The organism is Rhodococcus sp. LB1, assembly GCF_001583455.1.
In the GTDB taxonomy this organism is placed as follows: domain Bacteria; phylum Actinomycetota; class Actinomycetes; order Mycobacteriales; family Mycobacteriaceae; genus Rhodococcus_F; species Rhodococcus_F opacus.
The window spans coordinates 1-57,671 of the sequence record NZ_LTCZ01000017.1 but is presented as its reverse complement, the minus strand read 5'-3'; the positions used below and the strand labels follow the sequence as shown (position 1 = coordinate 57,671).

Annotated in this window: 51 protein-coding genes and 3 pseudogenes (1 of these 54 running past the window's edge); 36 read left to right on the top strand and 18 right to left on the bottom strand. The window is 68.3% G+C overall.

The features are described from left to right. Positions 1–297, top strand: partial view of a nucleosidase gene (locus AZG88_RS03695; protein WP_005240273.1) — the 3' portion only. Its footprint begins 255 nt before the window's first position; 297 of the gene's 552 nt are visible here — the last part of the coding sequence; its start codon lies beyond the left edge, outside the window; it ends in the stop codon at positions 295–297. On the opposite strand, the gene AZG88_RS03690 is transcribed toward AZG88_RS03695, so the two are convergent. Together AZG88_RS03690 and AZG88_RS03685 are read right to left on the bottom strand one after the other, a co-directional pair. Next, positions 294–1,064 (bottom strand): META domain-containing protein, encoded by a 771-nt coding sequence (locus AZG88_RS03690; RefSeq protein ID WP_005240276.1) that lies wholly within the window; start codon positions 1,062–1,064, stop codon positions 294–296. The two genes, AZG88_RS03695 and AZG88_RS03690, sit on opposite strands and share 4 nt — an antisense overlap. Before the next feature lie 34 nt (positions 1,065–1,098). After that, positions 1,099–1,698, bottom strand: a complete 600-nt coding sequence (locus AZG88_RS03685) for a TetR/AcrR family transcriptional regulator (RefSeq protein ID WP_005240279.1) — start codon at positions 1,696–1,698, stop codon at positions 1,099–1,101. Between the two features lie 101 nt (positions 1,699–1,799). Between AZG88_RS03685 and AZG88_RS03680 the strand changes: the two genes are divergently transcribed. Beyond that, complete coding sequence (locus tag AZG88_RS03680) at positions 1,800–2,363, top strand: NAD(P)H-dependent oxidoreductase (RefSeq protein ID WP_005240282.1); 564 nt, start codon at positions 1,800–1,802, stop codon at positions 2,361–2,363. 28 nt (positions 2,364–2,391) lie between these two features. Here the strand turns inward: AZG88_RS03680 and AZG88_RS03675 are convergent, their stop codons facing one another. Then, a complete protein-coding gene (locus AZG88_RS03675) occupies positions 2,392–3,225 on the bottom strand; it encodes a siderophore-interacting protein (RefSeq protein ID WP_061041152.1) in 834 nt (277 codons plus the stop codon). 565 nt (positions 3,226–3,790) lie between these two features. On the opposite strand from AZG88_RS03675, the gene AZG88_RS03670 reads away from it, so the two are divergent. The 4 genes and pseudogenes from AZG88_RS03670 (at position 3,791) to nrdF (ending at position 7,730) form a co-directional block, all read left to right on the top strand. Continuing rightward, positions 3,791–4,024, top strand: coding sequence for a redoxin NrdH (locus AZG88_RS03670; protein ID WP_005240286.1), 234 nt, complete (start codon positions 3,791–3,793; stop codon positions 4,022–4,024). Positions 4,025–4,112: 88 nt separating this feature from the next. Beyond that, positions 4,113–4,589, top strand: coding sequence for a class Ib ribonucleoside-diphosphate reductase assembly flavoprotein NrdI (nrdI, locus tag AZG88_RS03665; RefSeq protein WP_005259574.1), 477 nt, complete (start codon positions 4,113–4,115; stop codon positions 4,587–4,589). Further along, complete coding sequence (nrdE, locus tag AZG88_RS03660; RefSeq protein ID WP_005240290.1) at positions 4,547–6,730, top strand: class 1b ribonucleoside-diphosphate reductase subunit alpha; 2,184 nt, start codon at positions 4,547–4,549, stop codon at positions 6,728–6,730. Before nrdI ends, nrdE begins: the two co-directional genes overlap by 43 nt. 47 nt (positions 6,731–6,777) lie before the next feature. After that, positions 6,778–7,730, top strand: a pseudogene (nrdF, locus tag AZG88_RS03655) (class 1b ribonucleoside-diphosphate reductase subunit beta). 111 nt (positions 7,731–7,841) lie between these two features. Here the strand turns inward: nrdF and AZG88_RS03650 are convergent. Genes AZG88_RS03650 through AZG88_RS03640 form a run of 3 tightly spaced genes read right to left on the bottom strand, consistent with a single transcriptional unit; the run spans position 7,842 to position 10,434 of the window. Continuing rightward, positions 7,842–8,315 carry an NUDIX hydrolase gene (locus tag AZG88_RS03650; RefSeq protein ID WP_061041151.1) on the bottom strand — a complete coding sequence of 158 codons (474 nt, stop codon included), beginning with the start codon at positions 8,313–8,315 and terminating at the stop codon, positions 7,842–7,844. Between the two features lie 8 nt (positions 8,316–8,323). Then, a complete protein-coding gene (locus tag AZG88_RS03645; RefSeq protein ID WP_061041150.1) occupies positions 8,324–9,391 on the bottom strand; it encodes an iron-siderophore ABC transporter substrate-binding protein in 1,068 nt (355 codons plus the stop codon). Positions 9,392–9,426: 35 nt separating this feature from the next. Beyond that, positions 9,427–10,434, bottom strand: a complete 1,008-nt coding sequence (locus AZG88_RS03640; RefSeq protein WP_005240297.1) for an ABC transporter substrate-binding protein — start codon at positions 10,432–10,434, stop codon at positions 9,427–9,429. Positions 10,435–10,735: 301 nt separating this feature from the next. On the opposite strand from AZG88_RS03640, the pseudogene ctaD reads away from it, so the two are divergent. From ctaD to yczE, 4 genes and pseudogenes are all read left to right on the top strand, one after another. Next, positions 10,736–12,470, top strand: a pseudogene (ctaD, locus tag AZG88_RS03635) (aa3-type cytochrome oxidase subunit I). A 104-nt stretch (positions 12,471–12,574) separates the two neighbouring features. Continuing rightward, positions 12,575–13,795, top strand: coding sequence for a phosphoserine phosphatase SerB (serB, locus tag AZG88_RS03630; protein WP_005240300.1), 1,221 nt, complete (start codon positions 12,575–12,577; stop codon positions 13,793–13,795). Next, positions 13,792–14,571, top strand: a complete 780-nt coding sequence (locus AZG88_RS03625) for an aminoacyl-tRNA hydrolase (protein WP_005240302.1) — start codon at positions 13,792–13,794, stop codon at positions 14,569–14,571. Before serB ends, AZG88_RS03625 begins: the two co-directional genes overlap by 4 nt. Before the next feature lie 75 nt (positions 14,572–14,646). Next, positions 14,647–15,348: a membrane protein YczE gene (gene yczE, locus AZG88_RS55440; RefSeq protein ID WP_025432323.1), complete on the top strand. Its 702-nt coding sequence runs from the start codon at positions 14,647–14,649 to the stop codon at positions 15,346–15,348. Positions 15,349–15,362: 14 nt separating this feature from the next. On the opposite strand, the pseudogene glgX reads toward yczE, so the two are convergent. Next, positions 15,363–17,330 (bottom strand): annotated as a pseudogene (gene glgX, locus AZG88_RS03615) (glycogen debranching protein GlgX); the annotation flags it as partial. Between the two features lie 83 nt (positions 17,331–17,413). Between glgX and AZG88_RS03610 the strand changes: the two are divergent. The 5 genes from AZG88_RS03610 (at position 17,414) to AZG88_RS03590 (ending at position 22,169) form a co-directional block, all read left to right on the top strand. Next, complete coding sequence (locus AZG88_RS03610) at positions 17,414–18,238, top strand: ABC transporter ATP-binding protein (RefSeq protein WP_009479645.1); 825 nt, start codon at positions 17,414–17,416, stop codon at positions 18,236–18,238. Between the two features lie 65 nt (positions 18,239–18,303). Further along, positions 18,304–19,146: an NUDIX hydrolase gene (locus AZG88_RS03605; RefSeq protein ID WP_005240310.1), complete on the top strand. Its 843-nt coding sequence runs from the start codon at positions 18,304–18,306 to the stop codon at positions 19,144–19,146. A gap of 57 nt (positions 19,147–19,203) precedes the next feature. Continuing rightward, positions 19,204–19,983, top strand: coding sequence for an enoyl-CoA hydratase/isomerase family protein (locus tag AZG88_RS03600; protein WP_005240312.1), 780 nt, complete (start codon positions 19,204–19,206; stop codon positions 19,981–19,983). Positions 19,984–20,038: 55 nt separating this feature from the next. Further along, positions 20,039–21,010 carry a class I SAM-dependent methyltransferase gene (locus AZG88_RS03595; protein WP_061041315.1) on the top strand — a complete coding sequence of 324 codons (972 nt, stop codon included), beginning with the start codon at positions 20,039–20,041 and terminating at the stop codon, positions 21,008–21,010. Between the two features lies 1 nt (position 21,011). Continuing rightward, positions 21,012–22,169 (top strand): THUMP-like domain-containing protein, encoded by a 1,158-nt coding sequence (locus AZG88_RS03590; protein ID WP_061041314.1) that lies wholly within the window; start codon positions 21,012–21,014, stop codon positions 22,167–22,169. Between the two features lie 39 nt (positions 22,170–22,208). On the opposite strand, the gene AZG88_RS03585 is transcribed toward AZG88_RS03590, so the two are convergent. Further along, positions 22,209–23,516 (bottom strand): outer membrane protein assembly factor BamB family protein, encoded by a 1,308-nt coding sequence (locus AZG88_RS03585; protein WP_061041313.1) that lies wholly within the window; start codon positions 23,514–23,516, stop codon positions 22,209–22,211. Positions 23,517–23,655: 139 nt separating this feature from the next. On the opposite strand from AZG88_RS03585, the gene AZG88_RS03580 reads away from it, so the two are divergent. Together AZG88_RS03580 and AZG88_RS03575 are read left to right on the top strand one after the other, a co-directional pair. Then, on the top strand, positions 23,656–24,399 hold the full coding sequence (locus AZG88_RS03580; RefSeq protein WP_009479650.1) for an acyltransferase: 744 nt from the start codon (positions 23,656–23,658) through the stop codon (positions 24,397–24,399). Positions 24,400–24,424: 25 nt separating this feature from the next. Further along, complete coding sequence (locus AZG88_RS03575; protein ID WP_061041312.1) at positions 24,425–24,682, top strand: DUF3253 domain-containing protein; 258 nt, start codon at positions 24,425–24,427, stop codon at positions 24,680–24,682. An 8-nt stretch (positions 24,683–24,690) separates the two neighbouring features. Here AZG88_RS03575 and AZG88_RS03570 read toward each other — a convergent pair whose 3' ends face one another. From AZG88_RS03570 to AZG88_RS03560, 3 genes are read right to left on the bottom strand one after another with little or no spacing between them, the layout of a single operon-like run. After that, the gene (locus AZG88_RS03570) at positions 24,691–25,935 is read right to left on the bottom strand and encodes a glycosyltransferase family 4 protein (RefSeq protein ID WP_005240323.1); all 1,245 of its coding nucleotides are present in this window, start codon (positions 25,933–25,935) and stop codon (positions 24,691–24,693) included. Continuing rightward, positions 25,932–27,530 carry a 1,4-alpha-glucan branching protein domain-containing protein gene (locus AZG88_RS03565; protein WP_197436062.1) on the bottom strand — a complete coding sequence of 533 codons (1,599 nt, stop codon included), beginning with the start codon at positions 27,528–27,530 and terminating at the stop codon, positions 25,932–25,934. The genes AZG88_RS03570 and AZG88_RS03565 overlap by 4 nt, the downstream gene beginning before the upstream one ends. Further along, positions 27,527–28,354 (bottom strand): class I SAM-dependent methyltransferase, encoded by an 828-nt coding sequence (locus AZG88_RS03560; RefSeq protein WP_005240333.1) that lies wholly within the window; start codon positions 28,352–28,354, stop codon positions 27,527–27,529. Before AZG88_RS03560 ends, AZG88_RS03565 begins: the two co-directional genes overlap by 4 nt. 241 nt (positions 28,355–28,595) lie before the next feature. Between AZG88_RS03560 and AZG88_RS03555 the strand changes: the two genes are divergently transcribed. From AZG88_RS03555 to AZG88_RS03515, 9 genes are all read left to right on the top strand, one after another. Further along, positions 28,596–29,396: an electron transfer flavoprotein subunit beta/FixA family protein gene (locus tag AZG88_RS03555; RefSeq protein ID WP_005240334.1), complete on the top strand. Its 801-nt coding sequence runs from the start codon at positions 28,596–28,598 to the stop codon at positions 29,394–29,396. Positions 29,397–29,442: 46 nt separating this feature from the next. Then, positions 29,443–30,399 carry an electron transfer flavoprotein subunit alpha/FixB family protein gene (locus tag AZG88_RS03550; RefSeq protein WP_005240335.1) on the top strand — a complete coding sequence of 319 codons (957 nt, stop codon included), beginning with the start codon at positions 29,443–29,445 and terminating at the stop codon, positions 30,397–30,399. A 134-nt stretch (positions 30,400–30,533) separates the two neighbouring features. After that, positions 30,534–31,367 (top strand): GNAT family N-acetyltransferase, encoded by an 834-nt coding sequence (locus tag AZG88_RS03545; protein ID WP_061041311.1) that lies wholly within the window; start codon positions 30,534–30,536, stop codon positions 31,365–31,367. Then, positions 31,364–32,287, top strand: a complete 924-nt coding sequence (locus AZG88_RS03540) for a lysophospholipid acyltransferase family protein (RefSeq protein ID WP_061041310.1) — start codon at positions 31,364–31,366, stop codon at positions 32,285–32,287. Before AZG88_RS03545 ends, AZG88_RS03540 begins: the two co-directional genes overlap by 4 nt. Before the next feature lie 17 nt (positions 32,288–32,304). Further along, positions 32,305–33,525, top strand: a complete 1,221-nt coding sequence (locus tag AZG88_RS03535) for a cysteine desulfurase family protein (RefSeq protein WP_005240338.1) — start codon at positions 32,305–32,307, stop codon at positions 33,523–33,525. Beyond that, positions 33,525–34,619, top strand: coding sequence for a tRNA 2-thiouridine(34) synthase MnmA (gene mnmA, locus AZG88_RS03530; RefSeq protein WP_005240340.1), 1,095 nt, complete (start codon positions 33,525–33,527; stop codon positions 34,617–34,619). Before AZG88_RS03535 ends, mnmA begins: the two co-directional genes overlap by 1 nt. Then, the gene (locus AZG88_RS03525) at positions 34,616–35,638 is read left to right on the top strand and encodes a methionine synthase (protein ID WP_061041309.1); all 1,023 of its coding nucleotides are present in this window, start codon (positions 34,616–34,618) and stop codon (positions 35,636–35,638) included. The genes mnmA and AZG88_RS03525 overlap by 4 nt, the downstream gene beginning before the upstream one ends. Positions 35,639–35,679: 41 nt before the next feature. Beyond that, a complete protein-coding gene (ligA, locus tag AZG88_RS03520; protein ID WP_005240344.1) occupies positions 35,680–37,770 on the top strand; it encodes an NAD-dependent DNA ligase LigA in 2,091 nt (696 codons plus the stop codon). 57 nt (positions 37,771–37,827) lie between these two features. Continuing rightward, positions 37,828–38,316, top strand: a complete 489-nt coding sequence (locus AZG88_RS03515) for a GNAT family N-acetyltransferase (protein ID WP_005240346.1) — start codon at positions 37,828–37,830, stop codon at positions 38,314–38,316. Positions 38,317–38,353: 37 nt separating this feature from the next. On the opposite strand, the gene AZG88_RS03510 is transcribed toward AZG88_RS03515, so the two are convergent. Then, positions 38,354–39,004 carry an amino acid-binding protein gene (locus AZG88_RS03510; protein ID WP_025432327.1) on the bottom strand — a complete coding sequence of 217 codons (651 nt, stop codon included), beginning with the start codon at positions 39,002–39,004 and terminating at the stop codon, positions 38,354–38,356. A gap of 204 nt (positions 39,005–39,208) precedes the next feature. Here AZG88_RS03510 and AZG88_RS03505 point away from each other — a divergent pair, with 204 nt between their 5' ends. Genes AZG88_RS03505 through gatA form a run of 3 tightly spaced genes read left to right on the top strand, consistent with a single transcriptional unit; the run spans position 39,209 to position 41,604 of the window. Beyond that, positions 39,209–39,766 carry an antibiotic biosynthesis monooxygenase gene (locus tag AZG88_RS03505; RefSeq protein WP_005240350.1) on the top strand — a complete coding sequence of 186 codons (558 nt, stop codon included), beginning with the start codon at positions 39,209–39,211 and terminating at the stop codon, positions 39,764–39,766. 60 nt (positions 39,767–39,826) lie between these two features. After that, positions 39,827–40,126 carry an Asp-tRNA(Asn)/Glu-tRNA(Gln) amidotransferase subunit GatC gene (gene gatC / locus AZG88_RS03500; protein WP_005240352.1) on the top strand — a complete coding sequence of 100 codons (300 nt, stop codon included), beginning with the start codon at positions 39,827–39,829 and terminating at the stop codon, positions 40,124–40,126. Further along, a complete protein-coding gene (gene gatA / locus AZG88_RS03495) occupies positions 40,123–41,604 on the top strand; it encodes an Asp-tRNA(Asn)/Glu-tRNA(Gln) amidotransferase subunit GatA (RefSeq protein WP_025432328.1) in 1,482 nt (493 codons plus the stop codon). The genes gatC and gatA overlap by 4 nt, the downstream gene beginning before the upstream one ends. Here gatA and AZG88_RS03490 read toward each other — a convergent pair. Further along, positions 41,601–43,052, bottom strand: a complete 1,452-nt coding sequence (locus AZG88_RS03490; protein ID WP_061041308.1) for an alpha/beta-hydrolase family protein — start codon at positions 43,050–43,052, stop codon at positions 41,601–41,603. The genes gatA and AZG88_RS03490 overlap by 4 nt on opposite strands. Continuing rightward, positions 43,049–43,690 (bottom strand): hypothetical protein, encoded by a 642-nt coding sequence (locus AZG88_RS03485; protein WP_061041307.1) that lies wholly within the window; start codon positions 43,688–43,690, stop codon positions 43,049–43,051. The genes AZG88_RS03490 and AZG88_RS03485 overlap by 4 nt, the downstream gene beginning before the upstream one ends. A 139-nt stretch (positions 43,691–43,829) precedes the next feature. Between AZG88_RS03485 and AZG88_RS03480 the strand changes: the two genes are divergently transcribed. From AZG88_RS03480 to gatB, 4 genes are all read left to right on the top strand, one after another. Then, positions 43,830–45,026, top strand: a complete 1,197-nt coding sequence (locus AZG88_RS03480; RefSeq protein WP_005240361.1) for a sensor histidine kinase — start codon at positions 43,830–43,832, stop codon at positions 45,024–45,026. A gap of 9 nt (positions 45,027–45,035) precedes the next feature. Beyond that, positions 45,036–45,698 (top strand): response regulator, encoded by a 663-nt coding sequence (locus tag AZG88_RS03475; RefSeq protein ID WP_005240363.1) that lies wholly within the window; start codon positions 45,036–45,038, stop codon positions 45,696–45,698. 96 nt (positions 45,699–45,794) lie between these two features. Beyond that, entirely contained in the window at positions 45,795–46,826 is a 1,032-nt protein-coding gene (locus AZG88_RS03470) for an ATP-dependent 6-phosphofructokinase (RefSeq protein ID WP_005240365.1), read from the top strand. Positions 46,827–46,868: 42 nt separating this feature from the next. Beyond that, on the top strand, positions 46,869–48,380 hold the full coding sequence (gatB, locus tag AZG88_RS03465; RefSeq protein ID WP_005240367.1) for an Asp-tRNA(Asn)/Glu-tRNA(Gln) amidotransferase subunit GatB: 1,512 nt from the start codon (positions 46,869–46,871) through the stop codon (positions 48,378–48,380). A gap of 75 nt (positions 48,381–48,455) precedes the next feature. On the opposite strand, the gene AZG88_RS03460 is transcribed toward gatB, so the two are convergent. Continuing rightward, positions 48,456–49,604 carry a PQQ-dependent sugar dehydrogenase gene (locus tag AZG88_RS03460; RefSeq protein WP_005240369.1) on the bottom strand — a complete coding sequence of 383 codons (1,149 nt, stop codon included), beginning with the start codon at positions 49,602–49,604 and terminating at the stop codon, positions 48,456–48,458. Between the two features lie 98 nt (positions 49,605–49,702). Between AZG88_RS03460 and AZG88_RS03455 the strand changes: the two genes are divergently transcribed. Continuing rightward, a complete protein-coding gene (locus AZG88_RS03455; RefSeq protein ID WP_025432330.1) occupies positions 49,703–50,572 on the top strand; it encodes a DoxX family protein in 870 nt (289 codons plus the stop codon). Between the two features lie 70 nt (positions 50,573–50,642). Here the strand turns inward: AZG88_RS03455 and AZG88_RS03450 are convergent, their stop codons facing one another. The 3 genes from AZG88_RS03450 to AZG88_RS03440 form a co-directional block, all read right to left on the bottom strand. Continuing rightward, a complete protein-coding gene (locus AZG88_RS03450) occupies positions 50,643–52,178 on the bottom strand; it encodes an amino acid permease (RefSeq protein ID WP_005240375.1) in 1,536 nt (511 codons plus the stop codon). Between the two features lie 321 nt (positions 52,179–52,499). Next, entirely contained in the window at positions 52,500–54,344 is a 1,845-nt protein-coding gene (gene ilvD / locus AZG88_RS03445) for a dihydroxy-acid dehydratase (RefSeq protein WP_005240376.1), read from the bottom strand. 52 nt (positions 54,345–54,396) lie between these two features. Continuing rightward, positions 54,397–54,894, bottom strand: a complete 498-nt coding sequence (locus tag AZG88_RS03440; protein WP_025432331.1) for a PH domain-containing protein — start codon at positions 54,892–54,894, stop codon at positions 54,397–54,399. Positions 54,895–55,161: 267 nt separating this feature from the next. Here AZG88_RS03440 and AZG88_RS03435 point away from each other — a divergent pair, with 267 nt between their 5' ends. Both AZG88_RS03435 and ilvN read left to right on the top strand, forming a co-directional pair. After that, positions 55,162–57,105 (top strand): acetolactate synthase large subunit, encoded by a 1,944-nt coding sequence (locus AZG88_RS03435; RefSeq protein WP_005240381.1) that lies wholly within the window; start codon positions 55,162–55,164, stop codon positions 57,103–57,105. After that, positions 57,102–57,605 (top strand): acetolactate synthase small subunit, encoded by a 504-nt coding sequence (gene ilvN, locus AZG88_RS03430; protein WP_005240383.1) that lies wholly within the window; start codon positions 57,102–57,104, stop codon positions 57,603–57,605. The genes AZG88_RS03435 and ilvN overlap by 4 nt, the downstream gene beginning before the upstream one ends. Positions 57,606–57,671 lie beyond the last annotated feature (66 nt).

Genomic DNA, 57,671 nt, shown 5'->3' with positions numbered 1-57,671 from the left:
ATCCGGGCGCTCGGGCACGAGGTGGCCGATCTCCTCGCCCTGCCGGACGGCGACGGTTCCGTGCTCGCGACCGGCGACCTGTTCGTGGCGGATGCCGCGGTGCGCGACGTACTGGCCCGGCGAGCCGACCTCGTGGACATGGAGGGTTTCGCCGTCGCCTACGCCAGCGCTCGCGGCGGCGCCCGGTGCCGGCTGGTCAAGCACGTCAGCGACACCGCCGACGACTCGGCACTGGACTGGCCTGCCCGGATCGATGCGAGTGCCCGGGAACTCGGGTGCTGGCTCGCGGCTCTCTAGCTTGCCCGCAGTGTCAGCCCGATCCCGTCGCTGTTGACCAGTCGCAGCGAGTCCGAATGGACGCTGTAGCCCGTCTCCCCGGTCAACGCCGCGAGCACGGCACGCTCGACCTCGGAGACGTCCGGGGGGCACGCCATCCGGGTGGTGGCCCAGGGTCCGAACGAGATCGAACTCTGCTGCACGTCCGCGGTTCCGGTCATGCGGTTGCAGCCGGTGAAGCCGGACGCCGAACCGTCGCCGGCGATGAGCAACTGGGGTGCCGTCCTTTCCAGTGCCTCCGTCGTCGTGACCGCGTCCGGGCTGATCAGCGCGGTGACCGTCCAGGTGGTCCCGACGACGGGCCGATCCGGCCGGACGACCTTCTCGTCCGTCAGCGTCACCGAACCGGTGGGGGTGGTGAGGGTGAGCGTGTCGCCGCCGAGGGTCCAGTTCGGCTGCGCGTCCAGCAGTGCCGCCACCCAGGCGTCCGCGCCGGCGGCCTCTCCCGGACACGCCATCAGCGTCATCGCGAGCGGACCTGCCACGACCTTCCCGCCGGACAGATCGACGTCGGCGCTGCCCTGATTGCATCCGGCCTCGACGGAGAGGCGTCCGGGGTCGGTGAAGCCGAGCACGAGCGGCCCACCGCCGGGAATGGGATCGCCCTCGACGGAGGTGGAGATGTAGGTGCGACCCACCGGATCCGGGGGCGTGGTCTGCGCGTCCCCGCCGCAGGCGGTGAGCGAGGCGAACGTCAGGAGGCCGAGAACGGTGGCGGTGGTGCGCATTCCCCGAGGTTAGACAAATTGTCCGGATTCGGGATCAACATCGGGTGACGCGCCGGATCAGGTCCTCCCAGGCGTCGCCGAGACGCTCCACGGACATCCCGAGGTCGCGCAGTTCGTGCAGTACCAGCGTGGCCTCGAGCGGTGCGAGCAGGGAACACGCCAGCAGTTCGTGGTCGCCGTGCACCCCGGCCGCGCGAAGCAGGGACACGACGTGGCGCACGGACACCGCCCGGGCGGGTGCGGCGAACCGGAACTCCAGAGAATTCTCGGCCGCGCGCTGGACCTCACCCTGCACCTCGACGATCGCGATGCGGGCGTGCCCGAAGGCGATCAGCCGGTCGATCGGGTCGGCGCCAGGACCGAGCGGTGGTGGACCGAACATGAAGGACTGCTGGAGTTCCCGTTCGGTGTGGTCGAGGAGTGCGTGCATGAGGCCCGACCGGCTGCCGAACCGGCGGAACACTGTGCCCTTGCCCACACCGGCCTTGCAGGCGACCGCGTCCATCGTGACGGCGTCGACGCCGCGCTCCGCGACCAGCAGCGCGGCCGCATCGAGCAGAAGGCGCCGATTACGTGCGGCGTCTCCGCGTTCCGGGGGATCGACCCCGATCTGGGGCAGCAGGGGACTGGTCACGCCTCGCATCCTACCGCGACGGGAACATAAGTGGACCGCAGTCCGTTTAGTTGCTATACATGTTCACGAGTCGCCCTACGCACCATCGAAGGATTATTGACATGTCACAGACCAACGTTCTCGTTCTCGTCGGCAGCCTGCGCGCCGCCTCGGTCAACCGTCAGCTCGCCGAGACCGCGATCGCCGTGGCGCCCGAGGGTGCCGAGGTGACCGTGTTCGACGGCCTCGGAGACGTCCCCTTCTACAACGAGGACATCGACGTCGCCGGTTCCATCCCCGCCGTCGAGGCGCTGCGCGACGCCGCCGGCCGCGCCGACGCGCTCCTGCTCCTCACGCCCGAGTACAACGGCACCATCCCCGCCGTCCTCAAGAACGCCATCGACTGGATCTCCCGGCCGTACGGCACCGGCGCCGTGAAGGACAAGCCCGTCGCCGTCATCAGCGCCTCGCCCAGCGGCAACGGTGCCCAGTGGGCGCACGAGGACACCCGCAAGGCCGTCCGCATCGCAGGCGGCAAGGTCCTCGAGGACGTCACCCTCGCCATCGGCGGCACCATCGACAAGTTCGGTGACCGGCACCCGCGCGAGAACGCCGAGGTCGCGCAGCAGGTTGCCGACGTCGTCGCCAGCCTCGTCGACGCCACGAAGCAGCTCGTCGACGCCTGACGATTCCGCTCACGCGGCGCCGCCGTCGCTACAGCCCGGTTCGATCCAGGGCTGCGTCGACGGCGTCGCGCACCGAGTCGAAGTCTTCTCCGGCCGCCAGGGCAGAGTCCCTGGCGGCTTCTATCTGTTCGCGCACCGTCTCGTACCGCGCGACCCACTCCTCCTTGTTGTCGCGCCAATATCCGATGACGTCGTAGCGGTCCGCGTGCCAGCCCAGGTCGTGGCGCAACCAGCGCCGCACCACCCGCGACACCTTCGCCTCGCCCGCGAACCACACGTATCCCGGTGCATCCGGTCGCGGCCAGTCGCGAGCCGCCTCGGCGAGCAGACTGTCGCCGGCGCCGTTTCCGCTCCCGTCCAGCCACGTCACGGTCAGCGCGGCATCGGTGGCGAACTGCTGCCGGTCCTCGGGGGTCGTGACCTCCGCGATCACGTGTACCCGCGCCGAGCCGGGTAGCTCCTCGACGATCCGGCCGACCGCGGGCAGTGCCGTCATGTCGGCGACGAGGAGCTGCCACCTGGTGTCGGCGGGCGGCGCGTACCATCCCGAGGCGGTCGAGAACCCGAGCGTCTCGCCCGGGCGCGCGCCCGCGGCCCAGTGCGCCGCGGTCCCGCCCGCATGGACGGCGAAATCGATGTCCATCTCCAGTGCGTCCGGGTCCCAGCGGCGCACGGTGTAGCTGCGCTTCTCCGCGCCGTCGGGCGGGAAGGCGAGGAGCAGGCGCTCGTCCGGCCTCCCGCTGGTCTCGAATCGACGGAGGTCTCCGCCCGCGAGGGTGATCCTCTGCATGTTCGGCGTGACCCGCTTCGTGCGCGCCACGGGCGCCGACCAGTCGAGGTGGTCCTGGGAGTCGTCGGACATGCGCTCAACGTACCGGGACGGGCCCGGCAGTTACCGGTCGGCAAGCGTGCGGCGCGCGTCGTGCGCGCCGCCCCGGTGTGCCCGGCCGCGGGCGGTCGGGGAGCGGCGTCGCCGGGTGTGACGAGTGCGCCGCTCGGCGGGCTCCGCGATGGTCCGGCGGAGTCGTCTCCGGCCGGCCCGGACGGCGCTCTCCCGGGGCCCGCACCGCGGATGCGGGCGTGTCCTCCGAGGTGACGTAAGCTCCCGGAGCCTCCAGTGCACGAGCGCGATGCGAGGGGTGTTCCGCGTCACGCCGAAAATGTGATGTGCGACACGCCGGAGCGAGCACGAAATTTATGGTCCGCGGGATGACGACCTGGGAATTTCATCAATGTGACTCACAACATCTCGGGTTAAGTGTTTCTGTCGGCCACTAGGTGTAGTGTCTTGAGCACTGAGAGACCACAACGAGAACCGACTCGGTGAGCATCTCCATCGGGGGTCACCGCCATCTCGATCAGGGGAAGTCTCAGTGCGCTGAACACACACTTCGTCAGCTCCATTCGGCAGTGGAAAGAGGGACTTCATGAGCATCACCGTCTACACCAAGCCCGCTTGCGTTCAGTGCAATGCCACCTACCGGGCCCTCGACAAGGCGGGTATCGAATACTCCGTCGTCGACATCACCGAAGACCCCGAGGCCCGGGACTACGTCATGGCACTGGGATACCTGCAGGCGCCCGTGATCGTGGCCGGTGACGAGCACTGGTCGGGCTTCCGCCCCGACCGCATCAAGACCCTCTCGGCAAACGCTGCTTGAAGCGAGGCGATCGCACCGCCCGAGGCGGAGTTCGATCCGATTCCCGGGCGGCAGTAAACGGTAGTACTAGTCCAGATGGTGGAAACCGATGACATCGCTGGTGTACTTCTCCAGCGCCTCGGAGAACACGCACCGATTCGTCCAGCGGCTCGGGCTGCCTGCGACGCGCATACCCATTCATGACCGCGAGGGCACCTTCGAGGTTCGCGAACCCTACGTGCTGATCGTCCCCACCTATGGCGGGGGAACGACGGCCATGGGCCGCGACACCAGTTACGTCCCGAAGCCGGTCATCCGATTTCTCAACAACACACACAACAGGTCGCTGATCCGAGCAGTGATCGCGGCAGGAAACACCAATTTCGGTGAATCCTATTGCTTTGCAGGAAACATCATTTCTCAGAAATGCCACGTTCCCTACCTCTACCGCTTCGAACTCATGGGCACAGCCGAGGACGTCGAGCGGGTCAGGGCCGGTCTGGGTGAATTCTGGGATCACTTAGACGACGAGGAGCACGAGAAGTGGCGCCGACCATCACAGACACCATCGACGCGGGGAGCGTAGAGCGCGACGCGCGCGGTGGAGACTCGACGAACGGTCTCGATTACCACGCACTCAACGCAATGCTCAACCTGTACGGCCCCAACGGTGAGATCCAGTTCGACAAGGACGTCGCCGCCGCCCGCCAGTACTTCCTGCAGCACGTCAACCAGAACACCGTCTTCTTCCACAATCTGGACGAGAAGCTCGACTACCTCGTGGAGGAGAACTACTACGAGCCCGAGGTCCTCGACCAGTACTCGCGCGCGTTCGTGAAGTCGCTCATCGATCACGCCTACGCTAAGAAGTTCCGCTTCCCGACGTTCCTGGGCGCGTTCAAGTACTACACCTCGTACACGCTGAAGACGTTCGACGGCAAGCGCTACCTGGAGCGGTTCGAGGACCGCGTCTGCATGGTCGCGCTGACGCTCGCCGCCGGCGACGAGGAACTGGCGACCAAGCTCGTCGACGAGATCATCGCCGGCCGGTTCCAGCCCGCCACCCCGACGTTCCTCAACTCCGGCAAGAAGCAGCGCGGCGAGCCCGTGTCCTGCTTCCTGCTGCGCATCGAGGACAACATGGAGTCCATCGGCCGCTCCATCAACTCCGCCCTGCAGCTGTCCAAGCGCGGCGGCGGAGTTGCGTTGCTGCTCAGCAATGTTCGCGAGCACGGTGCCCCGATCAAGAAGATCGAGAACCAGAGCTCCGGTGTCATCCCGATCATGAAGCTGCTCGAGGACTCCTTCTCGTACGCCAACCAGCTCGGTGCTCGTCAGGGCGCGGGCGCGGTGTACCTGCACGCGCACCACCCGGACATCTACCGCTTCCTCGACACCAAGCGTGAGAACGCGGACGAGAAGATCCGCATCAAGACGCTGTCGCTGGGTGTGGTCATCCCGGACATCACGTTCGAGCTGGCGAAGAAGAACGAGGACATGTACCTGTTCTCGCCGTACGACGTCGAGCGCATCTACGGTGTCCCGTTCGCGGACGTCAACGTCACCGAGAAGTACTACGAGATGGTCGACGACAAGCGGATCCGCAAGTCGAAGATCAAGGCGCGCGAGTTCTTCCAGACCATCGCCGAGCTGCAGTTCGAGTCGGGCTACCCGTACATCATGTTCGAGGACACGGTGAACCGGGCCAACCCCATCGAGGGCAAGATCACCCACTCCAACCTGTGCTCGGAGATCCTGCAGGTCTCGACGCCGTCGCTGTTCAACGACGACCTCTCGTACAGCGAGGTCGGCAAGGACATCTCCTGCAACCTCGGCTCGCTGAACATCGCGAAGACCATGGACTCGCCCGACTTCGCACGCACCATCGAGGTGTCGATCCGCGCACTCACCGCGGTGTCCGACCAGACGCACATCTACTCGGTGCCGTCGATCGAGCAGGGCAACAACGACTCCCACGCCATCGGCCTCGGACAGATGAACCTGCACGGGTACCTGGCCCGTGAGCGGATCTTCTACGGCTCCGACGAGGGCATCGACTTCACGAACATCTACTTCTACACCGTCGTGTTCCACGCGGTGCGGGCGTCCAACCGGATCGCCATCGAGCGGGGCACCCACTTCAAGGGCTTCCCGCAGTCCAAGTACGCGTCCGGCGAGTACTTCGACAAGTACACCGATCAGGTGTGGGAGCCGAAGACGGAGCGGGTGCGGCAGCTGTTCGCCGAGTCCGGTGTGCACATCCCGACGCAGGACGACTGGCGCGAGCTGAAGGCGTCCGTGCAGAAGTACGGCATCTACAACCAGAACCTGCAGGCCGTCCCGCCGACGGGCTCGATCTCGTACATCAACTACTCCACCAGCTCCATCCACCCGGTGGCGTCGAAGATCGAGATCCGCAAGGAAGGCAAGATCGGCCGCGTCTACTACCCGGCGCCCTACCTGACCAACGACAACCTGGAGTACTACCAGGATGCCTACGAGATCGGGTACGAGAAGATCGTCGACACCTATGCCGCCGCGACGCAGCACGTCGACCAGGGGCTGTCGCTGACCTTGTTCTTCAAGGACACCGCCACCACCCGCGACATCAACAAGGCGCAGATCTACGCGTGGCGCAAGGGCATCAAGACGCTGTACTACATCCGGCTACGCCAGATGGCTCTGGAGGGTACCGAGGTCGAAGGTTGCGTTTCCTGCATGCTGTAGGCGGCTCCGCCGCCCGTGAGTACTTAGCCGAACGAAGTGAGGAATCAATGGTCAAGCTGGTGAGTCGCGTATCCGCGATCAACTGGAACCGCGTCCAGGACGAGAAGGACGCCGAGGTGTGGGACCGTCTCGTCGGCAACTTCTGGCTCCCCGAAAAGGTGCCGGTGTCCAACGACATCCCGTCGTGGGGGACGCTCACGCCGCAGGAGAAGCAGCTCACGATGCGGGTGTTCACGGGGCTGACGCTCCTCGACACCATTCAGGGCACCGTGGGCGCGGTCAGCCTCATCCCCGATGCCATCACCCCGCACGAAGAGGCGGTGTACACCAACATCGCGTTCATGGAGTCGGTACACGCGAAGAGCTACAGCTCGATCTTCTCGACGCTGTGCTCCACCCGCGACATCGACGACGCCTTCCGCTGGTCCGAGGAGAACCCGAACCTGCAGCGCAAGGCCGAGATCGTCATGGACTACTACCAGGGCGACGAGCCGCTCAAGCGCAAGGTGGCATCCACCCTGCTCGAGAGCTTCCTGTTCTACTCGGGCTTCTCTGGTCGTCGCGGGCGAAGCTCACCAACACCGCCGACCTCATCCGCCTCATCATCCGCGACGAGGCCGTGCACGGGTACTACATCGGCTACAAGTACCAGAAGGGCCTCGAGCAGCTCACCGAGGCCGAGCGCGACGACCTCAAGAACTACACGTTCGAGTTGCTCTTCGAGCTCTACGACAACGAGGTCGACTACACCCAGGACCTCTACGACGAGGTGGGCCTCACCGAAGACGTCAAGAAGTTCCTGCGGTACAACGCCAACAAGGCGCTGATGAACCTCGGCTACGAGGGTCTGTTCCCCAAGGACGAGACGGACGTCAACCCGGCGATCCTGTCGGCGCTCTCACCCAACGCGGACGAGAACCACGACTTCTTCTCCGGCTCGGGCAGCTCCTACGTCATCGGCAAGGCCGTCAACACCGAAGACGAGGACTGGGACTTCTAGAGCGACCCGCTCGCGACTTCTAGAGCGACCCGCTCGCGACTTCTAGACCCGTCGCCCAATGTCACACCGGTTCGGTTCGACTGCACCGGTGTGACATTGGGCGAACTGCGTTCAGCGGCGGAACCACGCCTCGGGCTCGTCCTGCAGCGCCTTGTCGAGCCGCAGCCGCGACGACGGGGTGAGGTCCGGCGGCAGCGCGCCGGGGGAGAACCAGGCGACGTCGTGGTTCTCGTCGTCCGACACGGCAGCCTCCCCGCTCAGATACCGCGCGAGGAAACACACGTCGAGATACTGCGCGACGTCGCCGTTGGGATAGGTGATCGGATCGGTGACGTCGACACTCGTGATCCGGACCAGTTCGGCGTCCACGCCGGTCTCCTCGCGTACCTCACGCAGCGCGGCGGGTCCGGGTTCCTCCCCGGGTTCGAGGATGCCGGACACGACCGCCCATTTGCCGTTGTCGACGCGCCGGGTCAGCAGCACCCGGCCGTCGGCGTCACACACGACGACACTCACCCCGGACAGCCACAGCGGCGCGGTGCCGACGTGGCCGCGCAGGGCGGTGACGAACTCGGGTACGGGCACCGGGCCTCCTAGCCGACGTAACCGTTCAGCGTGTTCCTGAGGTCGGTGAGCATCGCGCGCGCAGCGACGACGCCGTTTCCGCCCCACACGTCACCCTCCACGGCGAAGACCCGCTTGTCGGAGGCCGCCTCGAGGTCTTCCCATGCCTCACCGGACATCACGTCCTCCGCGTGCGCGGTGCCCTCCTCGCCGTCGAGGACGGCGTAGATGAGGTCGCCCTCGGCCTGGTCGATGTCGGATTCGGAGATCGGTTCGGTGACTGCGCCGTCGAGGTTCTGATAAGCGGGTCGCCGCACTCCGGCGTCGGTGAGGACCTGGCCGGCGAACGTGGCCGGACCCTCGACCTCCATGCTGTCGGCGTCGAATCGGACGACGGACGCCTGTGTCTGCGCGGCATCGATGTCGACGCCGAGCTGCTTGGCGTCCTGCTGGTATTGCTCGAGCGCGGCCGTCGCCGCGTCGGCCCGGCCCAGGGCGTTGCCGGCGAGGAGGAACTGGGCCTTCCAGTACACGGGGTCGGAGCCGACGAACACGGTGGGCGCGATGGGGGAGAGCGCACCGTACAGCTGGTCGGACGCCGGACTCGATCCGAGGATCAGGTCCGGGTCCGCCTGCGCGATCTTGTTCACGTCCGGGGCGTCGACGGATCCGACGCTCGGGATCTCGGAGATGCCCGTGCCGAGGTATCCGGGCTGAGGCGAGTCCCCGTCGAGGGTCGCCGCGCCGACCACGTTCTTCCACAGACCGAGTGCGCACACCGCGTCCAGTGCGGCGCTGTCGAGTACCACGATCCGCTGCGGATCGGACGGAACGTCGCTCTCGCCTTTCGTGTGGACCACCCGGTGCGTCGAGCCGGCCGCGAGTGCGGCGTCGACCGGGGCCGGCTCGGCGCAGGCGGTCGTGGTGTCCCTCTCGATGCCGACCACGCCGGCTCCAGCGATCTGCGTGGTGGTCCGGACGATGGACGCTGCCGGATCGTCGTCGGACGGTTGAGAGCAGCCGGCGACTGCGAGCACAGCGACGGCGGCGACGAGACCGGTGGACGCGCGGCGGGCGGAAAACCTACGAGGGGACAATTCGGCGACTTCCTGTGTGTGCGGGCGCGTTCAGGTTAGCCGCTGTGCTTGTCCACCCCGAACGTGTCCGACAGGTCGTCGAGGATGAGGTGCGCGCCCTGGATGCTGACCGGCGACATCCAGCGGGCGTCGTCGACGTCGACCTTGCGTCCCTTCAGCGTCTGCCACAGCGGGCTCTCCAAGAACGGCTTCGCCGCTTCGGCGCTCTTGCCTGCCGGGTCCTGCCAGGTGCTGACGAAGATGGCGTCGCCCTCCGCCTCGCTGATCAGCTCGGGGCTGATGGCTTGCATGATGTTGTCCGGATCGGCCGGATCGGGGCCCTGGCTCTGCGGACGGGCAAGCCCGGCGTCCGAGAGGACGATCCCGCTGAACGAGGTGGTGCGGTAGAGGCGTGCCGTCGGCTCGCCCGCGAACCGGACGACCGAGATCACCGGATTCGACGCCGTGTCGTTGATCTCCGCGCCGACGGCGGCGGCCCGCTCCTCGTAGGCGCCGATCTTCTGCTCCGTGAGTTCCTCCTTGCCCAGTGCCGTGCCGACGAGCCGGATGTTGTCCTTCCACGTGGGCCCGGTCGTCTCGGTGAAGATGGTCGGCGCGATAGCGGACAGTTGCTCGTAGTTCTTCGCGTCGCGCACTTCGGCGGAGATGATCAGGTCGGGTTGCAGCGCGGCGATCTGCTCGAGGCTCGCGTTGCTGACCTTGCCCACCGATTCGGCTTCCGCCGCGAACTCGTCCCGCGAGGAGCCGAGGTAGTCGGGCAGGCCGGGTTCGCGGTAGTCGACGTATCCGACGAGCGGCGCCTCGAGGAGGAGGACGGCGTCGGTGAAGCTGTTGTCGAGTGCCACGATGCGCTGCGGCGCGGCCGGGATCTCGGTACTGCCGCGGAAGTGGTCGACGGTGCGGGGGAACTGCCCGGTCGACGAGGTGGTGCTCGACGCGGCGTCGGAGTCGTCACTGCTGGAGCAGGACGTGATCGAGAAAGTGGCTGCAGCGGCTAGTGCGACCGCGCCGGCGACGACCCGGCGTCGGGAGAGAACGTTCACATGGAGCTCCTGATCGAAGTTAGGTGAGCGAAACCTTAGCACCGGGGATTCGGGGTGTCGGAGCCTCCGGGCTCCGTGTCGACCGGTCACGTGCGACACGCCGGACCGCGTGACAGTGAGCACTCCCCGGTGCGACAAACCGCAGGTCGCATGCGCCACAATTTGCTCTGAGTCCGGGTAAGTACGACAGTGGGTAGGACCCAGTCGGAGGCCGCTCAGGGCACGGTCTACGATTCGATGAGCGCAAGCCAGAGACCGTTCGCCTCGCAGCCCGGGGACGGACGCGCATTCAGGAGGATCAGTGACTGCCGTAGCGCCCCAGCCAGTCCCCGCGATAGCTGCAGCCAGGCCTTACCCGCCGCGGCAGGGACCCAAGGGCTCGTTCATCTTCAAAATGATTACGACCACCGACCCCAAGGTGCTCGGAATCATGTACTTGACGACCTCGATCGCGTTCTTCCTCATCGGTGGTCTCATGGCCCTGATGATGCGCGCCGAGCTCGCTGTGCCCGGTATGCAGTTCTTGTCGAACGAACAGTTCAACCAGCTGTTCACGATGCNNNATCCTGCCGCTGCAGATCGGTGCCCCCGACGTGGCGTTCCCGCGACTCAACGCGTTCAGCTACTGGCTGTACGTGTTCGGCGCGATCATCACGACCGCCGGCTTCATCACCCCCGGCGGTGCCGCGGACTTCGGCTGGACCGCCTACACGCCCCTGACGAGTGCGCTGCACTCCCCGGGCGTCGGCGCCGACCTCTGGGTCATGGGCCTCGCGGTCGCCGGCCTCGGCACCATCCTCGGTGGTGTCAACATGATCACCACCGTCATCTGCCTGCGTGCCCCCGGCATGACCATGTTCCGCATGCCGATCTTCACGTGGAACATCTTCATCACCAGCATCCTGATTCTGCTGGCGTTCCCGCTGCTGACCGCTGCATTCATGGGCCTGTTCGTGGACCGTCACCTCGGTGGCCACATCTTCGACCCGGCCACCGGCGGTGTGCTGCTGTGGCAGCACCTGTTCTGGTTCTTCGGTCACCCCGAGGTGTACATCATCGCGCTGCCGTTCTTCGGCATCGTCTCGGAGATCTTCCCGGTCTTCAGCCGTAAGCCCGTGTTCGGTTACAGCGGCCTGGTCTACGCGACCCTGGCGATCGCCGCCCTCTCCATCGCGGTGTGGGCTCACCACATGTACGCCACCGGCGCCGTGCTGCTCCCGTACTTCTCGTTCATGACGTTCCTGATCGCCGTCCCGACGGGTGTGAAGATCTTCAACTGGATCGGCACCATGTGGAAGGGGCAGTTGACGTTCGAGTCGCCGATGCTGTTCTCCATCGGCTTCCTCATCACGTTCCTCTTCGGTGGTCTGTCCGGCGTCATCCTCGCGAGCCCGCCCCTCGACTTCCACGTCACGGACACCTATTTCGTGGTCGCCCACTTCCACTACGTGGTCTTCGGCACCGTCGTGTTCGCCACCTACGCCGGCATCTACTTCTGGTTCCCGAAGATGACCGGACGCATGATGGACGAGCGTCTCGGCAAGTGGCACTTCTGGACCACGTTCATCGGCTTCCACGGCACGTTCCTCGTCCAGCACTGGCTGGGTAACGAAGGTATGCCGCGTCGCTACGCCGACTACCTGCCCTCGGACGGCTTCACGTTCCTGAACTCGTTCTCGACGATCTTCGCGTTCGTCCTCGGTGCCTCGACGCTGCCGTTCATCTGGAACGTCTTCAAGAGTTACCGGTACGGCGAAGTCGTCACTGTCGACGACCCGTGGGGTTACGGCAATTCGCTCGAGTGGGCCACCAGCTGCCCGCCGCCGCGGCACAACTTCACCGAGCTGCCGCGCATCCGCTCCGAGCGTCCCGCGTTCGAGCTGCACTACCCGCACATGGTCGAGCGGATGAAGGCAGAGGCGCACGTCGGACCGGGCCACGGTGGCAAGCACGCCAGCACCGTGCTCGAGAAGGAACGCCACGAGCCGCTGACCGTCGGCGACGAAGGCGACCCCGGAACCGACACCGGCCGCTGACACATCAGTTTCGGAAAGGCCCCGCCCCAGCAACGGGCGGGGCCTTTCAGTTGGCACAATGGGTGCCGGACAAGCCGCGCGAGCAACATGATCGGAGTACATCGGTGGGTGCAGCTGACACCACTGTCCTGGTGACCGTGACGGGCCCCGACCGACCCGGCGTCACCTCGGTGCTCTTCGGGTCGCTCTCCCGCCACGACGTGAGCCTTCTCGACGTGGAGCAGGTGGTGATTCGTGGGCGACTGACCCTCGGTGTCCTGGTGGCCTGCCCCGAGAACGGGGAAGCGCTGCAGGAGGAACTCGAAGAGGCGATGGCCACCGTCGGGATGTCGGTGGACGTCGAGATCGGTGCCGATCCGGGCAGGCAGTCGCTGTCCACCCATGCCGTGGTCGTTCTCGGTAGCCCGGTGTCGGCTCGCGCGCTGCGTTCGGTGGCCCGGGAGATGGCGACACTCGGGGTCAACATCGACTCGATCCGCGGCGTCGCCGACTACCCGGTGACGGGCCTCGAACTCCTGGTGAGCGCTCCCGGCACGGCAGAGGCGGACAAGAGTCTGCGCACCGTGCTGGCAGAAGTGGCCGTCCGCGAGAACGTCGACATCGCCGTCGAACGCGGGGGACTGGCCCGTCGCGCCAAACGGCTCATCGTGTTCGACGTCGACTCCACCCTCGTCCAGGGCGAGGTCATCGAGATGCTCGCCGCGCGGGCGGGCGTCGAGGACGAGGTGCGCGCCGTCACCGAATCGGCGATGCGCGGCGAGATCGACTTCACCGAGTCCCTGCACCAGCGGGTCGCGACCCTCGCCGGCCTCGACGCGTCCGTGATCGACGACGTCGCGGAAAACTTGGAACTGACACCGGGCGCCCGCACCACCATCCGGACGCTGCGCAGGCTCGGCTTCCACTGCGGTGTGGTGTCCGGCGGATTCCGGCAGGTCATCGAGGGTCTGGCCCACGAACTGGAACTGGACTTCGTGCAGGCCAACACACTCGAGATCGTGGACGGCAAGCTCACCGGCCGGGTGATCGGCGACATCGTCGACCGGGCCGCGAAGGCGACCGCACTGCGCAAGTTCGCCGCTCAGGTCGGCGTCCCGATGGAGCAGACGGTGGCGGTCGGCGACGGCGCCAACGACATCGACATGCTCAACGCCGCCGGGCTGGGAATCGCGTTCAACGCCAAGCCCGCTCTGCGCGAGGTCGCGGACACCGCACTGTCGCACCCCTTCCTCGATGCCGTGCTGTTCATCCTCGGGGTCACCCGCGACGAGGTCGAGGCCGCGGACGCGGTGGACGGCGTGGTGCGACGAGTCCCGCTGTCGTGACGGAGTCGTGCCGGGGCGCGGTCACCGGGGAGACCGGTGACGACACCCTGTGGGCGGCGCGTCACGCCGTCCTCGCGGCCGGATACGGCGGCCGGCCGGACCCGGACGACCCGGCGCAGGTCCTCGCCATGCCGATCGTGCTGCACATTCCGAAGGCCGACCCCCCGCCGCGTAGTGCTCTGCTCGAAGCTGCAGCCACCGCGGCTGTGGCGTTGTGCCTCGACCCTCGCGTCGGCCCCGACGAGACGGGCGCGCCCGGACCGTGGCAGGAGGATTACCTCGCCTGGATCGGGTCCCGGATCCGCAAGGTGACGCGGCGGGCGCGGGGAGCCGGGTGGCGTGCGGCGCAGGAGGTCGACGGGATCACCGTCGACGTCGACGGGGCACAGGCCCGCGCACTCGTGCCCGTCGCCGTCGGTGCGCTCGATCCTCGCATCCGGAAGTTGCAGATCGGCGGGACCGATCTCGACCACGACGACCCCGGAGAGATCCCGGACGGGGATCCGGTGCTGTGGATCAACTCCGCTCTGGACATGACGGTGGGGAAGGCCGCGGCCCAGGTGGGTCACGCGTCGATGCTGCTCGCCGGTGCGATGCCCACCGAGCAGGCCCGCGCGTGGGCGGCCACCGGCTACCGCTGCACGGTGCGGGACGCCGACGTCGGACTGTGGGAGGAGCTGACCATCGAGGTGGTGCGGGGCCGGGCGATCGCCGTTCGCGACGCCGGTTTCACCGAAGTGGCTCCCGGCTCGATGACCGTGATCGCCTGCCCCTGAGCGTCGACGCATCGACAGTCCAGTGTGCGCGTCGTGGCTATGGGGTGCGGCAGGATTTCCCGGAACACTGACGTCATGCTCGCTCGACGCCTGATCGCTCTGTTCGCCGGACTGTGGCTGTACGGCTTCTCGATGGCCATGATGATCACCGCCGGCCTCGGTCTCGACCCGTGGGACGTGTTCCATCAGGGGGTGGCGGATCGCACGCCACTCAGTTTCGGTGTGGTGACCGCGCTGACCGGTGTCGTGGTGCTCGCGCTCTGGATCCCGATCCGTCAGAAGCCGGGATTCGGGACGGTCGCCAACGTCGTAGTCATTGCCGTCTCGGTGGACACCTCGCTCGCGTTCCTCGAACCCGCCGACTCCCTTCTCGTGCGCATCGTGGTGATGCTCGGTGGCGTGGTCCTCAACGCGCTCGCCACCGTGCTGTACATCGGTGCGGGGATGGGCCCCGGTCCGAGGGACGGTCTCATGACCGGTCTGGTCGCGCGGACCGGGCTGTCGGTGCGGGTGATCCGCACGTCGATCGAGGTGACCGTGCTGGCCACCGGCTGGTTGCTCGGCGGCACCGTGGGTGTGGGCACCGTCGTCTACGCGCTGGGCATCGGCCCGCTCATTCAGCTGATGATGCGCTTCGGTGGCATCTACCCGACCGCACGGAAGACGAGCAGCGTCGGACCGGACAGTGCGATCGTGGAGTCTCCGGAGATCGGGCCGCCCGGCGCGGGTGCGCCGTCGGGGGACGCCGAGTCGAATTCGGCGAGCACCGTGCCGTAGAACCATTCGGGACAGCCCAGCGTGATCACGGTGGGTCCGCCCGAGTGGAGGACGAGAAGCCAGCTGTCGTCGGTGAGCTGGTGCCCGTCTTCGGTGTGGGAGCGGATGTCGGATCCGTCGATCCACGCCTGGAGGGTGCGCCTGGAGTCGTCGTACCACGCGGGGTCGTCCATCTCCGCGCCGTCGGCGCCGAACCACACGAGGTCGGGATGGCCGGTGGGTGTGCGCCTGCCCTCGAAGAATTCCGGCTGGCGCAGCGCGGGGGAGGCGCGTCGGAGGTCGAGGGCGCGGGTGACGAATGCGGTGAGACTCGTGTCCCCGGTGCTCCAGTCGAGTGGCCAGGAGTCTTCACGAGGGGTGTCCTCGGGGACGCAGTACGCGTTGTTGTTGCCGCCGAGGGTGTGACCGAACTCGTCGCCTGCGGTGAACATCGGCGTGCCGGTCGACAGTGCGAGCGTGGCGAGGAGCGCGCGGACGTGCCGGGACCGCGCCTCGATGATCGACGGATCGTCGGTGGGACCTTCGACGCCGTGGTCGGCGGAGTCGTTGTGATCGGCGCCGTCCCGGTTGTCCTCGCCGTTGGCCTCGTTGTGTTTGCGGTCGTACGACACGAGGTCCGCGGCGGTGAACCCGTCGTGCGCGGTCACGAAATTGACGGACGCCCACGGCCGCCGGTTTCCGAATACGTCCTCGGAACCCGCCACCCGGGAGGCGAGATCGCGTACCCCGGTGCCGCCGTTCCAGAACCGTCGAACGGTGTTGCGGTACTTGTCGTTCCATTCCGACCACTGAACGCCGAAGTGCCCGACCCGATATCCGTCCGAAGTGGCGTCCCACGGTTCGGCGATCAGTTTGCACCGGGAGAGAACGGGATCCGCCGTGATTGCGGAGAAGATCGAAGCGCGGGAATCGAATCGGCCGCCACCGGGCCGGCCGAGAGCGGACGCGAGGTCGAACCGGAAGCCGTCGACGCCCATGTCGTGCGCCCAGTAGCGCAGGCTGTCGCCGATCATCCGGACGGCGACGGGCGACTGTGCGTCGACGGTGTTCCCGCAACCGGTGAGATCGATGTCGCGACCGTCGGAGTCGAGGAGGTAGTAGCCGGGGGCGTCGAGGCCGCGCCAGCTGAGGCTGATGCCGTCGACGCCCTGCTCGCAGGTGTGGTTGTACACCACGTCGAGGACGACCTCGATCCCCGCGGCGTGCAGCGCGTCGACCATCGTGTGGAATTCGGTGATCTCCTCACCGGGCACCACCGCATAGCCCGGGTGGGGAGCGAAGAACGCCGCGGTGGAGTATCCCCAGTGGTTGCGCATGCCCCGCGAGCGGACGGTGGCCTCGGAGACGTACGCCTGGACGGGAAGCAGTTCGACCGCGGTCACCCCGAGGCGGACGAGATGACCGACGACAGCGGGTTCCGCGAGACCCAGATACGTTCCGCGGTACTGCGGTGGCACGTCGGGGTGCCGTGCGGTGAACGATCCCACGTGAAGTTCGTAGACAACGGTTTCCTCCCAGGGCCTTTCGATCCGCGGTCCGCTCGTGCGGGCGTGGTCGGCCGTCACCACCGACAGCGGGGTGTGGCCCAGGCTGTCGACGCGCGACGGGCCGCCGAACGGGTCGCCGTCGTGGGAGACCAGTGCGTCGTGGTCGCCGAGTTCGCCCGCGATGCGGGTCGCCCACGGATCCAGAAGCAGCTTGGCGGGGTTGAGGCGCACGCCGCGTGCGGGGTCCCAGCGCCCGTGCGCGCGGTAACCGTAGCGCTGTCCCGCACCGACCCCCTCGACGATGCCGTGCCAGATGCCGTACGTCCGCTGGACCAGATCGATCCGCGTCTCGTCGCCGCCCTCGGAAATCAGGCACACCTGTACCAGTTCGGCGTCGGGAGCGTGAACCGCGAACTGCGTTCCGGTGCCACGCACTTTCGCTCCCAGGGGAAACGGTGATCCGGGCAGCCGCAGACTCGGCGGGAGCGACGACATCTCGCCGGGGTGCGAATCGATGTGAGGCGACACGCAACTGATCCTGCCGTGAATGCTCGGAAGATGTGCGGGAAGATGGGTCCGTGCATGAACCTGATCCTGATCTCCTCATCGAATTCGACGACGTTCTCCTCCGCCGCGGGGGCAACACTCTGGTGGGCCCGGTCACCTGGAAGGTGGAACTCGACGAGCGGTGGGTCGTCCTCGGACCGAACGGGGCAGGAAAGACGTCGTTGCTCCGGATCGCGGCCGCCGAACTGCATCCCACGAGCGGAAGCGCCTACCTTCTCGGCGAGCGGCTCGGCCGCGTCGACATCAACGAACTGCGACCGCGGATCGGACTGTCCTCCTCGGCTCTCGCCAACCGGGTGCCGTCCGAGGAGATCGTGACCGATCTCGTCGTCTCCGCGGGCTACGCGGTCCTCGGACGCTGGCGTGAGCGCTACGACGACATGGATACCGACCGTGCCGTCGAGATGCTCGAGAGCCTCGGTGCCGAGCACCTCGCCAAGCGCACGTACGGCACCCTGTCCGAGGGTGAGCGCAAGCGCGTCCTCATCGCCCGTGCGCTGATGACCGACCCGGAACTGCTGCTGCTCGACGAGCCCGCCGCCGGTCTCGACCTCGGTGGGCGCGAGGAACTCGTCGCGCGCCTCACCGATCTCGCCGCCGACCCCGACGCCCCCGCGACGGTTCTCATCACCCACCACGTCGAGGAGATCCCGCCGGGATTCACTCATGCGCTGCTCCTCAAGGAGGGGGAGGTGGTCTCGCAGGGGCTCCTGGATCAGGTCATCACGGCCGAGAACCTCAGCGAGGCGTTCAGCCAGTCCATCAGCCTGGACAAGGTCGACGGCCGGTTCTTCGCGCGGCGGACCCGCGTCCCCGGCGCGCACCGGCGGGGCTGACGACCGGCCGTCACACCGGGGGACCGACTGCGACCCGCGTCACCCGGCGGCGTAGGTTCCGAGACATGGTCTCGAAGCAAGAGCAGGCGCCCCGCGACAGTACCGACGTGGCACCCAAGGACGCGTCCACCGTCATCCTCATCCGTGATGCCGCGGCAGACGCCGCGGCGTCCGGTATCGAGGTGTTCCTCCTCCGCCGGGTGAAGGGGATGGCGTTCGCCGGCGGCATGACCGTGTTTCCCGGCGGCGGGGTCGACCCGTCCGACGCCGACGCCGAGGTCGACTGGGCGGGACCGTCCGTCGACTGGTGGGCCGGGCGGTTCTCCACCGATGCGGCGCGCGCGAAGGCCCTCGTGTGCGCGGCGGTGCGCGAGACGTTCGAGGAATGCGGCGTGCTTCTCGCGGGACCGAGTGCGGACACGGTCGTGGCGGACACGTCCCGTTACGCGCAGTCCCGCATCCAGCTCGAGAAGCGGGAACTGTCGTTCAGCGACTTCCTGAAGCGCGAGAACCTCGTCCTGCGAGCCGACCTGCTGCGGCCCTGGGCCAACTGGATCACCCCCGTCGGCGAGAGCCGCCGCTACGACACGCGTTTCTTCGTCGCCGCCGCACCGCACGGTCAGATCGCGGACGGCGCGACGTCCGAGGCCGAGCACGTGCAGTGGCAGAGTCCCGCCGCGGCGCTCGCGCACTGGCAGGGCGGCGGAAGCATCCTGCTGCCGCCGACGTGGAGTCAGCTCACGGCGCTCAGCGCGTTCGGTTCGGTCGCGGAGGTGCTGGCCGCGGAGCCGGAGATCCCGGTGATCCTGCCGACGCTGATCACGGACGAGGAGCAGCTCCGAGTCGAGTTCCCGGGGCAGGACGGCTACTACGAAGCCGGTCCGCATCCGTGGGCGTCCCGCGACTGATCGCGATGCGGCGGGCCGCGAAACCGGGTCGGGGGCAGACAAGTAGCCTTTTGCCTCATGGCTGAGTTTGTCACTCTCGAGGTATCCGAAGGCATCGGCACGATCCGGCTCGCGCGTCCACCGATGAACGCCCTGAACCGTCAGGTTCAGCAGGAGTTGCGGGCAGCGGCGCGGGAGGCGACCGTCGACGCCGACGTGAAGGCCGTCATCGTCTACGGCGGCGAGAAGGTCTTCGCCGCGGGCGCGGACGTGAAGGAAATGTCCGAGATGGACTTCGGGCAGATGTCCGACGTGATCGGCGACCTGCAGTCCGACCTCGCGGCGGTCTCCGAGATTCCGAAGCCCACCGTCGCCGCCATCACGGGGTACGCGCTCGGCGGCGGCCTGGAGGTCGCGCTGTCGGCGGACCGGCGCATCGCGGGCGACAACGCCAAGCTCGGCGTGCCGGAGATCCTGCTCGGCGTCATTCCCGGCGGCGGCGGCACCCAGCGTCTCGCCCGGCTGATCGGACCGTCCAAGGCCAAGGATCTGCTGTTCACCGGCCGGTTCGTCGACGCCGAGGAGGCTCTCGCGATCGGTCTGGTCGACGAGGTCGTGGCGCCGGACGACGTGTACGAGGCGGCCCGCACGTGGGCGTCGCAGTTCACGAAGGGAGCGGGCCGCGCCCTGGCTGCGGCGAAGGCCGCCGTGGACCGTGGGCTGGACGTCGACCTGGGTACGGGGCTCGCGGTGGAGCGTCAGCTGTTCACCTCGTTGTTCGCCACCCGGGACCGCACGATCGGGATGGAATCGTTCATCGAGAACGGCCCAGGTAAGGCTCAGTTCACGGGCGAGTAGTCTGGAGCCCGAAACTAGAACCTGTTCACTCTTACCAGCGAGTAGGATTTGCCGCATGACTGCAAGCGCCCATGACGACCCAGCTCCTCATCCGCACGCCACCGCCGAAGAGGTAGAGGCTGCGCTGAAGGACACCAAACTCGCCCAGGTGCTGTACCACGACTGGGAAGCCGAGACGTACGACGAGAAGTGGTCGATCTCGTACGACGAGCGGTGCATCGACTACGCGCGCGGACGTTTCGACGCCGTCGCGGGCGATCAGCCGCTGCCCTACGAGCGGGCGCTCGAACTGGGCTGCGGCACCGGATTCTTCCTCCTCAACCTGATGCAGGGTGGGGTTGCGAATACCGGTTCGGTCACCGACCTCTCGCCCGGCATGGTGAAGGTCGCCCTCCGCAACGCCGAGGGCCTGGGATTGTCCGTCGACGGCCGAGTCGCCGACGCCGAAACCATCCCGTACGCGGAAGACACGTTCGACCTCGTCGTGGGTCACGCTGTCCTGCATCACATCCCGGATGTCGAGCAGTCGCTGCGTGAGGTTCTGCGCGTCCTGAAGCCGGGCGGGCGTTTCGTGTTCGCCGGTGAGCCGACCACGATCGGCAACTTCTACGCCCGCTGGCTGGGTCGCGCGACGTGGGAGGTCACCACCCGGGTCACCAAGTTGCCGTTCCTCGCCGACTGGCGTCGCCCGCAGGCGGAATTGGACGAGTCCTCCCGCGCGGCCGCGCTCGAGGCCGTCGTCGACCTCCACACGTTCGATCCGAGCGACCTCGAGAAGATCGCGAGGTCGGCAGGCGCCGAGCAGGTTCACGCGGCCACCGAGGAATTCGCCGCCGCTCTGCTCGGGTGGCCCGTCCGCACGTTCGAGGCCGCTGTGCCCCCGGAGAAGCTGGGCTGGGGCTGGGGGCGTTTCGCGTTCACCGGATGGAAGACGCTCAGCTGGGTCGACGAGAAGGTTCTCCGGCACGTGGTTCCGCGGGGATTCTTCTACAACGTCATGATCACCGGCGTGAAGCCCGGCAACTGAATTGGGCTATGCGTTCACTGCCGGGGACGTGGAGTTCCTGCAGAGCACGGAAGGGGCAGCCGCTCTCGCGGAGGTGGACGGCTTCGCACTGACCACGTCTACGCGCCTGGCCGACATCGGCCGGGCGCGTACGCGTTTCGGCTCACACGTGGCGTTGCTGGTGGAGACCGTGCTGTTGCGGCGGAAGGCGGCCGCCAAACTTCCCGGCACCGAAACCTGGTTCTTCACGGACGACGCCCTGCAACAGGCGACGCCGCGTGCGGTCGCCGCGCACCGTGCGATGCGGCTGAAGGGCCGGGACGTCCACGACGTCACGTGTTCGATCGGCGCCGAACTGGACGCGGTGGTCGGGACGGCCGCAACCGTGATCGGCAGCGACCTGGACCCGGTCCGGCTCCTGATGGCGCAGCACAACGTTCCCGGGGCGGTCGTTCTCCGCGCCGACGCGCTCGTCCCGTGCACCCGCGGCACCGTCGTGCTCGCGGATCCGGCGCGACGGTCCGGCGGCAGGCGCACACACGACCCCGCCGCGCTGGAGCCGCCGCTGCCCGATCTGATCGACGCGTACCGCGGACGGGATCTCGCGGTGAAGTGCGCCCCCGGACTCGATTTCGATCGGCTCGGCTGGGACGGCGAGGTGGAGGTGGTGTCGCTCGACGGCGGCGTGCGCGAGGCGTGCCTGTGGTCGCCGGGACTGTCCGGAGCCGGTGTCACCCGGCGGGCGAGCGTCCTCGGCTCCGACGGCACCGCGTGGACGGTGACGGACGCCGAGGACGACGACATCCCCGAACGCGCTCCGGGCGAGTGGATCATCGACCCCGACGGCGCCGTCGTGCGTGCGGGCCTGGTGCGGCACTACGCCGCCCGGCACGGGCTGTGGCAGCTGGATCCCCGGATCGCCTATCTCACCGGCGATTCGGTTCCCGACGGTGTGCGGGGCTTCCGCATTCTCGAACAGGTGAAGTATTCGGAGAAGTCGCTGCGGCAGGAGCTGGCGCGGCACGATTGCGGGGTGGCGGAAATCCTCGTGCGCGGCGTCGACGTCGATCCCGCGGTCCTGCGTCCCAAGCTGAAGCTACGCGGAAGTCGTTCGCTCAGTGTGGTGATCACGCGGATCGGCCGTGCCGGCGTCGCGTTCATCTGCGCTTCGCGCCCGTGAGTACTTCTCAACCGCCGGACGTTGACAAGTACTCACGGGTCAGCGGAGGACGAACAGCTCCCCGAGTAGTGTCGGGGTGAGGACTTCACCCTTCGGCCCGACGGACGTGCCGACCGTGAAGCCCTTCGCCCCGGGCAGGGTGTCCTGGTCGAGGGTTTCGCCGGTCCCGGTGTCGAACGTGAGCATCGCCAGTCCGTCCGTACCCTCGCGGACCACCGCGTAACCGGTGGACCCGGCCGTCTGTGCCGGGACGCCCAGCTGCAGCAGATCCTTCCGCTCCCAGACCAGTTCGGCGTGATCGCCCTTGTCCTGCAAGGCCAGCAGGTGGCCGTCGAGTCCGCCCGCGGGGATTATCAGACCGTCCGCGGACGTCGAGGGGCTGCCCGCGGCGGCGTACCCGATGTCGTAACTCCACTTCGGATCGCCGGTCGCGGAATCGATCGCCCACAACGTGCCCCAGTTGTCGTTGGTGTAGACGACGGAGCCGTCGGCCGACAGATCCGGGCTGGACGCGCTGCCGCCCGGCAGCGCATCGCTGGACCATTCCTGCGTGATCGCGGGTTTGTCGCCGCCGGAGTACTTCATCGCGACGAGTTCCGCCGCGGGTGCTCCTGGGGCGAAGAGCGTGAAGTAGAACTTGCCGGACTCGAGGTCGATGGCCGGCATGTTCGCGACCGGGCAGTCGGGTGCGCCGAAGAAGCAGCCGCTGAGGCCCTTGTCGTCGGGGAGGATGTCGACGTTCGCGCCCTCGGCGACGGACGGCGGCGGGACGAGATCGTAGGGTGCCACGATTTTCTGACCGGTCTGCGTGTCCACGACGTTGATCTGGCCGAGCTGGGTGATGAAGAGGAGATTGCCGTCGCCGGTGAACTGCGCCGACAGCGGCGTCCCGACCACCGGTGTGCGCCAACGCAGCTGGCCGTACTCGTTGAACGAGTTGATGGCACCGTTCTCGCCCACGTACACGTTGGCGGCGCCGTCGACGATCGGCGTGGACGCCACGACACCCGGCGCGAGCTGACGGCACCAGCGTTTGCGGCCGCTGTCCATCTGGTAGGAGAAGAGGTTGCAGCCCTTCTCGGTGCGGGCCGTGATGAAGATCTGGCCGCTGGCGGCCACCGACGCGTAGTTCGCCACCGGACCGCCGAGCGGACGCGACCAGGCGAAGGAGAGGTCGCGGGAACCGGTGACGGGGCTGGTGTCGCTGTTGCGGGCGTCGGCGTGCATGCCGGGCCACCCGCCGGCGGAGAAGATGTCGTCGACCTGCGTTCCGCTGCTGCAGCCGCTGAGGACGACAGCCGAGATCGTCGCCAGCGCCAGTACTGACGAACGTAGGACCCGCCGCATTACATCTCCTCGTCTTCGTTAACGCTCGGCCCAGAGACTATCCCGCCGAGGCTGCGCCGATCGGCACACCCCGATGCCGGTGTCGGAGTCCGGACACACCCGAACGGGGGCGCGAGCCGTGAACGTAGGCTGACAGGCTATGACGAGCATGTGGGGCGCACCGTTGCGTACGAGGTGGCGAGGATCGCGGCGGAGCGACAGCGAGCAGGCCCGCTTCCTGACACGCGACTCGCTGCGATGGGTGCTGGCGAACAAGGCGTACACGCCGTGGTACCTCGTGCGGTACTACCGGCTCGCGAAGTTCAAGCTGGCCAACCCGCACGTGATCCTGCGCGGCATGGTGTTTCTCGGCAAGCGGGTGGAGATCCATTCGACCCCCGACCTGTCGCGGCTCGAGATCGGCCGCTGGGTGCACATCGGTGACGGCAATGCGATCCGCTGCCACGAGGGCTCGCTGCGCATCGGCGACAAGGTGGTCTTCGGCAAGGACAACGTCGTCAACACGTACCTCGACATCGAGATCGGCGCGTCGACGCTCGTGGCCGACTGGTGCTACATCACCGACTTCGATCACCGCATGGACGACGTGAACGTCCCGATCAAGGATCAGGGCATCGTGAAGGGCCCGGTCCGCATCGGACCCGACACGTGGGTGGCGGCCAAGGTCACGGTTCTCCGCAACACGCGGGTGGGGCGAGGCTGTGTTCTCGGCGCGCATGCCGTCGTGAAGGGTGACATCCCGGACTTCAGCATCGCCGTCGGTTCGCCGGCCAAGGCCGTGAAGAACCGAAAGGCCGAGTGGGAGGCGGGCGCGTCCGAACGCGCGAAGTACATCGCCGCCCTCGAGGACATCGCCCGGAAGAAGGCGGCGCAGGAGAACTGACCGCCGCGGTGGCATAGTCGGCGTCATGACCGTGTCGGACAGTGAACTCGAGGAGCGCATCCGGGCGCTCCTCGACGCGCGGTCCGCGAGGTCGAGCATCTGCCCGTCGGATGTCGCGCGGGCCGTCGCACCGGACGACTGGCGTCCCCTCATGGAGCCGGTGCGGGAGGCCGCCCGGCGTCTGGCCGACGCCGGGGAGGTCGAGGTCACTCAGAAGGGTGCCGTGGTGGATCCGGGATCGGCACGGGGTCCGATCCGGATCCGGCGGGCCCGCACGGCCTGAGGGCCACGTCAGCGACCGGGCAGCGGACGCTCGGGAATCTCCGGCCTCGCCAACGGGTGCCGCACCCGCCGCTTGGCGCCCGCGTAGACGTGGACGGTGTCCTCGGCCACCGTGTGCCAGTCGAAATCCGCGGTGAGACGGTCACGGGCGGCCACCGCGCGCTGCTGGGCGCCCGCCGGGTCGTCGAGGACTTCCCGGACCGCGGACGTGAGCCCGGTGACGTCGCCCGGCTGGAACGACATGCCGGTCTCCCCGTCGACGACCGCTTCACCGAGGCCGCCGGCGGTGGACGCCACGAGCGGGGTGCCGGAGGCGGCGGCCTCGAGTGCGATGATGCCGAACGGCTCGTACCGGCTGGGCAGGACGATGGCGTCGGCGCCGTGCAGCCACCCGAGCAGTTCGATGTGGTCGAGGTTGCCGAGGAAGTTCACGGCACGGGCGACGCGATGGGTGCGGGCCTGCTGGTAGAGCCAGGTGAACTGGGTGCCCTCACCGGCGATCGACAGAGTGGTCCCGGGGTGGCTGCGGCGGATGCGGGGGAGCGCGGCGATGGCGTCCTGCACACCCTTCTCGTATTCGAGGCGGCCGACGAACAGTAGTTTCGGCGGTCCGGACCGTGGCGCGCGCTCGCGGAAGCTCCAGGTGGTGAGGTCGATTCCGTTGCGGATCACCGTGATCGGCGGGAGCTGCGGACCGTAGAGGGTGGTCACTTCGTCCTGCATCGACGCGGAACAGGTGATGAGCGCATCGGATTCGTTGGCCAGCCACCATTCCACCGAATGCACCTGCCGGTTGATCCGGCCGGACACCCAGCCGCTGTGCCGTCCGGCCTCGGTGGCATGGAGTGTGGAAACCAAAGGGACGTCGTAGAATTCGGCCAACGCGATGGCGGGGTGGGCCACGAGCCAGTCGTGTGCGTGCACCACGTCCGGCTGCCAGCCCTCCCCGACACCGGGCTTGTGCAGGGCGACGCCGGCCCGCACCATCGCGTGCCCCATCGCGAGTGTCCACGCCAGCATGTCCTCGCCGAAGACGAAGTGCGCGGGGTCCTCGGCGACGGCGACGACCAGGACGCCGTCCTCGATGTGGGTGACGGTGGGATGGGTGGAGGCGTCGGTGCCCGACGGCCGCCGCGACAGCACCACCACTTCGTGTCCGGCCGCCGCGAGTTCGGTGGCCAGGTGGTGGACGTGGCGGCCGAGACCGCCGACCACGACGGGTGGGTACTCCCACGACACGATCAGGATCTTCACGACGCCCCTCCCTCGGTGCCCGTCAGCCGGTGGTCCCTGCCGGGCAGACGCCGCGCGTCGAGCCCGGGGAACAGGCCGTCGGCGCGGTTCCATCCGTCTGCGAGCCGGTTCGCGGCCGCGTCCTTGCCCGCCGACATCGCGGCCGCGATTTCGCGGGTGGCATGTGCGTGCTTGTGTGCCCGGTCGCGGGCATATCCGGCGGCCGAATCCTTGCTGACCATGAACGCCCAGTCGCTCGACACCGTCATGAGTGCCTCCCGCAGTATCTGATCGTTCACGCGGTTCCGGAGCGCGGGACGTCCGGGGGCAGCATCGGTGTCGCGGGCCTTGTCCACGGTGTCGAGGGCAGTCGCGACGACCTCGGAGTTGAGTTGCACCAGGTCCGAGACCTGATCGCCGGCCCACACCCGCCAATCCTTGCCGGATCCCCACGACGAGTTCTCGAGCTGGACGGGTTCGCCCACGTAGCCCTGCCGGCGGGCGTCATCGAGGGTGCCGACCCGGATTCCGGCCTCGGGCAGCGCCCGCAGCACCTTCTCGAGCCACTCGGGGCCCTCGTGCCACCAGTGCCCGAACAGTTCCGTGTCGAACGCGGCGACGACGAGCGCGGGCCGTCCGATGCGCTCGGACTCGTCGCGCAGCCGCCTGCGGACGGTGGCGACGAAGTCGGCCACGTGCCGGTCGACCGCGGCCGTAGCAAGGGCGGGGTCGTACGGCGCCTTGTCGGCCGAGTCGACCGTGCGGCCGGTCACCCGGGCCGGTTTGAGGCCGGTGTCGTGGTCGTACGTGTGGAAGTCGCGGTAGGCGCCGTGCCCGGGGTAGCCCGACTTCGGCGACCACACCCGGTAACTCACCTGCAGGTCGCGTCCGAACGCGACCACGTCGGACTCACGGACCGGCCTGCCGAGCGACGTGTCGCCGCGCAGGGCGGGACCGTCGACCATGAAATGAGTGACACCCGCCTCGGCGTATCCGGTCTCCATGCCGGGGGTGTACCCGCATTCGGGCCCCCAGATACCTGTCGGCGTGCAGTTCCACCGCGCGGCGGCGTCGGCGAGCCCCTCGCGGAGGGAGAAGGCGCGCAACCGCGGGTCGAGCAGCGGCTGGAACGGGTGTGCCAGCGGCCCGCCGAGCAGTTCGAACGCCCCGCGGTCGAGAAGGTCGCGCAGTACCGGTGAGCCGCCGTGCCGCCAGCGCAGTTCGAAGTCGGCGAGTGCGGCGGCGGACGCGCGGTGCTCGCGGGCACCGAGATCGCGGTGCGCGTCGTCGGGCATGCCTGCCGCCTCGTGCGCGCGGATCTGCCAGTTCCCGAGCCAGTGGTGCATTCCTGCCAGACAGTGCGGATCGTCGAGCTGAGCGGCGAGAACGGGGGTGATGCCGAGGGTCAGCAGATGCGAGCGACCCTCGTCGGACAGCCGCCGCAGCATCGCGGTGAGAGGGAGGTACGACGCCGCCCACGACTGGTACAGCCACTCCTCGCCCACCGGCCACCGGCCGTGGTTGGCGAGCCAGGGCAGGTGGGAGTGCAGGACCAGGCAGAACATGCCCGGTTCCGTCGCGTCGCCCGCTCCGGTGCGGTTGTCGGATTCGGTCACCGAACAGGATCTTTCACCGCGACGGCCACCAGGTCGAGGCTGTCGTCGATGTCGCCCTCGTGCAGGGCGAAATCGTCGACGGTGATGCCCTCGACGTCGCGGGTCAGTTCGTCGGGCCAGGGTTCGCCGGCGAGTGCGCGGTCGATCTGCGCGCCGATGAACGAGCCGCCGTGCTTCGCGTCGAGGGATTTCAGCCGGTCGCCGTGATGGACGCCGGTCATGAGTGCGACCCTGAATCCGGCCTCCTCCAGGAGTTCGGTCAGCTCGGCCGCGTCGAGTTCGCGGGTGTGGAACGGATTGAGGGGCGTGTCGCGGCCAGGTGAGAACGTGATGCGGTTGGGGGTGCTGACGAGCAGTTCCCCGCCGGGCGTCAGCACCCGGAAGCATTCGCGCAGGAATTGCGCCTGGTCCCACAGATGTTCGATCACCTGGAAATTGACGACGGTGTCTACGGATTCGTCGTCGAGGGGAAGCTCCGCGAGGTTGCCGTGCAGCATCTCGACGCGGGGGTAGCGCGCACGCACGTGCTCGACCGCGGAGATGTCGTAGTCGAGTCCGGTGACGCTCTGTGCCACATCGGCAATCATGTTGGCGCCGTAGCCTTCTCCGGATCCGGCCTCGAGTACCCGGTGTCCCGCGCAGCGGGGGAGGAGGTCGCGGTAGACCACCTCGTGACGCCGGAACCAGTAGTTCTCCTCGGGGATCCCGGGCACGGTCCGCTCGCCCGTGAGGGGCAGTTGCTCGTCTCCGATCGATGGCAGTTGCTCGTGACCGAGCGGGGGAAGCGGTGCGTCCTCGCGGTCGCCGACAAATGATTCGCTCACCGCTGCGAGGTTAGTGCCACTGGCAAGGTCGCTCGTCCAGGTGGTCTACATCACAGGGATGAAATGCGCATTCGGCCGTTATGGTGAACGAGACTTTCACGCAAGTTACCGACCGGTAACTTAACGTGGGGTAATCTGTCGCAGAGCCATCGTGCGACGAAATATCGACAACGAGAGCTCGGCCCACGCGGAGCAACTCACGATAACCACGCAAGAACACACAGGAGGTCGACGAAGACCCATGACGAACATCGTTGTTTTGATCAAGCAGGTCCCCGACACGTGGTCCGAGCGCAAGCTGACCGACGGTGACTACACGCTTGACCGCGAGGCCGCCGATGCAGTGCTCGACGAGATCAACGAGCGCGCCGTCGAAGAAGCGCTCCTGATCAAGGAGGCTCAGGGCGGCGAGGTGACCGTCCTCTCCGCAGGTCCGGACCGCGCCACCGACGCCATCCGCAAGGCCCTGTCCATGGGTGCTGACAAGGCAGTGCACATCAACGACCCGGCCCTCCACGGCTCCGACGCGGTGCAGACCGCGTGGACCCTGGCCGCGGCACTCGGACAGATCACGTTCGAGAACGAAGAGCCTGCCGACCTGATCATCGCCGGTAACGAGGCCACCGACGGCCGCGTCGGCGCCGTCCCGGCCATCATCGCCGAGTACCTGGGCATCCCGCAGCTCACGCAGCTGCGCAAGCTCACGGTCGCCGACGGCACCGTCACCGGCGAGCGCGAGACCGACGAGGGCGTCTTCGGCCTCCAGGCGAGCCTGCCGGCGATCGTCAGCGTCACCGAGAAGATCAACGAGCCCCGCTTCCCCTCCTTCAAGGGCATCATGGCCGCGAAGAAGAAGGAAGTTCTCGTATACACGCTGGCCGACCTCGGTGTCGACCCGGAGACCGTCGGTGTCGCCAACGCGGGCACCACCGTCACCGCCTCCACCCCCAAGCCCCCGCGTACCGCTGGTGAGCGCATCGTCGACGAGGGCGACGGCGGCAGCAAGATCGCTGCCTACCTCGTGGGCCAGAAGATCATCTGATCGCGCCCCTCTACAGACCAGCAGACACATACAGGGAGAGTTAGACATGGCAGAAGTACTGGTGCTCGTCGAGCACGCAGAGGGTGCGCTGAAGAAGGTCAGCACCGAACTCATCACCGCCGCTCGCGCGCTCGGTGAGCCGGCCGCAGTGGTCACCGGTCCCGCCGGTACCGCCGACAAGCTGGCCGAGGGCCTCGCCGCCGCAGGCGCGGCCAAGATCTACGTCGCCGAGTCGGACGACATCGACGGCTACCTGGTCACCCCGAAGGTCGACGTGCTCGCATCGCTCGTCGAGTCGGCCGCGCCGGCTGCGGTCATCACCGCCGCCAGCGTCGAGGGCAAGGAGGTCTCCGGACGTCTTGCTGCCCGCATCGGCTCCGGCCTGCTCGTCGACGTCGTCGACGTGAAGTCCGACGGCAGTGCCGTGCACTCCATCTTCGGTGGCGCGTTCACCGTCGACGCCAAGGCCAACGGCGACGTCCCGGTCATCTCGGTCCGCCCGGGCGCCATCGAGGCGAAGCCCGAAGCCGGCGCAGGCGAGAAGGTCTCCGTCGAGGTCCCGGCCCAGGACGAGGGCGCCGTCAAGATCACCTCGCGTGATCCGATCGTCGGTGGCGACCGCCCCGAGCTCACCGAGGCGACCGTCGTCGTCTCCGGTGGTCGCGGTGTCGGCAGCGCCGACAAGTTCTCCGTCGTCGAGGAACTCGCCGACTCGCTGGGTGCCGCTGTCGGCGCCTCGCGTGCCGCAGTCGACTCGGGCTACTACCCGGGCCAGTTCCAGGTCGGTCAGACCGGTAAGACGGTCTCCCCGCAGCTGTACATCGCGCTCGGCATCTCCGGTGCCATCCAGCACCGCGCCGGCATGCAGACGTCGAAGACCATCGTCGCCGTGAACAAGGACGAGGAAGCCCCGATCTTCGAGATCGCGGACTACGGCATCGTCGGCGACCTGTTCAACGTCGCTCCGCAGCTCACCGAGGCAGTCAAGGCCCACAAGGGCTGATTCTCGGCCGACGGCGGCCCCGTTCCCTTCCCGGGAGCGGGGCCGCCGTCGTATCTTCCGTCGTTCATCCGGGCTGCATCGACACGACACCCGGCCGATGCCCTCACGCCGCCCCTGCTCGGTAAACCTGCGCCATGACAACTTCGTCAGTTCTCCGCGCACCGAGTGAGACCGCCGATTCTGTTGTAGCCGCGCCCCGATACTCCCTGGTCGTTTCGTCCGACCGCGAACACCGCGTGGCCGCCCAGCGGCTGCGCTACCGCGTGTTCGCCTCCGAACCCGGATTTTCCGTCCCCGCGCACGCGGACGCCCTCGACGCCGACCGGTTCGACGACTTCTGTGACCACCTCCTCGTCCGCCACGAGGAGACCGGCGAGTTCGTCGGCTGCTACCGCATGCTCCCGCCCGACGCCGCTGCCCAGGCCGGCGGCTATTACACCGCCACCGAATTCGACATCTCCGCGCTCGACCCCGTCGGCAATCGCATCGTCGAGATGGGCCGGGCGTGCGTCGACCCCGACCACCGCTCCGGTTCGGTACTGAGCCTGATGTGGGCAGGCATCCTTCACTACCTGCAGCTCACCGGATACGAATGGGTCATGGGGTGCGTCTCCGTGCCGATGCGGGAGCATCCGGACGCGGTGGCCGGTTCCAACGTCCGCGGGGTGCGAGACCTGCTGCTCCGCAAGTACGGCAACGACCCGGCCGCGCGGGCCGTCCCCAGGAACCCGGTGCGCGTCGACGGGCGGTCGCTCGACGAGATCGAGCCGCCCGCCCGGCCGACCCTGCCGCCGCTGCTCCGGGGCTACCTGCGCCTCGGCGCCAAGGTGTGCGGTGAGCCCGCGCACGATCCGGAATTCGGTGTCGCCGATTTCGTCGCACTGCAGGGACTGCACGGCGCCAACGAGCGCTACCTCGAACGCCTGCGTTCGGCGTCGGCCACTCTCGAGGCGGGAGCACAGGCATGAGCACGGCCGTGTCCGAATCGTCCGAGACGACCGTGCACTCGTGGATGCCGTCGAGTCCGTGCGGCGCGGGATGTCTGCCTGCGGAGGCGAACGGAGTGTCGACCCCGACCGTGGTCGTTCGATGGTGCCTCGTGGTGTCGGCACTGGCGACGGCGCCGCTCCTGACCGCGGGATGGCTGCTGCCCCGGTCGTGGCGGACCGGTCTGCAGCGGCGGTACGCGGCAATCCTGTTGCGCTGCGTGGGAATCCGCCTCGTCGTCGTCGATCATCGTGGAAAGCGCCGCCACACCGGCGGGATCCTGGTGGTGGCCGGCCACGTGTCGTGGACCGATGTGCTGGTGCTCAGCGCGCTCGCACCGGCGAACTTCGTCGCCCGCGGGGATCTGCTGGACTGGCCGGTTCTGGGGTCGCTCGCGCGGCGGATGAGGGTCGTCCCGATCGAGCGGCAGAACCTGCGCGCCCTCCCGGCCACGGTGGCCACGACGGCGGTCAGGCTGCGCGACGGCGAACGAGTCGTGGCGTTCCCGGAGGGCACGACGTGGTGCGGACGGGCGTACGGCGGTTTCCGGCCCGCGCTGTTCCAGGCGGCGATCGACGCGGAATGCCCGGTCCAGCCGATCTCGCTGCGGTACACCGGCCGGGGCGGGGACCTGACGACCGGACCCTGCTTCGTCGGCGAGGAGACGATCGGTCAGTCGATCCGGCGCATCATCCGCCAGAAGGGAGTCACCGCGGAGGTCCGGCTGGCGCCGATCGAGTATCCGGGGGAGTGCCGCCGCGATCTGGCGACCCGGTGTGAGCGCGCCGCGCGAGGCGACGAACGGATCGATCTCGCAGCGCACGACATCGTCGATCCGCTGCAGGGTGCGGTCGGGACGGCGGCCGTGGGCATCGAGGCGGCGGAGCGTCTCGTCGCCTGAGCTATCCTGGTCACGTCATGACCTCTGCCCGCAGTGCCGATCACCCCGTCTACCTGGACCACGCAGCCACCACTCCCATGGTGCCCGCGGCCGTCCGGGCGATGACCGACATCTTCACGACCGTGGGCAATGCGTCCTCGCTGCACGGTTCCGGGCGCGCCGCCCGCCGTCGCATCGAGGAGGCCCGCGAGTCCATCGCCGCCGACCTCGGTGCCAGGCCGTCCGAGGTCATCTTCACCTCCGGCGGCACCGAGAGCGACAACCTCGCGGTCAAGGGCATCTTCTGGGCCCGGCGGGACGCCGACCCCGACCGGGTGCGGATTCTCGCCAGTTCCGTGGAGCACCATGCGGTCCTCGACGCGGTGGAGTGGCTCGAGAAGCACGAGGGTGCCCAGGTCACGTGGCTGCCCGTCGACGAACTGGGCCGGGTGTCCCCGCAGACGCTGCGCGACGAACTCGCCGTCCACGCGGACGAGACGGCCCTGGTCACGATCATGTGGGCCAACAACGAGGTCGGCACGATCATGCCGATCACCGAACTCGCCGCGGTCGCGGCCGAGTTCGGTGTGCCGATGCACAGCGACGCCGTCCAGGCCGTCACGCACATCCCCGTGGACTTCGCTGCGAGCGGGCTGTCCGCGCTGAGCATCGCCGCGCACAAAGTCGGCGGACCGCAGGGCGTCGGTGCACTGCTGCTGGGACGGCAGGTCCCGTGTGTGCCGCTGCTGCACGGCGGGGGACACGAGCGCGACCTGCGTTCGGGCACCCCGGACACGGCGGGCGTCGTCGGTATGGCGGCGGCGCTGCGCGACACGACGGCCGACCTCGACTCCCGCGCGACGGAACTGACCGTCCTGCGCGACCGCCTGATCGAGCGCGTCGGCGAGACCGTTCCCGACGCCGTGCTGAACGGGCCGCTGGGCAGCGCGCGACTGCCGGGCAACGCCCACTTCACGTTCCCCGGCTGCGAGGGCGACTCGCTGCTGATGCTGCTCGACGCCGCCGGGATCGAGTGTTCTACGGGCTCGGCCTGTACCGCCGGGGTCGCTCGTCCGAGTCACGTCCTGACCGCGATGGGTGTGGATTCCGCGACCGCGCGGGGATCGTTGCGCTTCTCGTTCGGGCACACGTCGACGGTCGCGGACGTGGATGCAGTCATCGCGGCACTGCCGCAAGTTGTGGAGCGGGCCCGCGCCGCCGGGCTCGCCGGTGTCGGAGCGCGTGGAGGGGATCGTTGATGCGAGTACTGGCGGCCATGAGTGGCGGCGTGGATTCCGCGGTGGCCGCGGCACGGGCGGTCGCTGCCGGGCACGACGTGGTGGGCGTGCATCTCGCGCTGTCCGCCGAGCCGGGCACGCTGCGGACCGGATCCCGGGGCTGCTGCTCCAAGGAGGACGCCGGTGATGCCCGGCGTGCCGCGGACGTGCTCGGAATCCCGTTCTACGTCTGGGATTTCGCCGACCGCTTCAAGGAAGACGTGATCGACGACTTCGTGGCGTCGTACGCCGCGGGGGAGACCCCCAACCCGTGCCTGCGGTGCAACGAGAAGATCAAGTTCGCGGCGCTCGCGGACCGGGCGATCGCCCTCGGGTTCGACGCGGTGGCCACCGGCCACTACGCGCAGCTCGAGAACGGCGTGCTGCGCCGCGCCGTCGACGCGGACAAGGATCAGTCGTACGTGCTCGGTGTGCTCACGGCCGAGCAGTTGTCGCGGGCGATGTTCCCGGTGGGGGACACCCCGAAGGACCGGATCCGGGAGGAGGCCGCCGACCGCGGCCTCGCCGTGGCGAACAAGCCCGACAGCCACGACATCTGCTTCATCCCGTCCGGCGACACCCGCGCATTCCTCGGTGCCCGCATCGGTGTTCGTCCGGGGAGTGTGGTCGACGCCGATTCGGGTGAGGTGCTCGCGGAACACGAAGGCGTGCACGGTTTCACGATCGGCCAGCGGAAGGGCCTCGGCGTCCAGGGTCCCGCGGCCGACGGGCAACCGCGGTACGTGACGTCGATCGAACCCGACACCGGCACCGTCCGCGTCGGTTCTGCACGCAACCTCGAAGTGCACGCGATCACGGCGGACCGCGCCGTGTGGACGTCCGGGAGCACGCCGACCGGGCCGCTCGAATGCACCGTCCAGGTCCGGGCCCACGGTGGACTCGCCGAGGCTGTCGCCGAAGCGGTCGACGGCGGCATCTCCATCTCCCTTCGGGAGCCGCTCACCGGCGTCGCGAAGGGGCAGGCCGTCGTCCTGTACCGGACCGACCCGGCAGGCGACATCGTGCTGGGCAGTGGAACCATCTCGGGTACCGACGCGCGTCCGAACACGCAGTGACGCAGGGTATCTCACTGGCCGGAGCCGTCACCGGCGTCGGCTCGTGGCCGGGCACGGATCCGCGGGAAGCCTCCACGATCGTCCTCGGCGAACTCGGCAGGCTCCCGCACCTCGTCGAGTTGCCCGCCCGCGGACTCGGCGCCGACATGATCGGCCGCGCCAGCGCTCTGCTCGTGGACCTGCAGCTGGACGTGTCCACGACGGCCTACCGCGTGGTGCAGCGTCGCGGCTCGGTCGCCAAGCGGGCGACCGACCTTCTGAACCAGGATCTCGATGCGCTCGAGGAGGCGTGGGAGAGTGCGGGCCTCGTCGGCGCCGACCACGTGGTGAAGGTGCAGTCGGTGGGTCCGCTCACGCTGGCGGCCGAGGTGGAACTCGGCACCGGCCGGCGCGTGCTCACCGATCCCGGCGCGGTGCGCGACTTCGCCGAATCGCTGGGCGAGGGGCTCGCACGGCACGCCGCGGAGGTCACGCGACGTCTCGGCGCGCAGGTGCTGGTCCAGTTCGACGAGCCGCGACTGCCCGCGGTGCTGGCGGGCACACTGTCCGGTCGGTCGCGGCTCGAGACCGTGCGGGCGATGCCGGAACCGGAGGCTCTCGCCGTGCTCGAGGCCGCCCTCGCCGGCTGCGGCGCGGTGACCATGGTGCATTGCTGCTCCGCCGATCTGCCCACCGACCTTCTGCGGCGCAGCAGCGCCCGCGCGGTGGGTCTGGACGTGTCTCAGCTGGCGTCCGCTGACCTGGACGGCATCGGCGAGCTGCTCGACGCGGGCAAGGAGCTCGCACTCGGCCTCGTCCCGACCGACGCCCCCGCCGTGCCTGCAACGTGGCGCGATCTGGCCCGACCTGCGGTGACGCTGATCGACCGGCTCGGATTTCCGCGCACGACACTGCGGACCCAGGTCGCCGTGACTCCCGCCTGTGGACTCGCGGGCGCCGGCGCGTCCTGGAGCCGGGACGCGCTGAAGTTGTGCGCCGAGGTGAGCAGCGCGTTCACCGACGACCCCGAATCACTCTGAGTCCGGCGTTCGGTGTCGGCCGGACCGGTTAATCTTCGGTAGTGAGTGAATCGACCGAAGCCCCGACACCGGCCCCCGGACACGTCCGGGAGCACTGGAACGAGCTGGCCGAGGAAGTGCGGCAGCACCAGTTCCGCTATTACGTCCGCGACGCGCCCATCATCTCCGACGGAGAGTTCGACGTGCTGCTGGGCGAGCTGAACGACCTCGAGAACCAGTACCCCGACCTGCGGACGCCCGATTCGCCGACGCAACTCGTCGGCGGCGGTTTCGCCACCGACTTCGCTTCCGCCGATCATCTCGAGCGGATGCTCAGCCTCGACAACGTCTTCGCCACCGACGAACTGCGCACCTGGATCAGCCGGGTGGAGCAGGAGACCGGCCCCGACCTGCACTACCTGTGCGAGGTGAAGATCGACGGAGTCGCGCTGAACCTCGTCTACGAGAACGGCCGGCTCGTCCGGGCCGCCACGCGCGGCGACGGCCGGACCGGTGAAGAAGTCACTCTGAACGCGCGAACCATCGACGACATCCCGGAAAAGCTCACCGGCACAGACGAATACCCGGTCCCCGCGCTCCTCGAGGTGCGCGGCGAGGTGTTCTTCCGGCTCGAGGACTTCGCGGCACTCAACGCGGCGCTCGTCGAGGAAGGCAAGGCGCCGTTCGCGAATCCCCGGAACTCCGCGGCCGGGTCGCTGCGGCAGAAGAATCCGGCCGTCACCGCCCGCAGGCGACTCGGAATGATCTGCCACGGACTCGGCCGCAGCGAAGGATTCGAGCCGGTCTCCCAGTACGACGCGTACACGGCACTGGCGGCGTGGGGCCTGCCGGTGTCGACTCACACCGCCCGCGTCACGGGCGCGGACGCCGTCGTGGACCGGGTGCAGTACTGGGGCGAGCACCGGCACGACGTGGAGCACGAGATCGACGGTCTGGTGGTCAAGGTCGACGAGACGTCGCTGCAACGCCGGCTCGGGTCCACGTCCCGGGCGCCGCGCTGGGCGATCGCCTACAAATACCCGCCGGAAGAGGCCACCACCAAGCTCCTCGACATCCGGGTCAACGTCGGTCGCACCGGCCGGGTCACCCCGTTCGCGTACATGGAACCGGTCACGGTCGCCGGCTCCACCGTCTCACTCGCCACCCTGCACAACGGCTCCGAGGTCAAACGCAAGGGCGTGCTCATCGGCGACACGGTCGTGCTGCGCAAGGCCGGCGACGTCATTCCCGAGGTCCTCGGGCCCGTGGTCGACGCCCGGACGGGCGACGAGTACGAGTTCGTGATGCCCACCCACTGCCCGGAGTGCGACACGCCGCTGGCCCCCGCCAAGGAGGGGGACGCGGACATTCGCTGCCCCAACCAGCAGTACTGCCCCGCGCAGCTCCGGGAACGCGTGTTCCACGTCGCGGGCCGCGGCGCGTTCGACATCGAGGTCCTCGGCTACGAGGCCGCCACGAGCCTGCTCGAGGCCAAGGCGATCGGCGACGAGGGAGACCTGTTCTCGCTCACCGAGGACGATCTGCTCAAGACGTCGCTCTTCCGGACCAAGGCCGGCGGGCTGTCGGCCAACGGCCGCCGGCTGCTCGACAATCTCGATTCCGCCAAGGACAAGCCGCTGTGGCGGGTGCTGGTCGCGCTGTCCATCCGTCATGTCGGTCCCACGGCGGCGCGTGCGCTGGCCGGTGAATTCGGGTCGCTCGAGCGGATCCGGGAGAGCTCCGTCGAGGAACTCGCCGCTGTGGACGGGGTCGGCGGCACCATCGCCGCGGCCGTCGCCGAGTGGTTCGGCGTCGACTGGCACCAGCAGATCGTGGAGAAGTGGTCCGCGGCCGGGGTTCGCATGGAAGACGAACGCGACGAATCGATTCCGCGCAACCTCGAGGGACTGTCGATCGTCGTCACGGGTTCGCTGGAGACGTTCTCGCGGGACCAGGCGAAGGAGGCGATCCTCGTCCGAGGCGGTAAGGCCGCGGGTTCGGTGTCGAAGAAGACGGCATTCGTGGTGGTCGGCGAATCGCCGGGTTCGAAGCACGACAAGGCCGTCGAACTCGGAGTGCCGGTCCTCGACGAGGACGGGTTCCGTCGACTGCTGGAGGGCGGACCGGACGCGGTCGCGGATTCCGGAGTGTGATCGGAACCTCACGTCCGCATTTTGGGCGGCGTGAGCAGTCCTGTCATAGTTCTGGACATGATCGAGATTCGGAATGCGACGCCGGACGAGTACGAGGCCGTCAGTGACCTCACGGTGATCGCCTACGTGGGCGGCGGGTTCGTCGAGGCGCACGATCCGTACACGAACCGGTTGCGCGACACCGCGGAGCGGGCGGAGAAGGCGGATGTCCGGGTTGCCGTGATGGAGGGCCAGATCGTGGGTTCCGTCACGATCGCGGAACCGGCGTCCCCGTACGCCGACGTCGCGCAGCCGGGTGAACTCGAATTCCGGATGCTCGCCGTGTCACCCGACGCCCGCGGTTCCGGGGTCGGGTCGGCGCTCGTGCGGCACGTGCTGGACACGGCATACGACCGCGGGGACCGCGCGGTCGTGATGTCCACCCAGCCGGACATGGAAGATGCCCGACGGATCTACGAACGCAACGGTTTCGTGCCTGTGCCCGAACGGAACTGGGCGCCCGTGCCGGGCGTCGAGCTCACCGTCCTGGTCCGCGAGCTCGTCTGAGGCGACCACCGCCGGACCTCCCGGCCCGGGACGGTGGTCAGCTCAGAACCGTCGCGATGATGCCGGCGAGGTAACCCAGCCGGGCGATCTCGGACGGACGGAATTCCGGGCCGCCGGGGCGGCCGAGCATCAGCACGCGGCCGGTGGTCCCGAGGGGAGCCGCCGCGAGTGTGGTGTTCATGTCGCGCCACACCTGCGGCACCCAGTCGCCCTCGCCGTCGAGCGCCGTGGGCTTCTCCAGCGGCATCCACGGGATCTCGGTGGCATGGGTCTCGGGAGCTCCCGAGCTGCCGACCACCCGGTATGCGCCGTGCGGACCGAGGTCGGCGACCACGGACCAGCCGACCCGGAGCACGCGCGGCGCTCCGTCCACGAGGACCTGCAGTCGATCGTCCGCCGCGGTGGCGACCTGGTCGATGAGCTCGAGCTCACGGTGGGTGTCGAGGATTCCGGCGTACGGCCGGATGGAGTCGACGGTGACGCCGGGCAGGTTCTCGGCCGCCGTGATGAGGGTGTCGGGGAGTGATCCCGGCTCGACATCGACCACGAGGTCGTCGATGGCGAATCCGGCACCCCGTTCCACCACGTCGAGCGACAGAATGTCAGCACCCACCGAGCCCAGGGCGACGGCGAGAGAGCCGAGGCTACCGGGACGGTCGGGGAGCTGGACGCGAAGCAGATACGACACGTGCGTCCCTTTCACCACGAGATAGACGCGGGAGTACCTGCGACCCCCGTCGCTCACCATCCTTGCACTTTCGTTCCCGAGTATGCGGTCCCCCCTGCGGCTTCGCCGGGGACGGGACGGGGACGTGCAGGTCGCGCTCGATTCGTGACACTGCCGATACGGATTCGCCTCGTCCGCGAAACACGACAGCCCAAACATGGGTGCATGAACACCACGGCAACGGGAGTGACGACGTCCGTCTCGCGGCGGGTGGCGGCGGGCCGGGAACAGGAATTCCTGCGCTGGACGGACGCCGGGATGGCGATGGCGGGCACGTTCCCGGGGTTCCTCGGCGGGGGCTGGCTGCGTGCGGCGTCCGATCCCGAGCAGTACCACGTGGTGTACCGGTTCGCCGACGAGGACACTCTCGACGCGTGGACGACGTCGCCCGCCAGGAAGGTGTGGGTGGGCCGGGGGACGGGTCTCGCACAGGACACGGTCACGCACCGGCTGACCGGGGTGGAGGGCTGGTTCGAACCGCAGTCGACGCTGACGCACGCCGTGCGGGTCACGCCGCCACCGCCGAGGTGGAAGCAGGCGGTCACCATCTGGCTCGGCTTCTTCCCGATCTCACTCCTCATCGCGTTGTTCGTCACCCCTCGGCTCACGGCCCTGGACGTCGTGACCCGCACCCTGGTGGCGTCGGTGGTCACGACTCCGGTGATGGTCTTCGTGGTTCTGCCGTTCCTGACGGGCAGGTTGCGGCGCTGGCTGCACGGCTGATCGGGCCACGCTCTAGGCTGGGACCCACTTGTGTACGTCCGAACCGAAAGGGGCCCCGCGGTGCCTGCCATCTCCCGTGACGAGGTCGCGCACCTCGCGCGGCTGTCTCGACTCGCCCTGACCGATGCCGAGCTCGACGAGTTCGCCGGTCAGCTGGACTCGATTCTCAGCCACGTGAAGGTGGTCACCGAGGTGCCCGCCGAGGATGTTCCGCCGATGGCGAACCCGAACGCGGTCACCAACGTGACCCGTCCCGACGTGATCGTTCCCGGCCTGACTCCCGAGCAGGCGCTGTCCGGCGCCCCGGCTGTCGAGCAGGATCGCTTCGCTGTCCCGCAGATCCTTGGAGAGGGCGAATGAGCGCCGAACTGACCACTCTCGACGCCGCAGATCTCGCGTCGAAGATCCACAGCCGTGAGGTGTCGTCCGTCGAGGTCACCCAGGCGCATCTCGACCGGATCGCCGCAGTCGACGGTGAACTGAACGCCTTCCTGCACGTGGCAGGCGAGCAGGCGCTCGTGTCGGCGAAGGAAGTGGACAGCAGCCTCGCCGCAGGCAATGCGCCCGCATCGCCGCTCGCGGGAGTTCCGTTGGCGCTCAAGGACATCTTCACCACCACTGACATGCCCACCACGTGCGCGTCGAAGATTCTCGAAGGCTGGATCGCACCGTACGACGCCACGCTCACGAAGAAGCTGCGCGACGCCGGCATCCCGATCCTGGGTAAGACCAACCTCGACGAGTTCGCGATGGGGTCGTCCACCGAGAACTCCGCCTACGGCCCCACCCGCAACCCGTGGGACACCACGCGCATCCCGGGCGGCTCGGGTGGCGGCAGCGCCGCGGCCCTCGCGTCCCGGCAGGCCCCGCTCGCGATCGGCACCGACACCGGCGGCTCGATCCGTCAGCCCGCCGCCGTCACGGCGACGGTCGGCACCAAGCCGACGTACGGCACGGTTTCCCGTTTCGGCCTCGTGGCGTGCGCGTCCTCGCTCGACCAGGGTGGTCCCTGTGGCCGCACGGTCCTCGACACGGCGCTGCTGCACGAGGTCATCGCCGGGCACGACCCGCGCGACTCCACGTCGATCGACGCGCCCGTGCGCCCCGTGGTGGCGGCTGCCCGTGAGGGTGCCGGTGGCAACCTCGAGGGCGTGAAAGTGGGTGTGGTCAAGGAACTGCACTCCGACAGCTACCAGCCCGGGGTCATCTCCTCGTTCGACGCCGCCGTCGCGCAACTCACCGAACTCGGTGCCGAGGTCGTCGAGGTGTCGTGCCCCAACTTCGAATACGCGCTCGCGTCGTACTACTTGATCCTGCCGAGCGAGGTGTCGTCGAACCTCGCGCGCTTCGACGCGATGCGCTATGGACTGCGCATCGACGAGGGCGACATGAGCGCCGACCAGGTGATGGCCGCGACGCGTGCCGCCGGCTTCGGTCCGGAGGTCAAGCGCCGCATCATGATCGGTACCTACGCGCTGTCCTCCGGCTACTACGACGCCTACTACGGTCAGGCGCTCAAGGTGCGGACGCTCATCGCCAGGGACTTCGAGAAGGCCTACGAGAAGGTGGACGTCCTGGTGTCGCCCACCAGCCCGTTCACCCCGTGGAAGCTGGGCGAGAAGGTCGGCGACCCGCTCGCGATGTACCTCTCGGACCTGTGCACGCTGCCGACCAACCTGGCCGGGCACTGTGCGATGTCGGTTCCGTCGGGACTGTCCGTGGACGACGGTCTGCCGGTGGGACTGCAGATCATGGCTCCCGCACTGGCCGACGAGCGGCTGTACCGCGTCGGTGCCGCGTACGAAGCGGCACGCGGTCCGATCGGCTCGCCGAACTAGGAGCAGTCGGGCAGGGCGGTGCCCTGCTCGCTGCCGTAGCGGTGTCCGTGCCCGGGCGCGAAGTTCAGCGCGGACACCAGGTCGACACTCGTCTGCAGGAACGTGATGCCCGGAATCCATTGGGGTACCGGCGCATCGCGTACTGCGAGCGAGAGGTCGGGTCGGTGCGCGATCAGGTCGGGTGACCACCACACCACCGGGTCGGACGTGTTCGCCAGCACCGTCGCTCCGTCCGTCAGGACGGAGCCGGCGGGCGGGCCCGCCCACAGTGCGCCGCAGACTCGCTCGCGCAGTTGGTCGGCGTCGGTGAAAATTGCACTGCCGCCGACGGATCCGAGGCTCTGGCCGTAGACGTACAGCGCCGGGCGCAGAAGGTCGGGGAGGTCGGCGATCCGCTCGGCGACGGCATCGAACAACGCTGCCGCCGATTCGTCGGCGGCGGAACGTCCGAAGACGAACGTGATCCAGCTCGGCAGGTACGAGTACTGCATGCCGACGATGGCGACGTCGTCGGCGAAGCGTTCCTCGAATCCTTCGGCGGCGTTCTCGTCGATCCACCCCGAGCCGGTGGGCACCGTGACGACGATGGCGGACCGGCTGAATCCGCCTGCCCGCTCGAGCTCCGAGACCGCCAGTGCTGCACGCGATTCGACGTCCGGCGCCGAATCCATCCCCACGTACGTGCGGATGCCGGCCGACTGCTCGCCCGCCGCCACGAACCGTCGTCCCTGGCGCCCGAGTGACTCCCAGCTGATCGCGGAGTCCGGGCTGCCGGACAGTTCGGCGGACATCGGCCGGTGCAGGGACACGTCGACGAGCGCGTTGGAGTCGCTGTAGGAACGCGACATCATTCCCCACAACGCGGGTCCGGCGACCAGTTGCAACCCGGTCGCGAGAACGACGGCGGTGGTGGCGCTGCCGATCCAGCCGAGACGGCGGGCGACCGTGCCGACGACGCTGCCGATGCCGGCGAACAGCAGGAACGTCAGCGCCGCCCCGAGGATCGCCTGCATCCAGTGGTCCGGCCCGATGCCCGGCATGCCCATGGCGGCGCGCAGTGAATCCTGCCAGTGGTCGGCGAGCACGATCGCCCAGGTCACGACGATCGTGGCGCCGATCAGGACCAGCAGACGGACCGAGTCCCGCGGAGGGTGGTGGCTGCGTGAACGCGTGACGAGGTGCCACAGTCGACGGACGAGGACGACGAACCCGAAACCGCATGCCGCGAGGACACCGGTGAACAGAGCCTGCGTCAGCGCACTCCGGGGGAGCAGTGAGGGAGCGAGCGACGCGAGTGTGACGGCGGTGACGACGATCGTGGAGGAGGCGCGGGGGAGGGCGGAGACCGGGATCGTCGTGACCAGTGTGCGGCGCAGGGCATTCGGCTTCGTTCGCGAGCGACTGTGCACCGTGCTCCGTCCGGGACCGGACAGAGCGGTGATGGTCATGCGACGGCTCCGACCGGATGCGGGCGGCGGCGGATCGACCAGGCCGCGCCGGCGAGGAGCACGACACCGACACCGCCGGCCAGTACGTACGGGAGCCCGGATTCGGTGACCGGTGCCGAATAGCTTTGGCGCCAGCTGTTTCCGGTGACAAAGGTGGTCGCGACGTTCGCCATGACGAAGCACTGCGCCCGTGCCTGCTCGTCGGCGCGGGTGTCGCACGCCGCGTGCATGCGCTGATCCAGCTGCGCGTCGAGGCTCTGCCGCGCCCAGGGACCCAGGTCCTCGCCGGACCGGGACGCGTACCGCAGAAGGTCGTAACCGAGGTCGTGGGCCTTGCACGACGTGTCGAACTCGAGTGGCAGCGGGACGGGCGACGAGCAGTCTCCGCCGGGATTGGCGAGCATCCCGTCGATCCGCACCGGCGTGTACCCCATCACGGAAGCGAAGTCCGCGGGAACGGAGTCCTCGGAGAGTTCGGCCGGTGCCGTGAGGGTCTGCACCGCGGCGGAGGCGGCGACGTTCTCGTGCCGGGGCGTGCTCGCCGCGCCGGTGCCTGCGAATCCTGTCGTGGTCAGTAGTGCGGTTGCGGCGCATGCCACCGCGGCCCAAGTCGTTCTCCGTGTCCCCGTCTTTCGCATGACGAGAACGTTATGAATTCGTGTTGCGCGGCCACATCACCCCGGAGACCGGTTCGATCCCTGGCCTCGTGGTGCGAGGGGGCCCCGATCTCATACTCCGGTGCTACGCCGACATGAGCCCGGGGTATGAGGACACTGCGTGACCACGGTTTCTACTGTCGACAGTGTGAAGACGAAGACGCGCATCCGGAGGGCCGCCGAAGGTCAGTGGCTGAACGTGGCAATCGTCGTGGTCACGGCGATTTTGTTCGCGGTGGCGTGGCCGACCCTGCAGCTGACCCACCAGGTCAGTCCCCCCATCCAACCGTTCGTGGCGGCGCTCGCGACGTTCCCGTTCCTGCTCATCCGGTCGAATCCGGCGCTGGCGTGGGCCGTCTCCGCGGTCTCGGCGCTGGTGATTCCGCGTGTCTTCGCACTGCAGGACGGTTACGACTACCCCTGGCAGGTGGTCCACATCCTGGTGATGCTCGCCCTGCTGGCCGCCGTCAGCATGCGGGCCGCGATTCCGGTCGTGGGTGTGGCATGGATCTCGACCGTCCTGCTGTTCCTGGCCGACACCCCGGGCACCAACGGCCGCGGGTGGGCGGTGGGCCTGACCGCGATCGTCGTCTTCGGCCTGCTGATCCGGTGGCTGGTGCTCTCCCGCCGGCAACTCGCGCAGCAGGAGGAGCTGAGTGAGCTCGAGCGCACTCGCCGGACGATCCTCGAGGAGAAGGCGCGCATCGCGCGGGACCTGCACGACGTCGTCGCGCACCACATGTCGATGGTCGTGGTGCAGGCGCAGAGCGCGCCGTACCGCATCGCCGATATGTCGGACGAGACGCGGGCCGAGTTCGAGTCGATCGGAGCCGCCGGCCGCGCAGCGTTGAACGAGGTGCGCGGACTGCTCGGAGTGCTGCGCAGTGACGGCCAGCTGGCCGAGCACGCGCCCCAGCCAGGGGTTCAGCAGATCAGCGAGCTGCTCGAGGGCAGCCGCAGGGCAGGCATTCCCGTCTCCTGGCACGTCGACGGCGACCCGACGCTCGTGTCGGAGTCGGTCGGGCTCGTGATGTACCGCATCCTGCAGGAATCCCTCGCCAACACGGCCCGCCACGCGGCGGGCGCCGCGGTCGAGGTGAAGATCGCGTACGAGTCGCCGATAGCGTCCGTGTCGATCGTCAACGGGCCGCCGAGGCGGAGCCTCGTCTCCGCACTGACCAGGCACGAGTCGACCGGCGGCAACGGCATCATCGGTATGCGTGAGCGTGCGCAGGCAGTCGGTGGCGTACTCACCACCCACCTGCACGACAACGGCGGATTCGACGTCCACGCCGAGTTCCCGGTCGCCTCCGCCTAGGCTGGCTGGGTGGCCATCACCGTATTCATCGCCGACGACCAGGCTATGGTCAGGCAGGGCTTCGGAGCCCTGCTCGCCTCACAGCCCGACATCAGTGTCATCGGTGACGCTCCGGACGGGGCCGTGGCGGTGAGCGAGGTCCGGCGTCTGCGACCCGACGTCGTCCTGATGGACGTCCGCATGCCGGAGATGAACGGACTCGACGCGGCCCGCGTCATCCTGTCGGCCGGTTTCGATCCGCCGGTGCGCGTGCTCATGCTCACGACGTTCGACGTCGACGACTACGTGTACGAGGCGCTGAGCATCGGGGCCAGCGGCTTCATGCTCAAGGACGCGCCCGCGGAGGAACTCATCCGTGCGGTGCGGGTGGTCGCGGACGGCGAGGCGCTTCTCGCGCCGACCGTCACCCGGCGTCTCATCGCCGACGTGACCAGCCGCCGCAGCACCGCGCGCCGCAAACCGGCCGCGCTGTCGGCGCTGACGCCCCGCGAACGCGAGGTACTCGAACTCATCGCCCGCGGCATGTCCAACACCGAGATCGCGGAGCGCCTGTTCGTCGCCGAGCAGACCGTCAAGACACACGTCGGCAAGGTGCTGTCCAAGCTGGATCTGCGCGACCGCGCACAGGCAGTGGTCCTGGCATACGAGAGCGGTCTCGTCACACCCGGCTGAGTGAACCTGCCGGTCCGAGGTGCCCGAACACGGTTCGAGCGGCAAGATGTGTAATGAGAACCACCATCACCACACGAGACGACGAGGGGTGCTTGGATGCGGATCGGAATGCTCACCGGAGGCGGAGACTGCCCCGGACTGAATGCGGTGATCAGGGCGGTGGTTCGGACCGCCGCCGGCCGATACGGCAGCTCGGTGGTGGGATTCCGTGACGGCTGGCGCGGCCTGCTCGAGGATCGCAAGGTCGTGCTGTCCAACGACGACCGGATCGATCGAATCCTCACCCGGGGCGGCACCATCCTCGGTACCGCGCGGGTCAACCCCGACAAGTTGAAGGCCGGCCTCGACCAGATCCGGCAGACTCTCGACGACAACGGGATCGACGCGCTCATCCCGATCGGCGGGGAGGGCACGCTCACGGCCGCGAGCTGGCTCGCCGAGAGTGGGGTGCCCGTGATCGGGGTTCCGAAGACGATCGACAACGACATCGACTGCACCGACGTGACGTTCGGTTTCGACACCGCACTGTCCATTGCGACCGATGCGATCGACCGCCTGCACACCACCGCCGAATCCCACCAGCGGGTGATGCTCGTCGAGGTGATGGGCCGGCACGCAGGCTGGATCGCGTTGCACTCCGGGCTCGCGACCGGTGCGCATCTCACTCTCGTTCCCGAGGTCCCGTTCGACGTCGGCGAAGTCTGCTCCCTCGTGAAGAAGCGATTCCAGCGCGGCGATTCGCATTTCATCTGCGTCGTCGCCGAGGGCGCCACCCCGACCCCGGAGTCGATGAGTCTGCGCGAGGGCGGTATCGACGAGTTCGGTCACAAACGATTCACCGGTGTCGCACAGCAGCTCGGCGACGAGATCGTCCGCCGCATCGGCAAGGAGGTGCGGACGACGGTGCTCGGGCACGTGCAGCGCGGTGGAACCCCGACGCCGTACGACCGGGTGCTCGCCACCCGCTTCGGGGTGCACGCCACCGACGCCGTCCACCGCGGCGACTTCGGAAACATGGTGGCCCTGCACGGCACGTCGATCGACCTCGTACCCCTCCAGGAGGCGACCCGGCGCCTCAAGACGGTGCCGAGGGAGCGGTACGAGGAGGCGGCCGCATTTTTCGGCTGACCGCGTTTTTCGGCGAACGCCCGGACGCATAAACTCTGTGGCATGACTGCTGTCGATGCTCCGGACCTCCTCGACTACGACGATGTGCTCGCCAAGTACGAGCCTGTTCTCGGCATGGAGGTGCACGTCGAGCTCGGCACCGAAACGAAGATGTTCTGCCCGTGCCCCACCGAGTTCGGCGCCGAGCCGAACACGCAGGTGTGCCCGGTGTGCCTCGGTCTGCCGGGGTCGCTGCCCGTCGTGAACGAGGCGGCGGTCGAGTCCGCGATCCGGATCGGACTCGCGCTGAACTGTTCCATCACACCGTGGGGCCGATTCGCGCGGAAGAACTACTTCTACCCGGATCAGCCGAAGAACTACCAGATCTCCCAGTACGACGAGCCGATCGCCACCGACGGCTACCTCGACGTCGTCCTCGACGACGGCACCACGTGGCGCGTGGAGATCGAGCGTGCGCACATGGAAGAGGACACCGGAAAGTCGCTGCACGTCGGCGGTGCGACCGGGCGCATCCACGGTGCCAGCCACTCGCTGCTCGACTACAACCGCGCCGGGGTCCCGCTCGTCGAGATCGTCACCAAGACCATCAGCGGTGCCGGTGCCCGTGCCCCCGAGGTGGCCCGCGCGTACGTCACCGCGCTCCGCGACCTGCTGAAGTCGCTGAACGTCTCCGACGTCCGCATGGACCAGGGTTCGATGCGCTGCGACGCCAACGCGTCGCTGATGCCGATCGGGGCGACCGAACTGGGGACCCGTACCGAGACGAAGAACGTCAACTCCCTCAAGAGCGTCGAGGTGGCGGTCCGGTACGAGATGCGCCGGCAGGCCGCGGTGCTGGAGGCCGGCGGTGAGGTGATCCAGGAGACCCGGCACTTCCAGGAAGCCGACGGGACCACGTCGCCGGGCCGCCGAAAGGAGACCGCCGAGGACTACCGCTACTTCCCCGAGCCCGATCTCGAGCCGGTCGCGCCCAGTGCGGAATGGATCGAGGAGCTGCGTGGCACTCTGCCGGAGCTGCCGTGGGTCCGCCGCGCCCGGATCCAGGCCGACTGGGGTGTCTCGGACGAGGTCATGCGCGACCTCGTCAACGCGGGGGCCCTCGACCTCGTCATCGCCACCGTCGACGCCGGCGCCTCCCCGGAGGCCGCACGGTCCTGGTGGGTGTCGTACCTGGCGCAGCAGGCGAACACCCGCGGGGTGGAACTCGCCGAGCTGCCGATCACGCCGGCTCAGGTCGCGCAGGTGGTGGCGCTGATCGACAGCGGGAAGCTCAACAACAAGGTGGCCCGCCAGGTGGTCGACCACGTCCTCGAGGGTGAGGGCGACCCCGAGCAGGTCGTCGCGAACCACCCCGAGCTGGTCGTCGAACGCGACGACACGAAGCTGAAGGCGGCCGTCGACGAGGCTCTGGCCGCGAACCCCGACATCGCCGAGAAGATTCGCGGCGGCAAGGTCGCGGCCGCGGGCAAGATCGTCGGCGACGTGATGAAGGCCACGCGTGGTCAGGCCGACCCGGCCCGCGTCAAGGAACTGGTCATCGAGGCCTGCGGCTGAACCCCTTCTGCACCAACGGGACGCTCGTTCGGATCAACCGAACGAGCGTCCCGTTCGTTTCGACGGGGCGGGCCGTCAGTCGAATCCGCCGCCGCCGGACGGCAGGGGCATCTTGATCACGCGGTCGTCGTTGGGTCCGGGCTGACCGCCGGTCTTGTTGACGGTGCTCACCCAGATGAGACCGTCGGGTCCGAGCGCGGCTCCGCCGAGTTGGCCGTACCGGTCCTGGACGATGACACCGGGGGCGGTGGTGACGGCTCCCGTGCCGGGGTCGGCAGCGAGTGCGGACATCGCCTTCGCGGTGCTCAGTGACACCGCCACGACGTCACCGGCGGCGACGCAGCCGCCGACGCCGGGCCGCTCCGGCCACGTCCACACCGGAGACGACACGGCTCCGTCGGCGCTGACCCGCAGCAGCCGATCCTCGAGCGGTGTGCGGTCCGTGACCCACACGGCGACACCCGGGTCGACGCACACCCCTCCGGCGACCCCGATGCCCGACAGCACCACCTGGGGGCGGGGCTGCGCCGGAGTCGGTGCGGGCGACAGGGCGGTGACCTTCAGCAGTTTCCCGGCGAGGGACGCTGGATCGGCGGCCGCGGCGGCGTTGCCCGCGTTTCCGGTCAGGACCATCAGTTCGTCGCCCGAGAATTCGAGCGAACCCGCATTGCCCGCGTCGCCGCGCGGGATCCCGCCGAGAACCTCCTTGGCGGAGTCTCCCGGTGCGATCCGCACCACCCGGTTGTCGGTCGGGGTCGTGACGTACGCGTAGATGAGGTTGTCCTCGACGAAACTCGGCGACAGCGCGATGTCGAGGAGTCCACCGTCGGTGGTGCCGTCGACGTCGACGTGCGCGATCTCCTTGGGGGTCTGCCCCTGAGCTACCTGAAGGATGCGCCCGGTCCGGCGCTCCGCGACCAGGGCGGTGGCCCCGTCGGGGAGGACGACGAGTCCGCCGGTGGTGTCGAGACAGGTCGCGATCACGCTGGGGTCCGGATCCTGGCACGGTCCCAGAGGCCCGCTCGGCGGTGGGGTGGTCGTCGTGGACGGTGGTGGGTTCTCCGGCTCCACCTCGGCGCCCGACGCACCCGTCGGCTCGGGTGTGAAGGGTGAGGACGCGGAGTCGTCGAATTTCGCGCACCCGGCGGCGAGGACCGCCGTCACGCACAGCGCGGACATCGCCATCTTGCGGGACGCCGTGCGGCGCCGCCCACCCACCATCATGATGGAGACGTTACGGAAGAGTGCGAGGTCGCCGCCACGCCGGTTCCGCCTACCAGCGATGTCCGGCCGATCGACCTAGGCTTGACGGTGTGACTGACATGCGGAAAGACCCCAGCGAGTCGTCGGACCAGGGTGCTGCGGACCAGAGCGCCTCACCCGGCTACGGCAAGGTCTCGAGCCCTTACGACCTTCCCACCGAGCGCTTCCCGTCGGCCACGCCGACGTCCGGATCCACGGGGCAGGGCCTGCCGCACACCGACGACGAACTCGACTACGGCGATGCGCGCGGCGCGGGCCTCCCCACCGAGCAGATCCCCGCATACCGGCAGTCGGCGGCGTCCGACACGTCGGACCAGCCGACGCAGGTGATCGGCGCGGGTTCCGGCGCGTCCCTCGGGGCCACGGCGGGTGATCGGTCGACCGATCGGATCGGCGAGGGCGACGTGAAGATCGGCCGCGGCACCCTGGACCTCGGACTGCTGGCCCTGCGACTCGCGGTCGGCGGAACGGCACTCGTGCACGGTCTGCAGAAGCTGACGGGGATGTGGAACGGTCCGGGACTCGACGGGTTCGAAGAGGTGCTGGTGAACTCGGGGTTCCAGCAGGCGAAACTGCTCGCGATCCTGGGTGCTATCGGTGAGGTCGCGGGCGGGGCGCTGCTTATCCTCGGTCTCGTCACCCCGCTGGCCGCCGCCTCGGTGCTGGCCGTGATGATCAATGCGTGGGCGTTCCGGCAGATCGCGGAACCGGGGCTCGAGTACTTTGCGCCCGCAGGCACCGAGTACGAGACGCTGCTGGGTGTGTGCGCCGGCGTGATCATTCTCACCGGGCCGGGGCGTATCTCGCTCGACGGCCGTCGCGGCTGGGCGACGCGCCCGTTCATCGGGTCGTTCGCGGCACTGATCCTGGGCATCGGCGCCGGTGTGTGCGTGTGGATCTTCCTGAACGGCGCCAACCCGCTCATCTGATCGCCTCGTACATTCCACGACTGCGCCGCACCCCCCGGATCGGGGGTGCGGCGCAGTCGTTTTCGTCAGATCAGCGCTGGACGAGTTCCGGGATGTTCTCCTCCTCGGGCGGGCCGGCCTGTGCGGCCAGCTTCTGTCCGAGGACCGACTTGCGCCGGCCGTAGGCGAGGTACACGACGACGCCGAGGGCCATCCACACGAGGAATCGGATCCAGGTCTCGACCGAGAGGTTCAGCATCAGCCATCCGCAGGCCAGGACGGCGAGGATGGGAACCAGCGGAACGAGCGGAACGCGGAATCCGCGGGGCAGATCGGGACGCGTGCGGCGGAGGATGATGACGCCGATGCAGACGAGTACGAACGCGAAGAGGGTGCCGATGTTCACCATCTCCTCCAGCGTGCCCATCGGGAAGAAGGCGGCGAGGAGTGCGACCACGGCGCCGACGAACAGGGTGATGCGGACCGGGCTGCCGTTCTTGCCGGTCTTGGCGAGACCGCGGGGCACGAGTCCGTCGCGGGACATGGCGAACAGGACGCGGGTCTGGCCGAGCATCATCACCATCACGACGGTGGTGAGGCCCGCGAGTCCGCCGAAGTTGATCGCGGTCTGGGCCCAGGTGATGCCGTGTGCCTCGAAGGCGGTCGCGAGGGTGGCGCTGCTGTCGCCGACGAGTGGGCTACCGGTCTTGAGGTCGGTGTACTTCACCATGCCGGTGAGCACGAGGGTGACGGCGACGTAGAGCACGGTGACGATCGCGAGCGAGCCGAGAATGCCGCGGGGGAGCGCCTTCTGCGGGTTCTTGGTCTCTTCGGCGGTGGTGGCGACGACGTCGAATCCGATGAAGGCGAAGAAGACGAGGCTTGCTGCGGCGAGGAGGCCGTACCAGCCGTAGCTGCTGCCGTCGGCTCCGGAGAGGAAGGAGAAGAGGGTCTGGTGCACACCCTGCGCGGCGCTCTCGTTGCTCTCGGCGGGCGGGATGTACGGGGCGTAGTTCTCCTTCTTGATGTAGAACACGCCGACGGCGATGACGAGGAGGACGACGGCGATCTTGATGGCCGTGATGACGGCGGACACGCGTGAGGACACCTTGGTCCCGATGGCGAGCACGATCGTGATGCCGCCGACGATGATCAGCGAGCCCCAGTCGAAGTCGATGGGACCGAGGTGGGCTGTGGTGGATCCGCTGAACCCGAGGACGTTACCCAGATACAGCGACCAGCCCTTGGAGACGACGGCCGCTGCGAGGGCGAATTCGAGGATGAGGTCCCAGCCGATGATCCAGGCGACGAACTCGCCGAAGGTGGCGTAGGAGAACGTGTACGCACTGCCCGCGACGGGGACGGTGGATGCGAACTCGGCGTAGCAGAGGGCGGCCAGGCCGCACGCGATGGCGGCGAGGACGAAGGCGAGCGAGATGGACGGCCCGGCGACGTTGCCTGCAGTCCGGGCGGTGAGCGTGAAGATACCGGCGCCGATCACGACGGCGACACCGAAGACGGTGAGGTCCTTCGCGGTGAGTTCCCTCCGCAGCCGGGTGTCGGGTTCGTCGGTGTCCGCTATGGATTGCTCAACGGATTTCGTTCGCCAAATGCCGACTCCTGGCATGTGTCGCTCCTAGGTTGTGTTCCCGATGGCCTCGTGGGCCGGAGATGTTCCGGTGGTGCTGCCGATTGTGATGTAGGTCTCAACGGCCAACTGAGGGAACCACTACTGAGCGCCGTGTGCAAGAAGCGCGGGCTCAACTGATCATTTCGATCAGTAGAACGTGTTCTGGGGTGTTTCCGTCTGAGCGAGTTGATCACCCGTGAGCGCGGTCACATCCGAGGTGGAATCCGTGAGCGCCCCGACGACGGAAGCCGGGTGCCGCGGCAGGAAGCTCCTGCTGCGGCACCCGGCTTCGTGTCCGTGTGCCCGGTGCGGGGTGCGTCAGGGGACCTGACGGACCGCGCCCTTGTCGGCGGACGTGGCCAGCGCGGCGTACGCGCGCAGGGCCGTGGTGACGGTGCGTTCGCGGTTCACCGGCTGCCACGGACGCTCGGACGACTCCATCTTCGCCCGGCGCTCGGCGAGCACCGCGTCGTCGACGAGGAGCTTCAGCGTGCGGGTCGCGATGTCGATGAGGATCTGGTCGCCGTCCTCCACCAGGCCGATGGCGCCGCCGCTGGCGGCCTCGGGGGAGATGTGGCCGATGGACAGTCCGGAGGAACCGCCGGAGAATCGGCCGTCGGTGATCAGCGCGCACTTCTTTCCGAGGCCGGAGCCCTTGAGGAATGCGGTGGGGTGCAGCATCTCCTGCATGCCCGGGCCGCCTGCGGGACCCTCGTAGCGCACGACGAGGACTTCACCGGGCTGGATCTTCTTGCCGAGGATCACCGACACCGCCTCCTCCTGCGACTCCACGACGCGCGCGGGTCCCTGGAAGTGGAACAGGTCTTCGTCGATGCCCGCCGTCTTGATGACCGCGCCGTCGACGGCGATGTTGCCGCGCAGCACGGCCAGGCCGCCCTCGACCGTGTGCTTGTGCTCGAAGTCGCGGATGCAGCCGTTGGCGGCGTCCGTGTCGAGCGACGACCAGCGGTTGTTCGTCGAGAACGGCTCGGTGGTGCGGACGCCGCCGGGCGCGGCGTGGAAGAGTTCGACGGCCTCGTCGGATGCCTTGCCGGACCGGATGTCCCACGTGTCGAGCCACTCGTCGAAGCTCTCGGTGTGCACGGTCGAGACGTCGCTCTCGAGCAGTCCGGCCCGGCGGAGTTCGCCGAGGATGGCGGGGATTCCGCCCGCCCGGTGCACGTCCTCCATGTGGTAGTCCGAGTTGGGCGAGACCTTCGACAGGCACGGCACCTTGCGGCTGATCTCGTCGATCTTGTCGAGGTCGAAGTCGTAGACCTCACCCTCCTGCGCGGCCGCGAGGGTGTGCAGCACCGTGTTGGTGGAACCGCCCATCGCGACGTCCAGCGCCATCGCGTTGCGGAACGCGGCAGGCGTCGCGATGTTGCGGGGGAGGACGGAGTCGTCCTCGTCCCGGTAGTACCGCAGCGCGGCTTCGACGACGGTGGTTCCCGCGCGGGTGAACAGCGCGCGACGGGCCTCGTGGGTGGCCAGCGTGGAACCGTTGCCCGGCAACGCCAGACCGAGCGCCTCGGTGAGGCAGTTCATGGAGTTCGCGGTGAACATCCCCGAGCACGACCCGCACGTCGGGCAGGCGCTGCGCTCGACCTCGGACAGTCCTTCCTCGTCGACCTCGTCGTTGGCGCTCGCCGAGATCGCCGTGATGAGGTCGGTCGGTGCCTGGGCGACACCGTTCACCACCACCGCCTTGCCGGCCTCCATCGGTCCGCCGGACACGAACACGGTGGGAACGTTCAAACGCAGTGCGGCATTGAGCATTCCCGGGGTGATCTTGTCGCAGTTGGAGATGCAGACGAGGGCGTCGGCGGTGTGCGCGTTGACCATGTACTCGACGGAGTCGGCGATGATCTCGCGGCTGGGAAGGGAATACAGCATGCCGCCGTGCCCCATCGCGATGCCGTCGTCGACAGCGATCGTGTGGAACTCACGAGGTACACCACCGGCGGCGCGGACGGCGTCGGCGACGATGTCGCCGACGTTCTTCAGGTGGACGTGCCCGGGAACGAACTGCGTGTACGAGTTCGCGATCGCGACGATCGGCTTCCCGAAGTCGGAGTCGGTCATTCCGGTGGCGCGCCACAGTGCGCGGGCGCCTGCGGCATTTCGTCCTGCGGTGGTGGTTCGGGACCTCAGCGGGGGCATGAGCGTATTCCTTAGTCAGCGTACGGAAGTACTGACAAACGCTACTCGCGCACTATTCCCCGTCTGTGTCCGGCCGGTTCTTCACCGGCTGCTCGCCATTCGATTCGGTGTCGGCGTGGTGGGCCGCCTCGTCCGCCGCGGCGGCTGCCGCGTAGGGGTCGGTGATGCGGCCGCCGCTCGCCTGGGCGATATCGGGAAGCCGGTCGAATGTGACGACGGGAAGGGTCACCTCGCCCCCGTCCGTCAGCGTGGCCCGGGCCCAGCCGCGCTTGGGGAAGCGGAATCCCGTGATCTCGGACCACGCCAGCGACCGGCCGCCGAACAGCCGGCGCACCTCGAGTCCGTCGGGCGTGACCGTGGTCCGCACCCGCGCGACCCAGGCCACCGCGACGATCGGGGCGATCACGAGCCAGCCGAAGGCGGCCGGCCAGCCGAAGATGGGGAACGACACGGCGAACAGGAGGAAGGCGCATCCCAGATAGGCCAGGGGAGAAATCCGGATGACCTGCTTGGGTGGGTTCGTCGTGTGGGATGATGATTCTGGTGGCACGGGCTGCTGCGGAGTTGACACCTCTACATCTTCGCACCGCAGCCGATGTATCTCATATTCTGGGACGGCCGACTCACCAAGTTGACTGTTCACTATTAGCGCGCCTACCGTCGAGCGCGTGAAACAGAATGAGTTGCTCGTAATCGGCCGGCGCGTCGTCGCCTGAGTCGATTCCTTCAACTCGCCAGATAACGACGCGCCACCCTCGTACAGCATCAGCTGACGGGGGTTTTTTGTTGCCCGGAGCCAGAATCAGAGGATTTCCCAGTGAGCGCACCAACCGCACGGCCTCAACCCACGCCGCGCAAGTCGGGGGCAGCAAGCCCGACGACCGCGGCCGCCGCGACTCAGACCGGTAGCCGCCGCCAACTCGCCCCCGAGCGGGTCAGCGGCGCCCAGTCCGTGGTCCGAGCCCTCGAGGAGCTCGAGGTCGACACGGTATTCGGCATTCCGGGTGGCGCCGTTCTCCCTGTCTACGACCCGCTCTTCGATTCGAAGAGGGTCCGGCACGTGCTCGTCCGTCACGAGCAGGGTGCAGGCCACGCCGCCACCGGGTACGCCCAGGCGACCGGCAAGGTCGGCGTCTGTATGGCGACGTCCGGTCCCGGTGCGACCAACCTCGTGACGCCGCTCGCCGACGCGCAGATGGACTCCGTTCCGGTCGTGGCCATCACCGGACAGGTCGGCCGCGCGCTCATCGGCACGGACGCGTTCCAGGAAGCCGACATCTCCGGCATCACGATGCCGATCACCAAGCACAACTTCCTCATCACCGACGGCGTCGACATCCCCCGGATCATCGCGGAGGCCTTCTACCTCGCCTCCAGCGGTCGTCCCGGCGCGGTGCTCGTCGACATCCCGAAGGACGTTCTCCAGGCCCAGACCACGTTCTCGTGGCCGCCGGAGATGCGGCTGCCCGGCTACCGTCCCGTCACCAAGCCGCACGGCAAGCAGGTCCGCGAGGCGGCCCGCCTGATCGCCGACGCGAAGCACCCGGTGCTGTACGTCGGTGGCGGGGTCATCAAGTCGGAATCGTCTCCGGAACTGCTCGAACTGGCCGAGCTCACCGGCATTCCGGTGGTCACCACGCTGATGGCGCGCGGCGCGTTCCCGGACAGCCACACGCTGAACTGTGGCATGCCCGGCATGCACGGCACGGTCGCGGCGGTGGCGGCACTGCAGCGCAGCGACCTGCTGATCACGCTCGGCGCGCGTTTCGACGACCGGGTCACGGGTCAGCTCGATTCGTTCGCCCCCGACGCCAAGGTCATCCACGCCGACATCGACCCTGCGGAGATCGGCAAGAACCGGTACGCGGACGTCCCGATCGTGGGCGACTGCAAAGAGGTCATCGTCGAACTGATCGAGGCGATCAAGGCCGACCTGGCCACCGGAACCACGCTGGACCTCACCGAGTGGTGGGCGTACCTCGACGGCATCCGTCGCACGTACCCCCTCAGTTACGACCGTCCGTCCGACGGCGCGCTGTCCCCGGAGTACGTGATCCAGTCGGTCGGCAAGCTCGCCGGTCCCGACGCGATCTATTGCGCCGGCGTCGGCCAGCACCAGATGTGGGCCGCACAGTTCGTCAACTACGAGAAGCCGCGCACCTGGCTGAACTCCGGCGGTCTCGGCACGATGGGTTACGCCGTCCCCGCCGCGATGGGCGCCAAGATGGGCATGCCCGACACCGAGGTGTGGGCCATCGACGGTGACGGCTGCTTCCAGATGACCAATCAGGAACTCGCCACCTGCGCGCTCGAGGGCATCCCGATCAAGGTTGCGCTCATCAACAACGGAAACCTCGGCATGGTGCGCCAGTGGCAGACGCTGTTCTACGACGAGCGCTACTCCAACACCAATCTCGGCACGCACGGCGCGATCCGCATCCCCGACTTCGTCAAGCTGGCGGAGGCGTTGGGCTGCCACGGGATTCGCGTCGAGCGCGAAGAGGACGTCGAGGCGGCGATCCGTGAGGCGCAGGCCATCAACGACAAGCCCGTGGTGATCGACTTCATCGTCGGCGCCGACGCTCAGGTGTGGCCGATGGTCGCGGCGGGCACGAGCAACGACGAGATCATGGCGGCGCGGGGCATCCGTCCGCTGTTCGACGACGACGAGGCGGCCGCCGAGCCGGCCGTCATTCACGAGGCCATGGAGCGCGAGCAGCGTTCGGGCATGGCCGCAGCGGCCGGGGAGGAAGATCAGTGAGTACGAGCCACACCCTCAGTGTTCTCGTCGAGGACAAGCCGGGCGTGCTGGCCAGGGTGGCCGCGCTGTTCTCCCGTCGTGGGTTCAACATCGAGTCGCTCGCCGTCGGTGGCACCGAGCTTCCCGAGATCTCCCGCATGACCATCGTCGTGACCGTCGACGAGTTCCCGCTCGAGCAGGTGACCAAGCAGCTCAACAAGCTCATCAACGTCATCAAGATCGTCGAGCAGGACGGTGAGGCCTCCGTCGCCCGTGAGCTGGTGCTCATCAAGGTGCGAGCCGACGCCAGCGTGCGCACGCAGGTGATCGAGACGGTGAATCTGTTCCGCGCCAAGGTGATCGACGTCTCCCCGGAGTCGGTCACGATCGAGGCGACTGGAACGCGATCCAAGCTGGATGCGCTGCTGCGGATGCTCGATCCGTACGGTATCCGGGAGATCGTGCAGTCCGGGGTCGTGGCCGTGGGACGGGGGCCGAAGTCCATCACGGCCACTCGCTAGTACTTTAGATACGCAAATCCAAGAAAGAGGTTGAACTGTGGCAGTCGAGATGTTCTACGACGACGA

Bases quoted from the DNA above. Each gene is read 5' to 3' on its own strand.
- AZG88_RS03690 (WP_005240276.1), bottom strand. From the start codon at position 1,064: ATGCGCACCACCGCCACCGTTCTCGGCCTCCTGACGTTCGCCTCGCTC.
- AZG88_RS03680 (WP_005240282.1), top strand. From the start codon at position 1,800: ATGTCACAGACCAACGTTCTCGTTCTCGTCGGCAGCCTGCGCGCCGCC.
- AZG88_RS03675 (WP_061041152.1), bottom strand. From the start codon at position 3,225: ATGTCCGACGACTCCCAGGACCACCTCGACTGGTCGGCGCCCGTGGCG.
- AZG88_RS03670 (WP_005240286.1), top strand. From the start codon at position 3,791: ATGAGCATCACCGTCTACACCAAGCCCGCTTGCGTTCAGTGCAATGCC.
- nrdI (WP_005259574.1), top strand. From the start codon at position 4,113: ATGACATCGCTGGTGTACTTCTCCAGCGCCTCGGAGAACACGCACCGA.
- yczE (WP_025432323.1), top strand. From the start codon at position 14,647: ATGCTCGCTCGACGCCTGATCGCTCTGTTCGCCGGACTGTGGCTGTAC.
- AZG88_RS03605 (WP_005240310.1), top strand. From the start codon at position 18,304: ATGGTCTCGAAGCAAGAGCAGGCGCCCCGCGACAGTACCGACGTGGCA.
- AZG88_RS03600 (WP_005240312.1), top strand. From the start codon at position 19,204: ATGGCTGAGTTTGTCACTCTCGAGGTATCCGAAGGCATCGGCACGATC.
- AZG88_RS03595 (WP_061041315.1), top strand. From the start codon at position 20,039: ATGACTGCAAGCGCCCATGACGACCCAGCTCCTCATCCGCACGCCACC.
- AZG88_RS03585 (WP_061041313.1), bottom strand. From the start codon at position 23,516: ATGCGGCGGGTCCTACGTTCGTCAGTACTGGCGCTGGCGACGATCTCG.
- AZG88_RS03580 (WP_009479650.1), top strand. From the start codon at position 23,656: ATGACGAGCATGTGGGGCGCACCGTTGCGTACGAGGTGGCGAGGATCG.
- AZG88_RS03575 (WP_061041312.1), top strand. From the start codon at position 24,425: ATGACCGTGTCGGACAGTGAACTCGAGGAGCGCATCCGGGCGCTCCTC.
- AZG88_RS03555 (WP_005240334.1), top strand. From the start codon at position 28,596: ATGACGAACATCGTTGTTTTGATCAAGCAGGTCCCCGACACGTGGTCC.
- AZG88_RS03550 (WP_005240335.1), top strand. From the start codon at position 29,443: ATGGCAGAAGTACTGGTGCTCGTCGAGCACGCAGAGGGTGCGCTGAAG.
- AZG88_RS03545 (WP_061041311.1), top strand. From the start codon at position 30,534: ATGACAACTTCGTCAGTTCTCCGCGCACCGAGTGAGACCGCCGATTCT.
- AZG88_RS03540 (WP_061041310.1), top strand. From the start codon at position 31,364: ATGAGCACGGCCGTGTCCGAATCGTCCGAGACGACCGTGCACTCGTGG.
- AZG88_RS03535 (WP_005240338.1), top strand. From the start codon at position 32,305: ATGACCTCTGCCCGCAGTGCCGATCACCCCGTCTACCTGGACCACGCA.
- mnmA (WP_005240340.1), top strand. From the start codon at position 33,525: ATGCGAGTACTGGCGGCCATGAGTGGCGGCGTGGATTCCGCGGTGGCC.
- AZG88_RS03515 (WP_005240346.1), top strand. From the start codon at position 37,828: ATGATCGAGATTCGGAATGCGACGCCGGACGAGTACGAGGCCGTCAGT.
- AZG88_RS03505 (WP_005240350.1), top strand. From the start codon at position 39,209: ATGAACACCACGGCAACGGGAGTGACGACGTCCGTCTCGCGGCGGGTG.
- gatA (WP_025432328.1), top strand. From the start codon at position 40,123: ATGAGCGCCGAACTGACCACTCTCGACGCCGCAGATCTCGCGTCGAAG.
- AZG88_RS03490 (WP_061041308.1), bottom strand. From the start codon at position 43,052: ATGACCATCACCGCTCTGTCCGGTCCCGGACGGAGCACGGTGCACAGT.
- AZG88_RS03485 (WP_061041307.1), bottom strand. From the start codon at position 43,690: ATGCGAAAGACGGGGACACGGAGAACGACTTGGGCCGCGGTGGCATGC.
- AZG88_RS03470 (WP_005240365.1), top strand. From the start codon at position 45,795: ATGCGGATCGGAATGCTCACCGGAGGCGGAGACTGCCCCGGACTGAAT.
- gatB (WP_005240367.1), top strand. From the start codon at position 46,869: ATGACTGCTGTCGATGCTCCGGACCTCCTCGACTACGACGATGTGCTC.
- AZG88_RS03460 (WP_005240369.1), bottom strand. From the start codon at position 49,604: ATGATGGTGGGTGGGCGGCGCCGCACGGCGTCCCGCAAGATGGCGATG.
- AZG88_RS03455 (WP_025432330.1), top strand. From the start codon at position 49,703: ATGCGGAAAGACCCCAGCGAGTCGTCGGACCAGGGTGCTGCGGACCAG.
- AZG88_RS03450 (WP_005240375.1), bottom strand. From the start codon at position 52,178: ATGCCAGGAGTCGGCATTTGGCGAACGAAATCCGTTGAGCAATCCATA.
- ilvD (WP_005240376.1), bottom strand. From the start codon at position 54,344: ATGCCCCCGCTGAGGTCCCGAACCACCACCGCAGGACGAAATGCCGCA.